We start from the raw sequence: 56,020 nt of genomic DNA on the forward strand, positions 1-56,020 counted from the left end.
GCTTGCTTCACCCGTGGCATGGTCACACCTGTGTAAGTTGTTGTGAAAGGGCCGACTTGACGTGGCAAGCGTGCCCGTACGGCTAGAAGTGCGAGCTAACGCATCCGGTTCCGTTTCGCGCGAGGTCTTTCTTGAGTTGCCGCTGGCGAGAGGACAGCGGGATGAATATTGAGACAGCAGCGCTGTCCAAACCTGTCGCGCTGGGAGCGCGCGGCGCTTGGGCGAGTTAGCGTTAGCGCGTAGGGCGGATTAGCCGAAGGCGTAATCCGCCGCTTTGTGGGACGTGAACGGCGGATTACGCGGAGCCTGTCATCGGGCCGCGCGAAGCGCGGACCCGGTGGCTAATCCGCCCTACTCGCTGTCAGGCGAAAGCAGAAGGTTATTCCGCCCGGCGGACGTATCGATTGCGCCGCCTCGCGCCCTTCCCGGACTTCCATCCCCGCCCAACCTTCTGCTAGGAACATCTTCTGCGAAGCGGCGTCGCAGCGGAATGAACGTCGCGCAACGGGAGGTATTTGCAGCATGTTCTCGCATGTGATGATCGGGACCAACGACCTCGACAAGTCCAAGGCGTTCTATGACGCGCTGCTCGGCACGCTTGGCGTCAGGCCCGGGTTTGTCGACCGCCATCGCGTGTTCTGGCGCACGAGGACGGGGACCTTCTCGGTGTCGAAGCCGATCGACGGCAAGGCGGCGACCTGTGCCAATGGCGGGACGATCGGCTTCAATGCAGAGTCGCCCGAGGCGGTCGATGCCTTCCATGCAAGCGGCATCGCGAGCGGCGGCAAGACCTGCGAGGATCCGCCTGGAATCCGCGAGATGGGCGAGGTGAAGCTTTATATCGCCTACTTGCGCGATCTCGACGGCAACAAGCTTTGCGCCGTGCATCGGATGGCTTGAGCGGACGGCGTTATTTCACAGGGCGGGTTAGCGTTGGCGTAACCCGCCGCCTCGCTCGCGTGGTTCGGCGGATTACGCGGAGCCTGTCATCGGGCCGCGCGAAGCGCGGACCCGGTGGCTCATCCGCCCTACGCTCTACCCATCCAGCCGCAGCGTCATTGCGAGGAGCGCAAGCGACGAAGCAATCCATCTCTCCGCAAGTGGTGAAATGGATTGCTTCGCTCCGCTCGCAATGACGGGGGGCGCGGGTTGAGCGCCAATCTGGCTACTCTGCCGCCTGCCGTATCGGCTCCTCCAACCCCGCAAGCACCTTCGGTGGGGACATCGGGAGCGCGTAGAAGCGCTTGCCGACGGCGCGGTAGATCGCGTTTGCGACTGCGGCCATCACCGGCACCAATGGCACTTCGCCGACGCCCTTGACGCCTTGCGGGTGTTTGGGGTTCGGGACTTCGACCAGGATGGTGTCGAGCATCGGCAGGTCGGAGCAGACGGGCATGCGGTAGTCGAGGAAGCCGGGGTTATCGACCTTGCCGTCGCTGCGGTAGATGTATTCCTCGTTCAGCGCCCAGCCGATGCCCTGGGCGACGCCGCCCTGGAGCTGGCCTTCGACATAGCCGGGGTGGACGGCGCGGCCGACGTCCTGGACCGCCGTGTATCTGATGACGCGCGCGATGCCGAGCTCGATGTCGACCTCGACGTCGCAGATGTGGGTGCCGAAGCCGCCGTCCGCGCCTTGGGTGTTGAGCTGCACGCCGGCGCCGATCGGGCCGCCCTGCATGGGGGCTTTCTCGGCGAGATCCTCCAGCGTCAGCGGCTCGAACTGGCCGGCGTTCGGGCTGGCAGGATGCGCGGCGCCGTTCTCCCATTTCACGGCCTCGGGATCGATCTCCCAGATTTTTGCCGCGCGTTCGCGCAAGGTGTTGATCACCTTCTCGGTCGCCTGTGTCACCACCATGCTGGAAGCAAACAGCACGCGGCTGCCGCCGGTGAGGTTGGAGAAGCCGACCGTCTGGGTGTCGCCGATGATGACGGAGACGCGGCGATAGTCGATGCCGAGCAGTTCGGCGCAGACATTGGCGATGCCGGCGCGGGAGCCGCCGATATCGGGGTGACCGGTGGTGACGACGACGTTGCCGTCCTCGGTGATGTTGACTTGCGCCGAGGATTCACCGCCGGCGTTGAACCAGAAGCCGGAGGCGACGCCCCTGCCCTGCAATTTGCCTGTTGGCGTGCTGTAATGCGGCGAGGTCTTCGCGGCTTCCAGCGTCTCGATATAGCCGATGCGGGGGAAGACGGGGCCGTGCGCGGCTTTGGTGCCCTGCTTCGCCGCGTTCTTCAGGCGGAAGTCGAGCGGGTCCATGTTCAGGCTTTCGGCGACCTCGTCGAGCACGCATTCTACCGCGTAGGCGCCGATCGGCGCGCCCGGCGCGCGATAGGCCGCGACCTTGGAGCGGTTGGAGCAGACGTCATAGCCGACCGACAGCACGTTCGCGATGTCGTAGGGCGCGAAGCTGCAGCCGGCGGCGCCGCGGATCGGCGAGCCCGGGAAGGCGCCGGCCTGCAGATAGAACGTGCCTTGCGCGGCGACGATGGTGCCGTCCCTCTTGGCGCCGATCTTCACCGTGCTCTTCGAGCCTGACGTCGGGCCGGTGGCGCGCATCACCTCCTCGCGCGTCATCACCATCTTGACCGGGCGGCCGGATTTCTTGGCGAGCAGCGTCGCCAGCGGCTCGAGATAGACGATGGTCTTGCCGCCGAAGCCGCCGCCGATCTCGGCGGGGATGGCGCGGATGTCGCTCTGCGGGATGCCTGACAGCATCGACGTCATCGCGCGCACCATGAACTGGCCCTGGCTCGAGCTCCAGATCGTGGTCTTGCCGTCGGCGGTGACCGAGATCAGGCAGGCGTGCGGCTCGATATAGCCCTGGTGCACCGGGCGGGTGGTGAAGGTGCGCTCGATGATGACGTCGGCCTGTTTGAAGCCCGCTTCGATGTCGCCCTTCTTGTGCTCGAGTTGGCCTACGATGTTCGAGGGCTTGCCTTCGAACTTGTTGAACTCGTGCAGGATCGGGGCGTCAGGCTTGATCGCGTCCTCGATCTCGATCGACCAGGGCAAGACCTCGTAATCGACCTCGATCAGTTCGCAGGCCTTTGCGGCGATCGCCTCCGTGGTGGCGGCGACCGCCGCGACCGGGTGGCCGGGGAACAGGGCCTTGTCGCGGGCCATCACGTTGCGGCACATCCAGCGCATGTCCTGGATGCCGAGCATCACGGATTTATCCAGCGGGAAATCGACGACGTCGCGCGAGGTGACGACGGCCTTCACGCCCGGTAGCCGCTCCGCCTTGGAGGTGTCGATCGAGCGGATGCGCGCATGCGGGTGCGGGCTGCGCAGGACCTTGCCCCAGATCATGCCGGGCATAGTGGTGTCGGCGGCAAAGGCGGCGCGTCCCGTGACCTTGTCGACGCCATCGGGACGGATGGTGCGCTGGCCGATCCACTTGTTGTTGACGACGATGTTCATTGCGCGGCCTCCCGGATTTCAGCGGCTGTCTCCAGCACGGCGCGGACGATCTTGTCGTAGCCGGTGCAGCGGCAGAGATTGCCGGCGAGCCAGAAGCGGACTTCCTCCTCGCTCGGGTCCGGGTTCTTGGCCAGCAGCGCCTCGGAGGCGACCAGCATGCCCGAGGTGCAGATGCCGCACTGCAGCGCGGCCTGCTCCAGAAACTTCTCCTGCAGCGGGTGCAGGCGGCCGCCGCGCGCCATGCCCTCGATGGTCCTGATCTCGTGCCCTTCCGCTTCGGCGGCGAGCATCAGGCAAGAGCAGACCAGCCGATCATCGAGCGTGATCGAGCAGGCGCCGCAATCGCCGGAGGCACAGCCCTCCTTGGAGCCGGTGAGCGCGAGCTGGTTGCGCAGCGCATCCAGCATGGTCTCATAGGGCTCGCAGAGGAATTCCAGCGGCTCGCCGTTGACGGTGGTGGAGACGTGCAGCTTTGCCATTTGTCATTTCCCTTGCGCGCGTTCTGCGGCGATCTTCGCCGTACGCTTCAACAGCACACCGGCGATCTGGGTACGGTAGCCAATGGTGCCGCGCTTGTCGTCGATCGGACGGCAGGCGGCGCGGCAGGCATTGGCGGCGGCGGTGAGCGCGGCGTCATGGAGGCGGGAGCCGATCAGCGCCTGCGCGGCCGGCCCGACCAGCAGCGCGGTCGGCGCCACGGCACCGAGGCCAACGCGGGCGTGGGTGCAGACGCCGTCCTTCAGCGTCAGGCTGACGCCGCAGCCGACCACCGCGATATCCATCTCGGTGCGCGGGATCATCCGCAGATAGGCATCGCTCGCGCCAGGTGGGCGCGGCGGCAGCGTGAAGGAGACCAGGATCTCGCCGGGTTTCAGGTTGGTGCGGCCGGGCGCGGCGGGGACGTCTTCGACCTTCAATTCGCGGCGGCCATCCGGGCCCTGCACGGTGACGACGGCGCCGGCCGCGATCATCGCGGGCACGCTGTCGCCGGCCGGCGAGGCGTTGCAGAGATTGCCGCCGGCGGAGGCGCGGCCCTGCACTTGCGTGGAGCCGATCAGGTTCACCGCTTCCAGCACGCCGGGCCAGATCTGCTTGAAGCGCGGGTGCTCGGCCAGCACGGCGCCCGGCACCGCGGCGCCGATGCGGAAGCCGCCATCGGAAAGCTCTTCGACGGCAGTGAGTTCCGCAACTTTCTTGATGTCGACGATCAGGCCCGGTTGCACCGCGCCCGAACGCATCTGCACCAAGAGATCCGTGCCGCCGGCCAGGATGCGCGCGGCGCTGCCCGCCGCTGCATAAGCGCCGACCGCTTCATCAAGCGTCTGCGGCGCGACGTATCGGATATCGGTCATGCTCGTGTCCGATGCCTCCCTCGTTCCTTGTTGCCTGCCCTCTATGGGGCCTCTTGAGAAGAGTACACGCCGGCATGCCATCGGAACAGCCTCCGAGCCCGGACGAAGTGGCGCCCTCCCATGCGCAAAGGGAATTTGCACGCCGCCGCCTTCACACAAAACGGTCATGATCCGCGCGGTCGCGGGCGTTCGCCGGCGGCGCGGATTGCGCCCATCGGTCGCGTGCGTGCCCATACTTGATGCAACCGCGGCTAACCGCTCATTAACCCTGTCAGCCGTAGGGTCTTGCCGCGCCGGAAGGCCGGTTGTCGGGTGGCGGTGATGTCGTTTGCACAAAAGAAACCTACGGTCTTCCCGGCACAGGAGGAACGGCGGCGCTTCCAGCGCGTCAAGGTGCACCTGCTCGGCCGCTACATGCTGCCCGACCGCCGCGAGTTTCCTTGCCAGATTATTAACATGTCCCCGGGCGGGCTCGCGCTGCTGGCGCCCGGCATCGGCAATGTCGGCGACCGCGTGATCGCCTATCTCGACCATATCGGCCGCGTCGAGGGCAGGATCACCCGCATCATCGACAACGGCTTTGCGATGACGATCGTCTCGACGCCGCGCAAGCGCGACAAGCTCGCCGCACAGCTCACCTGGCTCGCCAACCGCGACATCCTCAATCTGCCGGAAGACCGCCGCCACGACCGCATCGTGCCGCGCAACCCGATCGCGCTGCTCACGCTTGAGGACGGCAGCAAGATGACCTGCCGCATCATCGACCTCTCGCTGTCGGGCGCGGCGATCGCCGCCGAGAACCGGCCGCCGCTGAAGTCGCTGGTCATGCTCGGCCGGGTGCAATCGCGCGTGGTGCGAAACCTCGACGACGGCTTCGCGCTGGAGTTCGTGCACGAGCAGGCCGCCGAGACGCTCGAAGACGCGGTTACCGCGCGGTAAAGCCCGCGACGCTCAAATCCCCTGATTTTCAGCCCGAATGAGGCGGCATCCGCGATGGCGGACGCCGCCTTTGCCTTGTCTGGCGTCCTCCGCACGCGGTTAACGCGGGCGGATTTCGCGGCGAGAAAGACCTGCTGGCACGGCGTCAAGGTCGTTAATGCGTAAAATTTGAATCAATTGCAGTTGTCTCGAATTTTAGTCGATTTTGCCTCAAGTATAGATCGAATTTGCCGCCAGCTTTACTTGCATTCACGTCAAATCACCTTTGCTGACTTAGCCGCACCGCAAAACCTTTGTGCGAAACGTGGTCCCAACAAGAAAAACGGGGGCCACGATGGTTTTCAGGGGACAGGGGAAAGGATGGGCGGTTGCCGCCATCCTGTTCGGGTTGAGCGTCACTACAAGCGTCGCGGCGAAAGCAGGCGACGTGGTCTATGCCAGCCTCGGCGATGCGACGCGTTCGCCGATCGGCTGGGTCGAATTCTGCGCCGACAACCCGGGCGATTGCCGCGGCGGTGCGACGCAACCGCGCGACATCGTGCTGTCGCAGACGGCGTGGCGCGATCTGTTGCGGGTCAACAAATGGGTCAACGAGACCGTCAAGCCGATGACCGACATGGATCATTGGGGCGTGATCGAGAAATGGTCGTTGCCGACGGACGGCTACGGCGACTGCGAGGACTACGTGCTCCTGAAGCGCAAGATGCTGATCGACGCCGGATGGCCGCGCGAGGCGCTGTTGATCACTGTTGTGCGCGACAAGAAGGGCGAAGGCCACGCGGTGCTCACGGTGAAGACCGACAAGGGCGAGTTCATCCTCGACAACCAGAACGAGGACGTCGTCGCCTGGACCGCAACCGGCTACCGCTTCGTCAAGCGGCAGTCGCAGAGCGATCCTAACGTCTGGGTCTCGCTCGGCGACAACCGCCCGGCGGTCGCCACCGCCAGCTCTCGGCAATAAGGGAACATCGAACACGCGACCCGGTCACATCCCCACCCCTCCCCGTCCCAGACCGGTTCGCGCGCGGCCAGGCTTCCCCCAAAGCCTGGCCGCAACTTTTTGGGCCAGCACGTGTGCAACGGTCACGAAACAATCGGTGCGGGTGACGAAACCGTTTTCCGGCTCGGTCGAAATTCTGCGGAAACGGGCGTGGACTATCTTCGCGTTGGGTGCTGAGAACGACGATCCGAAGGTATTGCGGGGACCGCTTTTTGAGGTGCGCCATGCGTGAAGAATTTGCCTCTTACAGCTTTCTCGCCGTCACCATTGCCGGGATCGTCCTGTTGTGCTCAGGCCTCGTCGCGCTTGCGCTGACGTGATCGACGCCGGCGAGCCCTGGGTCGGGGGTCGATGGCGCCAGCCAGATGCGTCGCCCCTGCTGGGTGAACCATCGCCGTGCCAACCGGCGCGCTTGCGCACGATAGCGCCTAGCTGAGGCGCCATTGATTGCAGAAAATGACCGCTTATCGGCGAAGGCTGGTGGTCGCAATCCCTGACACCGCCCATCCAACAAGAACAATCCTCGGATTGGCAATATTTTATTGCCCTCTTTCTTCTAATTAAATAATTAAATGATATTTTTATAATAATGCATACTAAATCTCAGGGAACTTGGTTTCACCGCAATGTTCCTGGCGCCGCGCCTTTCCACCGGAATTCCAAGGCTCATTCGGAGGTCTCACGCCTGCAAACCACGGCCACGCTCGATTGACGGAAGCGCGGCGCAACGGCTTCCGCCGAGATACATGCGATTTAATTTGACTTTAAATTATATTTAAATGATGTTTTTCTTCTTGCGACATTAGGGGTGCCGCGACCAACCGAATTGCTGCGGCGTCAGTCCGATTGCACATGGTCTGATTGAATACGAAGACATGCGAAGGCGTCATACATGCGCCGGCCAATTGATACTGCACCAAGGGACGGACAGGATATCTGGGTCGAGAGTGCGACCGGAGCCTTTGATATCGCTCATTGGTCACGTGAGGCGGGCGAATGGGTTTGGAAAAATGGGCATCCCATCAGGATCGCGCCGACGCATTGGTACCCAATAACCGAGGATGTGTTTCAAGAAGACGAGTCGAGCGGTCGGCTCCAGGTCGGTCGTGCGGGCCAATGGTTAGCGGGTTCTTTGATCGCCGCAATCCTCGTTGCGGCTGCGCTGATCGGTGTGTTCGACCAATCCAGCGGACCCGAGGTTTCGAAGACGATCGAAGCCGGGCGCGCCGTCGGGCTCGATCTGAAGCCTGAGGTCGCCGGGTGGCAAACGCTCGTTCAGCGCGGAACGACAGCAGTCCTCATGCAGGACACCGACCTTTCACGACAGATGCTGTTGGCGGACACAGTGCAGCGTCGCCAAGCGCTCGACGAAGAGACTTCGCACAGGGACGCACCGGCGGCGGCCACGTCCGCAGAATTACAGCAGTCGCTTTACCAGGAACGCGAAAAATCCGCCGCACTGACGGCCGAACTCGCGAAAGTCCGCGGCGACTTGGAGACGATGCTGGCGCTATCGAGCAAGTTTCAGGACGACGCGATACAGCGCTGGGAGGCTGCGGAAATTGCAGCAGAGGAACTGCGGCAGTCCCTTCAACAGGAACAGGCCCACGCTGCGGCGCTCGCGAACGAACTTGCCGGAACGCGCCGCGAGACCGAGACCCGGGATATACAGTCGCGCAACCCTGACGATGCGACCGCGCAACAGAGACAGACGACCGAGCGCGAGATCGCGGAACTGCGGCAGTCGCTGCAGCAGGAGCAAGAAAAGACCGCCGCCCTCACCCAGGAGGTCGGCGCGGCGCGCCAGGCGATGACAGCGAGTGCCGAGCAGCAACGCCGCGCGCTCGACGAGGCGCAGATGCGTGCCGCGGCACTCGCGAGTGAACTTGCCGGAACGAGCAGCGAGATCGAGACCCAGGCCGCGCAGTCGCAGAAGGCAGTTGATGAAGCCGTCCAGCAGAAGCAGACGGCGGAGGCCACCATCGCGGAACTGCGGCAGTCGCTGCAGCAGGAGCGAAGCAGAACCGAAGCCATGGCACGGGATCTTGCATCGGCGCGGCGCCCCGTCGATGAACGCGTGACCGTGGGCCGCGCAATTGAAGGCCCGATGATGCCGGTGACACAGACCGTGGCAGCCGCCGTATCGGAGCCGCCAACAGCCGCAGACCAGGACAAGGCGGAGGCGGCCCGATTGATCGCGCGCGCCAGCGCGTTGCTCGGCCAGGGCAATATCGGCGCGGCGAGGATAGTGCTCGAGCGTGCCGCCGAGAACGACAATGCGCGGGCAAGTTTTATGCTCGCGGAGACGTATGATCCCGCCGTTTTATCCGCCTGGGGCACCTATGGAACGCGCGGCGAAGCGGCTAAGGCGCGAGAGCTCTACGCGAAGGCACACAGTGGCGGTATTCGCGAAGCCAAGGACCGGCTCGACGCGTTGCCCCGGTGAGAGGATGAGATTGTTGCGTTCCACATGATGACGCTGGCTGCTGCAGTTGGTGATCAAGAGGGGGACTGACATGAACACGCTGCCAAGGCCACGCTCGTTGCTCCTGCTCGCCGTGCTGGTGCTGCTGGTCGCCATGATGCTTCAACCGGCTGACCTGGACGCACAGACCACGCAACCCTCCAAGGGCAATGCACAAGTGGTTCGACGGCCCTTGCCGCTGCAGACCGAAAAAGACCGCATGAACGCTTGGACCGTCGGGCTCGCTGGCGGCTTGCTGGAGGGAGCGCCAATCCGCCTGGCTGCGGAAATGGCCCGCGTGGTCGATGACGGAGCGAACATGCATCTGCTACCGATCGTCACCCGGGGCGCCACCGAGAATCTGAACTCGCTGCTCTATCTGCGCGGCGTCGATACGGCAATCATCAATTCCGACGCGCTCGAAGAGTACAAGATTCAAGTGCCGCAGATCCGAAGCCGCATCACTTACCTGCTCAATCTCTTCCCGTCCGAGCTGCATATTTTCGTCCGACCGGAAATCACAAGCCTGCAGGATCTCGCCAGCAAGAAAGTGAACTTCAACACGAAGGGCACCGCAGCCGCCTATTCGGGACCGCTGATCTTCAGCCGTCTCGGCATCGAGGTCGAGAAGACGTTCATTCCCCATCAGGTCGCCCTGGAACAGATGCGCAAAGGTGAGATGGCGGCGGTGGTGTTCATCACGTCGAAACCGGTCGACGCCTTCGTGCGCGGCCGCTGGGAGGGGGGATTCAAGTTTCTCCCAGTCCAATACGACAGCAAGTTCGAGGACTACTACCTGCCCGCGACACTGGAGACAAATGAGTATCCCAATCTGATCAAGCAGGGCGAGCGGGTGTCGACCATCGCAGTGCCGACCGCGCTTGTCGCGTTCAATTGGCCGCCGCGGTCGAACCATTATCAACGCGTCGCGCGCTTCGTCGACTACCTGTTCTCGCGAATCGACCACCTGCAGGCACCAGGCTTTGACCCGAAATGGCAGTCGATCAATCTGGCAGCGACCGTCCCCGGACTAACCCGCTTCCCGGCCGCGCAGGAATGGCTGGATCACAAGGCGCGCAGCGCACAGGCGCCGCCATGAAGGCTGCTGCTTTTCCCCTCGCTGTCACGTTAAAAATGGCTTGCGGCATCGCCTACGCTCAAGGCACGAACGATCCGATGACAAATCTTCGGGCGTGCTCGGTGATGGAGGGACCGGCCCGGCTACAATGTCTGGACGATCTATCACGTAAGATAGCGCCGCCTGGTCGCCCGGCGCCGTACGACAACTGGCTGCTCAGCGAGACCACATCGCCGGTGGACTATTCGCCCATCGTCACCGCCACCACATCCGCTCGCGGTGACTCGGATGGCACCGCGATGCAACTCGCAATCCACTGCCGCAAAGGCCGCACCGAGCTCGTGCTCGCAGGACCGGCGGTATCAAGCCGTGCCGAGGAATACACCATCTTCTACCGCGTCAATGCGAATCCGCCGGTGCAGCTTGTGGCCGCCTCGCCGTCATTCGGGCCCGGTGCCGCTTTCCGGGGTGACGTCGTGCGTCTGCTGCAATCGTTACCCGAAGAGGGCGGCATCGCTGTCCGTCTTTCCACCCGCAGCGGCGCGGCTCAGGAGGCGCATTTCCTGCTCGGCGGATTGAAGACCGTGCGCGAAAAACTGGCGGCGGCGTGCAAATGGCCACATGCCGTCGCCAGACCAGGCGACTGATGGTCATGGGACAGGGAGAAGCAAGATGATCAGAATTGGAAATCTGGCGATAGCAGCCATTGCCGGCCTAGCGATGTCGCTCCTGATCGCGCCGACCGCGCAAGCGCAGCCAGACGATCAGATGAGGCCGCAAGCGAGTAAGCAGCACCGGGTGAGCACGCAGAAGCAGCCGAGCAGGCAGAAGGACGATCAGACGAGCAAGCACGACCAGGCGAGCAAGCAGAAACTGGTACTGGTGACAAAACCCACCGAGCTCCCCAGGAAGCCGCATCAGCTCCTGCTGCAGGTCAATTCCAACGATCCCGCGATGATGAATCTCGCACTTAACAATGCGACCAACGTCGCGCAATACTACCGCAATCTCGGTGAAGAAGTGTCGATTGAGGTTGTCACGTTTGGCCCTGGCCTTCACATGCTGCGCGATGACACCTCTCCGGTGAAGGCGCGCATCGAGGGGCTCGCAATGAGCAACCCGGAAATCTCCTTCAAAGCCTGCGGCAATACCCAGGAAAACATGCGTAAGGCGGAGAACAAGGATATCAACCTCGTTCCACAGGCGACGATCGTGAAATCCGGCGTCGTCCGCGTCTTGGAGCTGCAGGAACAGGGCTGGAGCTACGTCAAACTGTGAGGCACCGCTCCAGGCCATGGAGGCAAAGGCCGCTGAGCAGGATGTAGCCGTCCCGAGTGGTCTGGACGAGGGCCATGGTCCGCGCCGCTCCCCAGAGCATGATCCGGAAAAGTGGATACCGGTTTTCCGAAAACGAAACCGTTTTCCGGCTTGTCGAAATTCTGCGGAAATGGGCGCCCACTATCTTCGTGTCGGGTGCTGGAGAACGACTATCAAAAGGCATTGCGGGGACGCTTTTTTGAGGTGCGCCATGCGTGAAGAATTTGCCTCTTACAGCTTTCTCGCCGTCACCATTGCCGGGATCGTCCTGTTGTGCTCAAGCCTCGTCGTGCTTGCGCTGACGTGATCGGCGGCGGCGTCTCAACGCCGACCAAAGCCGACGTCTCGCCGGACGCGCATTTTCGCGATGCGAGCAGGTCTCGTACTTCGGCCGAGCCGAACGCCGAAAATGGCGGTCGGCAGACGATCAGCTCAAGATCGTTGCCCTCGGAGCCGACAAGGAAGAGACACCGCTTGCGCTACGAAGAGCGTCGCGGCGTTTCAGGCATAGGGCGGCACCTCGACCAGCGTCCCAATCAAACGCAACAGGGCTTGGTGCTCGGGTCCATTCACGTTGCTCCGCAAGAACTCGCCCAACTCAATGGGCGACAGCCGACCACCGGAAGGCGCATTCGGCTGATGGAGGATGAAAGCATTGCCGGTCGTCGGTTCGCGCGCAAGGAACCATGCATCGCCGTTTGGACTGCGGTACAGCTCTCTTCTCTCGGGCATAGGGTTGGTTGCTCCTTCGAACAGAGCCAACGGGAACAGCTCTTAGAACTGACACTCGGAAAGCGCTATTCGCCGGCGCATGAGCGATGCTTCAGCGGGCACAGCTTACTTGCTGCGCCTCGATCTGCTCGCAAAATCGCGGTTGGCCTCGCCGGCTGAGCGCTTTTTCTTGTCCGCGACGTTACCAGTCGCCGCCGCTTCCCGAGCCAATCGCTCCGCCTTCAATCGCTCTCGATTTGCATGAAAGGCTTCTTGATTACGTTCATACTCGGACATCGCAACCTTGGTATCCGCTTCCCTGAAGGCCTTTTGGGCCGCTTGCTGAGCTGCGGTGGGCTTCTTCGATTCGTGGGTATAAGTCATTTCCTCCTCCTTCGGCCCTGGCTCCCGACCGGAGGGGCAAGTTGCCGGGGACAAAGATCCGACTCCTGACGGCCATGACGGTTCCAATTTGGCCGAGCGTGCGCCGACGTCGTGGCATCTGCCGAGGAAACACTGGCGGAACTGGAAGTCGCCCTCAATCGCGATGGCCCGCGGAGCCATTCTTGATCTGCCAAATGTACTCGTCGGCAAGCTCCAGGAGCCGGTTGGAGGTTAGCGGGTCCGTAATCTCCCTTGCTAAACGCCGACATTGCTCAACCTTGGCCAAAAGATTGGTCTGCAATTGCCCCACCCGCAAATACCGGGCGAGTGAATTCGAAGGCAGGCCGCCCTGCATTTTCTGCGCCGCATCGATTTCCGAAACGGCCACAACTCGGCAATCGGGTAAGCTGATCGCGCAGCGCTGGAAACTGGTCCTAAAGCGGGATGACTTTTCTTCGAATCGTCATCCCGCTTTAGCTCTTTGTTTGAGCGTGATCTTTTCGGAAAACCGGTGCCCACTTTTCCGGATCATGCTCTAGAAGCGATCTCAGTGTCGAACGTCTTTCAAGCGAACGACGACGCCCGTCGGTTCGGGCTGATGCGTCGTCAACTTTGTAAAGTCCGCGTCGCTCCAATCCGCAAGACTTATTACCTCTCCTTCCTCAGCTTCCATCCCAGGAACTTCGAGCAACTCGAGCACATGCAGCCCCTTGGGGTCGAGAAAGAAGGTATGCTGTCCGAACAATTCGCAAAATTGTGCCACTGCTGGATGATCCTCAGCAAGCACCTGCGCTCGAAACTGAGACAGCGTTTTGGTTATCTGGGCTTGGTTTAACTTCATGGCCTATCCCTGATCTTTAGCGCCTGAGTGCGCGTCGTCTGCCCCTCCTCGTCCATAGCTCACGACCTCACCAGGCGTCTGCGTTACACGGAGCCGCGGCGAATACGGCGCCAGCGGACGATCCGCTTCGCACGCTTGTTAGGTCCCTCGTGTGCCGCTAGTAACGGCGGGCAGCACTTGCGGACGCTTGCTCAAGACTCTTTCCTTTTTGGGTGGCGCGGCGATGAGCCCGTCGCGGATGGCCTGTTTCCGAGCAAGCTTGCGGGCACGGCGCACGGCGTCAGATTTCTCCCTGGTCTTTTTTTCCGAGGGCTTTTCGTAAGAACGACGACGTTTCATTTCCCTGAACACGCCCTCGCGCTGCATCTTCTTCTTTAGAACTCGAAGCGCTTGGTCGACGTTGTTGTCGCGAACGATTACTTGCACGGTTGTTGCTCCATCAGAGTTGCAGCGCCAGGTTGGCTGAAGTCGCGGCAGCCGAAGCGTTACAACGACTCCTTCGAAGTAAATCCCGCCCGTCTAAAGCGCGATGAGATGAGGATGAATCATCATCGCGCTTTAGGTTATTGTTTGAACATGATCTTTTCGGAAAACCGCTTCACACTTTTCCGGATCATGCTCTAGCGATCTAAATTGAAGGGATAGATTGCCCTTCGCGCGCAAAAGCCCGCTCAATCCCGAGATCGAGCGGGTCGCACAGTCATCCCAGTACATCCGTGGAATGACGAAAGCTGCTTACGCCAGCGAGAGGTTCTCGGCGCTGACCTTGCCACGCTTCGGGTCGGTCTTGACTTCGAAGTTCACTCGCTGCCCCTCAGCGAGTCCATGAAGCCCGGCCCGCTCGACCGCGCTTATGTGGACGAACACATCGGTTCCGCCATCATTCGGCTGAATAAATCCAAAACCCTTTTGCCCGTTGAACCACTTCACCGTACCTGTCGCCATAACATTTCTCCAAAGCGCAAACGCGCGCCTCGCGTGGATTCGCACGATCCCCAAACTCAATCCGACGATGTCTCTGGAAAAGGGCCGCCTGGACCATTCAACAAGGCACAACGGCTAATCGAATAACAGCAACGTATACACTTTCTTCGAGAACACAAGGGTTCCTTCAAGGGTTCTTTTTTCGGCCGCGCGAGGTCGCGCTTGCGTTGACGTGATCGCTGCCCGGCGCCTACCTCACCAGCTATATTTGACGACGCCCTTGCCGGCGTAGCTGGTGACGTTGGCGGAAAACTCGCCTTCGAATGTTGCGGCGAGCGAGAAGCCGTTCAGCCACTTCTGCTCGGCGCTGGCGCTGACGAGCGCGGAATCGGGATCCGGCCGCGCGCCGTTCACGACAAAGCTTGTGCCCGGCAGCGACTGGAAGATCGCACTCACCGCGCGGTCGGGATTGTAGTCATGCGGCCACGCCAGCCGGCCGCGCAGCGTCAGCACGCCATCCGCCATGGCGAACGACTTGTCGGTGCGCAGGCCGAGCTCGGTGCGGGTGTCGGTCGTGGTCTCGCCGGCATAGTTCAGTGCGAACAGCCCGCCGCCGACGAGGCTCCGCTCGGCATAGGCCGGCAGATCAAGGCTGATCACCTGGACCGCGGCGTAGGGCGTGATGCCGATCAGAGGTGTCGCGAACCGGTAGCCGCCTTCGAAGGCCCCGGATGTGCTGCAGTGCGCCGCACTTTGTTGCGGCGCATACGTCAGCAAATGGCACCTTTCGGACTGCGAGCCATTGTCCGACCAGCGTCCGAAATGCACACCAAAGCAGGCGCCCGCCCGCACACTCTGAATTTATGGATTCACGCCCTGGGTCCTGTGGACACTTATCGCATCAATAAGACGATGGCTGCGATGGTGACGACGGCGCGGTAGTTTCGGGCAGTCCTTTCGAAACGGATTGCGACGCGACGGAATTGCTTGAGCTTTGAGAAACAGCACTCCACGAGATGCCGCTCGGCATAGAGATGCTTGTCGAGCGGATATTTGAGCGCGCGTGATGGGTTGTTGGGGATGACGGCGAGCGCGCCTTTGGCGGCGATGGCCCTGGCGCATGTGCTGACGCGCGCTCTGGGCTGCGTGCTATTCTCCCCAGGCCCCGTCACCGGTTGTGACGATCAGTATTGGGGCTTCTCGGGCGATGGAGATGACCTTGTCTCGCAAATGGACGAAGAGTCGAACGCGAGGTTGCAAGCTTCACCTGACCAAAACGAAGGCGCGGTTTGGTCGAGTTCGCCAGATCCGCGCCGATCTCGAACGACAGCTTGAAGCATGCAAACGGGAGACCGCCAACGTGCGGGAGCGCCTGATCGAGGCTACGAAGCAGCAAACTGCCACCTCCGAGATGCTGCGCATCATCTCGGATTCGCCGCTTCAGTCGGTGCTGGACGCGGTGGCCGAACATGCCGCACGCCTGTGCGACTCGAACAATGCGGAGATCTACCGCCTGGAGAACAACCTTCTTCGCTTGGTGGCTTCATACGGGGAACTTCCGGTGCATATTCAAGCCCGTGAGGGATTTCCCGCAAATCGCGACAGGGTGATAGGACGAGCCGTATGTGATCGGCGGTCGGTTCATGTCCACGATCTCGCCGCCGAGGATAGCGAGTACCCGTCGGGCAGCAGTGACGCAAAACGCCAGGGCCATCGCACCACGCTCGGAACACCGTTGCTGCGCGAGCGGACCCCCATTGGAGTCATTCTGTTCCGGCGATGGGAGGTCCGACCGTTCTCCGACAACCAGATCGCGCTTCTGGAGACCTTCGCCGAACAAGCGGTGATCGCGATCGAAAACGTGCGCCTGTTCGAAGCCGAGAAGCAACGCACGCTGGCGCTTGGCCACGCGAACCGCAATTTGCGGGAGAGCGAGGCGAAGTATCGGTCAGCCATTGACGGAATAGCCGGTCTCGTTGCGATCATGGCCCCCAACGGTGAACTCGAAACGGTCAATCGCCAAATCATCGAGTATTTCGGCCGCTCGCAGGAGGAGCTGACGACCTGGGAAACAAGCGATGCCGTACATCCTAAAGACCTTCCCCGCATCCTTGAGCTTTTCAAGAGATCAATCGCCGCCGGTGCTCCCTTCCATTACGAACTACGCCTGCGGCGGTTCGACGGCGAATATCGGTGGTTTGAAAACCGCGGTGTCCCAATTCGCGATGAGTCCGGACTCATCGTGCGCTGGTTCATCCTGCTGGTGGACATCGAGGATCGCACACGAGCGCTGGAACAAATGCAGCAGATGCAATCGGATTTCGCCCACATGAACCGCGTGAGCATGATGGGAGAATTGGCTGCCTCACTGTCTCACGAGATCACGCAACCGATCGCCGCGGCACACATCAACGCCTGTGCCGCCCTGAATTTTTTGGGCAAACAGCCGCCAGATCTGAGTGAAGCCAGGCAGGCGTTGGGCTGTATCGTGCGCGATTCCGATCGCGCTAGAGACATCGTCGGCCGCATCCGTGAGCAGATCAAGAAAACGCCTCCGCGAAAAGAGCGATTCGATCTCAATGCGGCAATCAATGAGGTGATCGTGTTGGCGCGAAGCGCAACCATCAGGAATGGTGTCTCGGTTCAGACTCGCCTTGCGGAAGGCTTGCTTCCTGTTCATGGGGATCGTGTTCAATTGCAACAAGTCTTCCTGAACCTGATCCTGAACGCGGTTGAAGCAATGGGCTCGGTTGAGGCGGGCGCGCGAGAGCTGTCGATCAGCACCGAGCAAGACCACACCGGGGTCGTCGTGGCCGTGCGCGATTCCGGACTGGGCATCGATCCTCACCATCTCGAGCGCGTTTTCGAGGCCTTCTACACCACGAAGTCCAATGGAACGGGGATGGGACTGTCAATCTGCCGGTCCATCATTGAGGCTCATGGCGGCCGGCTATGGGCAGAAGCGAATGAACCTCGTGGCGCCGTATTTCAGTTCACTGTGCCCGGCGTGGGAAAGGAACACAGGCTGCATGCTCAAGGGCGAGAAGCCTGCTGATCTGCCGATCCTGGACTCCACAGCTTGAGTTCATCAATCAATCTCAAAGCAGCCAAGGCGCTCGGCTTGACTGTCGGGCCCCGCTATTTGCCGGCGCCAACGAGGTGATCGAACAACGAACAATTTTGCCGCGATTGGTCACGGCAGCGCCTGGCCCTTTCGGGCTCCAGGCGATGCGTGGCCAGGGTCCGAAACGCGCACCACAGCGGACATCCGCCGGCACTCTGAATTTACGAGTTCACGCCCGAACTCAGTTGCTGCAGCAGATCATCCGCCTGCCGCAGATCGGCCGACGTCTCGGCGGAGGAGAATTTCGCTCGCGCTGATGCGAGCACGTCTCGTGCCTCGGTCAGGCTACGCCGGCTCTTGTTCCTGTTCATGAGGAGGCGCGCGAGGTCGATTGCGGTGCGCAATTCCCAGCCGACGGCTTCAAGCTTCTTCGCATAGGCAAGCGAGCGCCTGAACAGGCGGATGGCGGCAGCGTCGTCGCGATGCGGTTCGGCGTGCAGCAGCGAACCGTGGATCCGGTAGATCTCCGGGGCCAGCCAGCGTTCGCCGGTCTGCTTGATCAGGGACTCGGCCGAAGTCACCAATGCAAGCGCCCTGTCCTTCTGCCCGATCCGTCCGAACTCGGTGGCGAGCAGAGCCTTGTAGAGCGGCATCTGAATACATCGATTCTCCGCCGGCAGTCTGCCGATCAGGCCGGAGAGCTTATCGAGCACGACCGGCGCGGGGCCGCGCGCCGCCAGCGCCGAGGTCGCCCATAGTGGACCGATGACCTGATACATCGGATAGCCGTAGTCGGCGGCGACCTTCATCCCGTGCTCGACGCAGGCCAGATTGGCTGCAAGGTCTCCGTCATACCAGTGATCGCCGACGCCAAGGATGTGGGCGAGCGCGATCATGAAGGGATGGCCGATCTCGTTCGCCAGCCGCCTTGCAGATTCACAGCACTCCCTGGCCCGGTTGGGACGGCCGAGCAGCCATTCGATGTGTCCGGAATAGACGAGCGCAACGACCAGAGGATCGTGCTGATAGGTTTGAACCAGCTTGCCGTGCTCACGCGGATTGTAGCGCGCTTCAATCGCGACCGCCAATTCGCGCGCTTCATTCAGACGGCCGGTGAAGAAATTGACGATCAGCGCCGCGGTGGACGCCATCAGGATGGCCTCATCGTCGCGCCACTCCTCGGCTCGCCGGAGGAAATCCTGCGAATGCTCGAGCACTTTGGTGAGTTCGCAATTGACCAGCTCGGCCACCGCAACACCCCAAAGCACGGCGGTCTTCTCGCGGATCGTGCCATGGCTGCCGGAGAGCTTCAGCGCCCGATGATAGGGCTCGTAGACGTTCGGATCGGACCAGCCCGCAATCGCGGTGTAGGCCATCGCAAGGTTGGATTGCAGCGCGATCTCGGCCTCGTAGCGGCGCGACGAAGCTGATAGCTTCGACAGCAAAGAGAGGCCCTCGCGCAGATGCGCCACCGCCTCCTTGGTGGCCGATCGGCTGAGCGCGGACTTGCCCGCCTGCAGCCAGGCATCGATGGCTTCCGGAATGTTTTCTGCCTGCGCGTAGTGATAGCCGAGGACGGCGGGATCGCTGCTCTCCCCGATGTCGGCCTGCTGACGCAGCCAGGACGCTGCGCGCGCATGCAGCTTGCGCCGATCCTCCTTCAGTAGCGAGGAATAGGCCGCCTCCTGAATCATCGCGTGCTTGAAAGCGTACAGCGTGCCTTCCAGTTCGTTGACGCGGTACACGATCCCGGCCCGCTCCAGGGCTTCAAGCGCTGATATCAGCGACTCGTCCTGGTCCGGGAGCAGGCTGAAAATGCCGCGACAATCGAACTGCCGCCCGAATACGGAGGCGATCTGGGCCACGCGCTTGGCGGTCCCCAGCCGGTCAAGACGCTCCATCAGGGAATCGTGGACGCTTGCCGGCACCAGCGGCCCCGGCAATTTGCCATGGTCGGTGGCGCTCTCGATCGCCCCGGAATCCACCACCGCTCGCGTGAACTCCTCGATGAAGAGCGGCACGCCGTCGGTCCTCTCGACAATCTGGCTGGTGATCCGCGGAAGAAACTCGATGCCGGCAACGGCGGCAACCATCCGCTCGCACTCGTCCGCTGCAAGCTTTTGCAGAGTGATGCGCTTGATGGTCGGACCCGATAGCCAGCCAGCCTCGTAGTCGTCGCGATGCGTGACCAGATACAGGACGCGCTCGCGCGCGCAGCGGGCGATCACCCGCGAGAGAAGGTCGACGCTCGTCGGATCGATCCACTGGACATCCTCGACGATGAACAGGACGGGCTTCCTTCGTGACGCCGCAACGAGAACCTCGATTATCACCTGGAAGGCACGCGCACGCTCGGAAGGAGAACGGAGATCGGCAGGCTCGTATCCTTCGCACGCCGGTATCGACAGCAGTGACCCGTAGTAGGGAAGCGCCTGCCCGACATCGAAACCGGCTCTCCCCAGCAGATGACGCAATTTCGCCAGCGATAGCCGCGGGTCGTCGGTTTCGTGGATGCCCGTTGCGCGCTTCAGCCGCTCGATTTCCGGCGCAAGTGGCGAATTGACGTGAAACGGCGAGCACTGAACGGAGAGAACATCAACCGCGGACCGGTCGAGCGAGCTTCTGAACTCGCGGATCAGGCGCGACTTGCCGATGCCGGGCTCGCCGGAGATGACGCCGACGCGCCCTGCTCCGCCAAGGCTCTGCTCCCACAGCTCGGCCAGCAGCGCGCGTTCATCGTATCGGTTGATCATCGGCGGCAGCGGCAAGGTTCGCGCGCGGTCGAACCTGCTCTCGCCCGGCGAAACGCCGTTCACGCGCCAGGCCTCGGCCGGCTCCTCGACGCCCTTCAGCCGGCGCTTGCCCAGCGGCTCGCAATCGAACATGCCGCGGATCAACTCATAGGTCCCCGAGCCGATGACCACCGCGTTCTCGCCGGCGAGACCCTGAAGGCGAGCCGCGACATGCACCGAGCTGCCGAACACTTCCCGCCGCTCGGAGGGCTCGCCCGGCACGCTGCCGACGACCACCGGACCGGTGTTGACCCCGATCCTCACCCGCAGCCGGAGGAAGCTGCCGTCCGACATCTGGAATTCCCGCTCCTTGATGGCAGCGGTGATGGCGAGCGAAGCGCGCACCGCGCGCTCGGGATCGTTTTCGTGCGCCTGCGGGACGCCGAAATAGGCGAGCAGTCCGTCGCCGATCATTCTGGCGATGTGACCGCCATAGCGGCAAATCTGCTCGTTGCAGATATCGCGATAGGTCCGGATGACCGCGAAGAACTCCTCGGGATCGATCCGCTCGCTCAGCGGCGTCGAGCCGATGAGATCGACGAACACGACGGTAAGCTGTCGGCGCTCAGCCTGCAGCCCTGCCATCTCTGCGTTTGGCAGCGCCGCAACCAGCCGAGGTCCATCAAATTGGTCCGGTTTCGCCTGCCCGCTCAAGGTCCAACCATGTTGAGCTTCCGCCGTACCTGCAGGGACGCAAGGTACACGGCAAGCCGCATCCGGTTGATGCTACCGAGAGGTCGGTGCTGCTGCAAGCAGTTCCACGGGCTGAACATCATGCGTTCGCCATCGAAAACCCGATCCGGCGTTAGGAAATTCTGCCTTGGAATCCTGATCTCTCCGATCGACACGGTCCGATCCTGGGGACGGGTCCACTGCAGGAGAGCGTTCTCGACCTCTTCCGGTTTGGCCGAATGGCGCACCCGCACCGCGAAATCGAACACGATATCATCTCCAGGTGGAGTCGGGCTGAGATCGCGAAGCATCGCCTCCTGGAGGAAGTTGTCGGGTCGCGATCGGAAAAAGAAACTCCACCACGATGGGACATCATTCCGAGCCGGCACGGGACTGACGAGGTAGCGCACGACATGCTGCTCACCCAACAGATAGGGTGACATGCTGTGATAGCTTGCAGTCAGCGGATTGTTGATCCTGACGATGGCGGTGCGAAGAAACGTGGCGAACTGGCGGGGGTTACGAACGGCAAACACGATCCATTTCAGAGCCCGCCTGCCCTTCTCGCGCCAGGTCCCGCTCGGCGCTGCAACGGCTTCCATCAACTCGGAATAATCGACCACATCCTTGCAGAAGAACACCGGGAAGCTGCTCAGCAAGAAATCGTGCTCGCCGGCCGGCGTTCTGCCGGGCTCGAGGCCACGCAGAATGGTCTCGCCTGCGACGTCGTAAAGCTTGATCGACATGCCGCGACCGTCAGGCTTGCGGTCGCTCTGTGGCTGGCCCTGTCCGTTGGAGAGCCGGACGATGGTCCGATAGCGGGCCCCCGGCCGAAACAGCGGTGTCGAGAACTCTGCCGGAAGATCGTCGCGGACGATGAACTCCGCATCGACGCATCCATGGGCCTTGGCGTGCTGGTCGCGCATCGCACAGGCAGAACGGTCCGAGGCCTTCATCTCACAGTAGTTCTTGACGACCAGGTTTGCGGCAATACGCGCCATGTTGGCGATCAGTGTCGCCTCGCCTGGCACGGCGCGCTCGAATTTCGTGAGCGGCATCGGCCGGTCCTGCAGCTCCAGCGCGTTCGCGAGCTCCTCATATCTTGCCGGCATCGCCTCTGAACTCCGCGCCGGCGCGGAAGCGGATTGCGCGGAGCCGCGGGCCATTTGCCAGAATCGCTGGAAGTCCCGGAACACGCGGAACGACAGAACGATCAGATCTTCCCGCTGCGCCTGCGCGAAAGAAACCGCGCCGCTTCGACGGCCGCGCAGCCATTGTTGGATCGTGTCCCGATTCATGCGACGTCAACTCCGCCGGACGCCAATAGGCCGAGCGCGGCCAGACTCGGAACGAAGAAATAGTCGCCGCCCCTGGTCGTGACGAAACGCGGGATGTCGAAGCAGATGAACGGTCGTCGTCCCGTGGCTTCGTCACCCGGGATCATCATTTGCGCGCTTTGACGACCGCCGATGGTTGGGCGATTGCCGGCGATCGGGTCGGTGTCGTTGCCCTGCTCGAAATCGTCGCCGAAATTCATCCATTTCTGCTGCACGAACTCGAACTGGTCGAAGCCGGAATTGAGCGCAATGAAAATGATGCCGCGCTTTTCCTGGCTCTCCGGATTGTGCTCCGCGCCCTTTGGCAGGTATTTGCCATAGGCGATTCCGCGCCGGATCAAGCGGTGTCGGCTCATCGTCTTGCCGTCGAAGCCGAACGCATCGCGCGGGTTGGCGCGCCGTACATGTGCACCAAGCGGACAGCGTGCGCCTGCGGGATCGCCGGCGTAGCCGAATGTATTGCGAGTGTCCTTACGCGGGGCGTCGGGGTGTTCGATCAGCGAGGATCCATCCTGCCATCGCCCCATCATCTTGGCGGCAAGAAACTTTTGCGGGCTGACGCCATCCGGCAGAGGACCGGGAATGGTTCGGGCAAATGCGTCCGCCTGATCATCAAGGTAGCGACGGAAACGAACGACGTCCTGCTCCAGCTTGCGGTACACGAGATAGGTGCCGTCGTGCGCGAGAAGATGCGGCAGCGGCATGGGAGCCATCTCGCCGCCCTCACCCGGGTGGCCGAGAAGAAACTCGCCAAGCGGAATCTTGCGAAATCGCCCTTTGTCATCCGGATTGCCAACGTCCTGACGATCCCTGCCACCGTCGTCAGGCACTCCCTCGATCGCGGGATTGCTCAAGCCGTCGAGGAAACCGAAGTGCTCCTTGCGAGTCTGTTCGCCGTTGATGTGCAGCAGCCCCGCCGGCTGACTGTCCTTCAATTCCTGCACGCCATTCGGCAGCAGATCCCTGAGCTGTTGACAGTGCGCCGCGAGCGCCGGCTCTGTCCGGCCGTAGATCGAGATCAGCATATGAACGCGATGCGTCTTCCAGGGATCGTCCCAGTGCTCCGGCGAACTTTCATCGACGTCACCGAGTTCGTTCGCACGAGGTTTCATGCCCTCCTGAAACTCGCAAGGAAACGTGGCAAGACTTTCCGTAGGCAGGCCAAGGGCGCGGAGGCCTTCAAAGGTGAAGGCGATGTTGAGAGTGGCGTCCGGCTTTGCGCGCCACAGTGCCGGCGTGACGGCGTTGGTCTCGAGCAGCCGCTGGATGAACGCCCTGGCATCATCAGCGTTTTGTATCTCGAAGAACAAGAACTGCGCGTGCGGAAACGAGGCGTAACCGCGAAGAATATTGCCTTGAATATTGGTAAGGTTGAGCATCGCCAGACCCCTGCTCTGATCGTTGCGTACTCACAAATCTCCCGGGGACGGCCTCTCGTTTTGGAGACCCTCCCACATTTGCCTGAACTCTCGTTGGAGCACTTCGGGAGGCCGTGGATTGGTTTGAACAAGCTTGACGAACTCGCCGAGGCGGCGTCGGCACAGCAGCGCCATGAGAATCTCGCCTACGCTCGCCTCAGGCTGGTCCGCCAGAAACAGCGTGGTCTTGAGTTGACACCGCTCGAAATATCCGGAGAGCAGATCGCGCCGATGGATACCCGGGAAGCCAAGACAGCGTCCCCAAATGGTCGCGACTTCGTTCGGGATATTGCTGGCCAGGGCCTGGACCAAAGGATCGACGCTCCCGCCATCGAATTCGCACATGAACACCAGATAATCCGACTTGAGCGCATCGAACTTCGCCGGCGTGCCTTGATAGGCGAGGCGGTCGACAATGAACATTCGCGCCATGTGGATGATCGGCACATGGCTCAAAGGCGAGCCGCGCGGATAGGTTCGCGGGTCATCCAGCGTGCGCAGAAACCCACGCAGATCGTCGGATTGATTGGTTGCAATTGGAAACAGGCCTGTGAAGCCGTACTTCTCACCGTTTTGATTAGCCACGTCGCGAACTCCGTTCGACCGGCCTGCTACACTGGTCCAAATGTACCGAGCTTGTTCTGCACGCTGATCAGCAAGCGATCGAACTCGACCGCAAACCGTTCGGGAGACAGTCCGCTCGAATTTTGAAAAAGCTTCTCGACTTCGTTGCGCAATTCGAGTGCCGAGCGCACATCGCGCACGGACGCACCCGGATACGCGCTATAGGAATGGTCCGACTCGATCTGGTTGCGCTGGATATAGGCCTTGAGCGGCCCGACCGGACGGGCGAACGGATATCCAACGCTCCAGAACCAGACAAGGTCGAGCGGTTTGTAGAGCACGTCGGCAAAGGCTTCGATGTAAGGTCCCCAGGGACCGTTGAACGTGCTCAGAAAGAACAAATAATCGTAGTGCAAATTTTCCGCGGGCTGGCTGTCGCTCACCCGCGGGAAGCTGTCGCGCTTGACGACAACCCAGTGAACAAAGGGCAGAAACGCCAGCTCCTTCGCCGTGACTTGGGTCGATTTGAAGCGATCGAAGATAGACAGCAGCACTCCGACGACAAGGGTGCCGAAGCGCGTCATCGGCGTTATCACGTTGAAAGTAACGGCTTTGCCTAATCCATACTGATTACGTGCGCGATCGGCCATGCAACGTCTCGCCATGAATCATGGTGAACTCGGCGAGACACGCACGCTCGGCCCACCTGTATAATAATACCTTGGAGGATAGTACAACGTCAGGTAATAACGTTACTACTATTATCGAAAGTCGCTGCTCCGTCCAGTGCAATGAATGTTGTCGTGCACAACTGACTCTCGCACATCCGTCATGGATTGCTAATGCCGGCCAGCATCACAGCTCTGTCATACAGCGTGACGATCCATGTGATCGCGCAGTTCAGCGACAGCGTGCCAACGGCTTCGATCACGTGAGCAATCCCGCCAGCGATTGCGCGATGCCGCTCCGGTGAGCAACCTTTCCGGCGCTGGCGTGACCAACCATAGACGTGGTCGGCGCAATCATCAGGAAACAAGCTGTGGCAACCAATGAAATCGACGCCATTCGCGCGCTGCTTTCGTCAAAACCGCGGCCGATCGGATGGACCGAGCGGCGCGAACGCCTCGATGAAGTGGGTTCGGTCTGGCCGGTGGCCGATGACGTGAAGCTCGAAACAGTCGATTGCGACGGCGTGGCAGGCGAATGGTCGCTGGCGCCGGGCAGCGAGCCATCACGCGTGCTGCTCTATTTCCATGGCGGCGGCTACTGCTCCGGATCGATTCTGAGCCACCGCAGATTGGTCAGCGAAGCCGGGCGCGCCGCGCGCGTTCGAACGCTCGCAATCGGTTACCGCCGCGCGCCCGAGCACCCTTATCCCGCCGCGCAAGAGGATGCGATGAAGGCTTGGCACTTCCTGCACAGGCAGGGCATTCCGGCGCACTGCATCGCCGTCGGCGGCGACAGTGCCGGCGGCAATCTTACGCTCGAGCTAATCGGCCGGTTGCTGAGAGACGGCGAGGACTTGCCCGGCTGTGCCTGGCTGCTCTCGCCATGGACCGATCTCACGATGTCTGGCACAACCCTTGGCACCAAGGACGCAGTCGATCCGATCATCCACAAGACCTATCTGGAAGAGCTTGCGGACGCCTATGTGCCTGACACCATCGATCGCAGTTCACCGCTCATCTCGCCCTTGTTTGGCGATTTCACCGGCTATCCCCCGATGCTGATCCAGGTCGGATCGGCGGAGACGTTGCTCGCGGATGCCACGCGGCTCGCCGAGGCGGCCGGCGCTGCCGATGGCGAGGTGACGCTGGAGATCTGGCCCCACATGATCCACGCGTGGCCGCTATGGAATGCGAAGCTTGGTGCCGGTCGCCACGCACTTTCGAAGGCGGGGCAATTCATCCGTGCCCGTTTGGCATAGTGCGCCTGGTAGCCGCTTGAGCAAAAAACCTCGATTTCGCAGGTTTTTAGAGCCAATGCGTACCAACACGGGACAAATCACGGGGTTTTAGGCCCGCTGAGGTTGTGGTATTCGGAACCTTTAGAATTAGTCCGGTTTGGTGTCGAATGATGGACCTCACCCCCGGGAATTCCACCAGCGCCCTGCGCATTGGTGTGCAGCCGATTGCGGTCACCGCCGTCGGGCTGTTTCTCGTCCTGTTCGGGATCGGCGCGATCGCGCTGTACCGGGTCTATACCGGCGCGTCGCCGGAGTCCGATCGGGTCGTCGCCAGCCGGCAATTGCAGGCCCGCACCGCGCAGGTGTCCGAACAGCTGGTCGAGAAAACCAAGGGGTTGGAGGCGACCCAGCAGGAATCCATCGACCAGCTCCAGATGGTGCAGGACCACTTGCAGACCATGCGCCGCATGCTCGCCGCCCAGCAGGCCGACACCAAGAAGCTGTCCGAGCAGGTCACGGCACTGACCGAGGCGGTCGAGGGCTTAAGGCAATCCTTCGCCAGCGCCCAGGCCAATGAGCCGGCGGCCGAACCCGTCCGCAAACGATCGCGGTCGCACGCGGTTCGCAGCGGGCGCAAGCGCCGCGGCTGAGTCGGTCGAAATCACCGCAAAACCCCTCACCGGCAGGGCATATCCACCGTCGCTGCCGAATCTCGATACGGTTTTTTTCGCCGACTTTGTGAACTAGTTCACATTCGGGAACCTAATTCCGGGGCAAGGTACACGCCACCGGATGGCGTGAGCCGATTTCAATATCCGGGGCTGGCAAGGTCGTTGGCGGTATACTGCGTCAACGGCCTTGTTCTTTTAAAGGGCCCTGCTTCCGCCGCGGGCGCCCTTTCTTGCCGACTGCTTTGGCCGCCTCTCACGCTGGTGACTTGCCATCGGCAGGCTTTGCTTGCTGAATGCCGGCGCTTTTGAACCCGGTCCCGCCCACCCCTCGATCGGGTCGATGGTTTGCAAACCATTTTGAATGAGGCCCCGCATGCGCGCTGAATCCCTGCCCACCTCGGATGTCATCGGACTGACAAAAACCGCCCCCTTCTCGCGCCGCGGCTTCATGACAGCTTCGGCCGCCGTCGCGGCGGGCTACACGCTCGCCGCAGGTCCGGTCCGGGCCGACGTGATCAAGACCGATACTACCGGCCTCACTGCGGGTGAGGCCAAGATCAGGGTCGCCGGCGGCGAGATGCCTGCGTATTTCGCGCGGCCGGCCGGTGTCAGCAATCCGCCGATCATCCTGGTGGCGATGGAGATTTTCGGCCTGCACGAATACATCAAGGACGTGACGCGCCGGCTCGCCAAGCTCGGCGCGTTTGCAGTGGCGCCTGACTACTATTTCCGCAAGGGCGATCTCACCAAGATCACCGACATTCAGCAGATCCTGCCGATCGTGAACGCGAAGCCGGATGCCGAGCTCCTGTCCGATCTCGACGCCACCGTGGCGTGGGCGAAGTCACAGGGTGGCGACACCTCGCGTCTCGGCATCGTCGGCTTCTGCCGCGGCGGACGCACGGTCTGGGAATATGCCGCCCACAACGCCGCGCTGAAGGCGGGCGCCTCCTTCTATGGTCCGCCGGTCGATCCGCAGAATCCGGCCTGGCCGAAGAGCCCGATGCAGCTTGCGCCCGAGATGAACGCGCCGGTGATCGGCTTCTATGGCGAAGCCGACACCGGCATCCCGGTCTCGCAGGTGGAAGCCTTCAAGGCGGCGCTCGCCGAAAACAAGAAGACCGCGGAGTTCAAGATCTACCCGGGCGCCCCACACGGCTTCCATGCCGATTATCGTACTAGCTATCGCAAGGAAGCCGCCGAAGACGCGTGGGCGCAGATGCAGGCCTGGTTCAAGAAATACGGCGTGCTGAGCTGAGGCGCAGGCTGTCGTCTGCGAAGCGATGCGCGAGCAGGCGCAGCGCGTTGGCGGTGACGAGCACGGTGGCGCCGGTGTCGGCGAGGATGGCCATCCACAAGGTGGTCACGCCGAACAGCGTGGTGGCAAGGAACACCACCTTGAGGCCGAGCGCGATCGTGATGTTCTGCCAGATGTTGCCGAGCGTCGCTTGCGAGAGCGCGATCAGTTCGGCAACGCCGACAACACGGTTCTTGAGCAACGCCGCGTCCGCGGTCTCCAGCGCCACGTCCGTTCCGCCGCCCATGGCGATGCCGATGGACGCCGCAGCGAGTGCCGGCGCATCGTTGATGCCGTCGCCGACCATCGCAACCGGACCGGCTTGCTTGAGCCGCCCGATCTGCGCGAGCTTGGCGTCGGGCAGAAGCCCGGCACGCGCCTCAAGCCCGAGGTAACCGGCGATCGCGTCGGCGGTGCGGGCATTGTCGCCGGTCAGCATGATTGCGCGGAGACCACGGTCCGTCAGCCGTTTGACGCCTTCGAGCGCGTCCTCCCGCGGCTCGTCGCGCAATGCGATCAATCCCTCGACCGCCTTGCCGGACAGCAGGACCACCACCGTCTTGCCCTCGCCTTCGAGGGCGCCGATCTTTTCGACGACGCCGGGATCGACGCTCGCCTGCTCGCTCGCGAAGCGGGGCGAACCGACCGAGGCGAAGCCGCTTCTCAGACGTGCCGTCACCGCTTTGCCAGGCGTCGCGACGCCGCCGCCGAAGGTCGCGGGAAGCTCGAGCCCGCGCCTCTCGGCTTCCTCGATGATGGCGCGCCCGAGCGGATGGCTGGTGCTGCGTTCGACCGCCGCCGCCTTGGCCAGGACCGTGTCCTCGTTCTCACCGATCGAGACGACATCCGTCACCTGCGGACGACCGCGCGTGAGCGTGCCCGTCTTGTCGAAGGCGATCGTCCTGACCTTACCCAGCGTCTCGAGCGCCGCTCCGCCCTTGATCAACAATCCCTGCCGGGCGCCGGAGGCGAGGCCGGACGCGATCGCGGCCGGGGTGGAGATCACCAATGCGCAGGGACAGGCGATCAGCAGCGTGGCGAGGCCCCGATAGATCCAGGTCATCCAGTCACCGCCGAAGACGAGCGGCGGGATCAGGACGACAAGCAGCGCGACGAGCATGGCGGCGGGCGTGTACCACCGGCTGAAACGGTCGATCATGCGTGCCGTCGGCGCCTTCGACTCCTGCGCTTCTTCCACCATGTGGATGATGCGGGCGATGGTGTTGTCGGCGGCGACATGCGAGATCTCGACACGCAGCTCGCCGTTGGCATTGATGCTGCCAGCATACACCTTCGCGCCGATTTCCTTGAGAACGGGAACGGACTCGCCGGTCACCGGTGACTCGTCGACCTCCGAGGCGCCGTCAATCACGGTGCCGTCCGAGGGCACGCGGTCGCCGGGGCGAACCACCACGACATCGCCGACCGCGAGATCATCGACAGAAACCTCCTCGATATCGAGAGATGCCCCGCGCTGACGTCTGGCATTGCGCGGCACAAGGTCGATCAATGCCTCGATCCCGGCCCGTGCGCGACGGGCGGCGACCGTCTCGAGCAGTTCGCCCACCGCGAACAGGAAGACGACAACAGCCGCCTCCTCGGCTTCGCCGATGGCAACCGCGCCGAGTGCCGCTGTTGTCATGAGGGTCTCGATGGTAAAGGGCGAGCCGGACAAGGCGCCGGCAAGCGCGCGCCGCGCAAAAGGCAGGACACTGACAACCGCCGCCGCCGAATAGAGCCAACGCTCCAGCCCCGGGAACAGGCTGGCAAGCACGAACGCCACTGCAAACAGGACGCCTGTGCCGAGGACAAGCCTGCCCTTGGCTCCCTGCCACAGAGGGTGCCGTTCCTGCTTCCGCGGCGCCTTCCCTCCCAACGCTGACGGCATGCCGGCCGGCTTGTAGCCCAACGCCCTCACCTTCTCCTCGATGAGGCGCGGCCCAGTGCGGTCCTGGTCAAGCCGGAAGGCGAGCGTTCCGGTCGTAAAGCTGATCTCTATGTCGGTGACTCCAGGCAGCCGACGCATCGCGTTCTCGATCTTGAGCGCGCAAGCCGCGCAATCCATGCCCTCGATATGCAGCCTGTAGGAATTGGCGGTCGCCACAACGTCACCTCGACGAGTTCGATGTAGCCACCTATATGGACCCTGTAGCAACTACAGGGTCAAGGCATGAGCGGCGGCAGTTTGACGATAGGCGAGCTCGCACGACTGACCGGGACCAAGGTCGAGACCGTCAGGTACTATGAGCGGATTGGGCTCCTTGAGGCGCCAATGCGGACGGTCGGCAACTACCGCGCCTACGCGCCCGAACACCTGAACCGTCTGAGTTTCATCCGCCGCTCGCGGGACCTTGGCTTCTCGCTCGATCAGGTTCGGGCGCTTCTCGACCTGTCCGACGATCGAGATCGCTCCTGCGGGGCCGTCGATGCAATCGCGAGGGAACATCTGTCGGAGGTCGACCGCAAGATCAGGGATTTGCAGGCGCTCCGGCGCGAGCTCAGCAGCATGATCGATCAATGCCAATGCGGCACCGTCGCCGACTGCCGGATCATTGAGGCGCTTTCGCCCTGAGTATTAGAGCGTTTTTGAGCGAAGTGGACACGGGTTCGCGCGAAGAAAACGCGTCAAAACAAGAATCAAGAGCTTCGGTTCTGATTCAATCAGAACCCAAGCTCTAACCGAGACGATCGCGATTGCGATGCGGCTTGGCCAATTGCCGTTCGACTTCCCAGAACATCAGCACAAAGGCGGCGCCCAGGCTGATGACGATGCCCAGGAAGACGAAGGTGAAGGCGGCGGTGGAGAGTGTGCTCAGCATTTCGAAATCGCTGCAATCGACGTACCAGCCCCTATGCAGAAACGATGCAACCTCGACGCTGAAAACACCGAGGCTCCATCCATCTTCCCGATAATTTTCGCTGCAGCGCGCCAGGTTCGCAGCAGTATCGGTTGAGATCAGTCGCAGACATCAACCGACCTGATGCGCCAGCCATATGACGTCAAGACGCGCTGCTGGGCAACGTAGCAGCCGCCGTAGCCGGAATTGTCGTAATAGCCGTAGTAGGGATCGCCATAGTCGTAATCGCCATAGGGCCAGTCGCCGTAGAGCCCGTAGCCGAGGCCAACACCGACCGCCGCGGCGGCGAACGGAAATCCACGACGAAAACGCCCGAAGCCGGGACGGTAGAAGCCGCCACGAAATGCGGCCGAACGGAAGCCGCCGGCGCCGATCGCGGCCGAGCGGAAGCCGCCTCCGCTGAACGCCGCTCCGCGGAAGCCACCGCCACTAAAACCGCCGCCGCGGAAACCACCGAAGCCGCCTCCACGAAAGCCTCCGCCGCCAAAGCTGCCCCCACGAAAACCGCCGCCGCCAAAGCCGCCTCCATGAAAACCGCCGCCACCAAACCCGCCGCGGGCGGACGCCGTATCTATCGTCAAAATTCCAAGCGAGGCTACCGCCAGCAAGGCAACCATCGTTTTACGCAACATCACTGCTCCTCCATCACGGCCTGCCAATACCGGCGCGGCCTGCGCCAGCCACCGCAAGCTCTGCCCGCAGTCTAGAGCGAGTTCCGGCCATTCGCCTTGACGATGCGCTCACTTCTACGCGACCGGGAAGTCGGGCAGAATCGGGCAAGAAGCTTCGCTCTGCCGGCCGACCGCAGAACCGGTCTTGGCGCAGGGCGAAGCAGGCCGCTCCCTTCCGGAACCAAAAGCTCCGGGAGCCATTTGGCCTTACGCGGTGCAAGGTGCGAGGATGCGCAAACTGATCGCTTTCGACGAGGATACGTTCGACAAACTCAAGCAACTCGGGCGCGACAGGATGGCGACGTTTCAGGAACTGGCCGATGAAGCGTTCGCAGACCTGCTCAAGAAGCATGGCATTCCGATCGATCTGCGCGACGCGTTACGCAAGAGCGCCGCGCAGTCGAAGACAGATACCGCCAAGTCGCCAAGTAATTCGCCAAGGCCCAAGGCAAGGAAAGGACGTCACGCATGACGACAGACCCGGATCCGTTTGAGCAGGGGCAGCAAGCGGCGCGCGAAAACATTCCAGCCGAAGCCAATCCCTATCCCGACGGGAGCGAACAACATGCGCTGTGGGCCGCGGGCCACGAGCAGGTGGCCTCCGCAACGGAGGCAGATGAATCCGAAGATACGTGACGGCCGCTCGAGCCCCTCAACCGATCTTGCGGAGGCCCTTTTTGAAGCGCGGCCCGTTGAGCTGATAGAACTTCGCCGCGCTTCCCATCTTCGCGACCTGCGCAGGATCCAGTGTCCGGATCACGCGCGCCGGCGAGCCGATGATCAGCGAGTGTGGCGGAAATTCCTTGCCCTCGGTGATGACAGAGCCCGCGCCGACGATGCTCTCGCGGCCGATGCGTGCGCCGTTCATCACGGTCGAGCCCATGCCGACCAAGGCGCCGTCTTCCAGCGTGCAGCCGTGCAGGATCACATTGTGGCCGACGGTGACGTTCTTGCCGATCACGAGCGGAAAGCCGAGGTCGGTGTGGCAGGTGGAATTGTCCTGGACATTGGAGCCTTCGCCGACCTCGATCCACTCATTGTCGCCGCGCAGCACCGCGCCGAACCACACGCTGGCCCCGCTCAACAGGCGCACCTTGCCGATCACGGTTGCAGTTTCCGCGATGAAATAGTTGCCGTCGGCCGGCAGATCGGGCCCCTGCCCGTCCAGTTCATAGATCGCCATGGATGTCTCCTCTTTCGAGGCGACATTGGCACAGCGGTCGAAGGCTTTTCAAGCGAGTGGCCAGAGCGTTTTCGAGCGAAGTGGACACCGGTTCGCGTGAAGAAAACGCGTCAAAACAAGAATCTTATGCTCAAGGGAACAGCGGTGAAAGCAGCGCGGTCAGACGAGGACGCCGGCAGCGCGCAGCGTCATCAGGAAGAAGGTACCGGACATCAGGCTCCAGAAGCCGGCGATGATGGTCGCCATCATCACGAATTCGAAGCGGCGACTTTCGATCCGGGCGCCGCGCAGCGTGTTGCGCATGATGATGAAGGGCGCGGCGAACACCAGGAACGGGACCGCCGCGAACGTCCTCGGCGCCGCGCCTTCCTGCAACAGGCCGAAGCCGGCCGGCCGCTGCGCCATCGCCTGATAGCCGCTGGCGAGCGCACCGGCGAGCGCGAAGCCGAGGCAAAGGGCGAAGAACGAGTTCAGCGCATCGGGCGACATGGCAAACTTCCGCTACTCAACAGACCGCGCGCTTCCTTTGGCAAAATTGCCGCTCCGCCGCTACATCATCCTTAAGAAAGGGTTAACATGCGCCCGACGCCGCCGCGTTTGCGCATGGCTCATCGCTTGCCGGATTCTCTGAAATCATACGGAAATTGGCCGCCACGTGGCATATTCGCGGGATGATTCGGCATTACGCGAACCAATCCATTCTCGCTCGATGACATTGCTCTCGACGGCCCAGCATCTTGCGCGCGACACGCGCAGGAATCCGCGCGCGCACATCCTGCCGATCCTGATCGCAGCCGCCCTCGCCGGCAGCGCGATCGCGCTGGTCACCTACCTGTTGTGGCCGACCTGGACCACCGTACCCTTGAGCGATCCGTCGAGGCTGCCGGTCAGCGTCGGCGGCACGCTATTCAACGTGCCGCCGGCGGCGGTGCGCATGAAGATCCAGCGCCATTCGGGCGCGCAGGAGCGCGTTGACCTCAGCTTTGCCTATCCCTCGCTCGAACCGCCGGCGCCGAAGCATGTCACCGCCGAGACGGTGGAGGACAAGGTGCAGCCGATCGACAGGATCTTCCTCTCGATCGCGGCGCATCATGATCAGCTTGCCCCCGACACCCGCGTGCGCACGATCTATCCGCGCTATCTCGATCAGGCGGCAAGCACCGACGACGGCCTGACGGTGCGCGCGTTCCGCGACGGCTCGCCCTATGGCGGTGAGGATTTGTTCACGGCGACGTCGCCCACCCTCAGCGCCCGCTGCACGCGCGACGCGCCGACGCCCGGCATGTGCCTGAGCGAACGCCGCATCGACGGCGCCGACTTCACCTATCGCTTTCCGCGAAGCTGGCTCTCACAATGGCGCGACGTTGCCGGCGCCATGGACCGCCTGACGACGCAATTGCGCGGCCCGAAGGGGTAATTCCAACGTCATTGCGAGCGAAGCGAAGCAATCCATAGTGCCACTCGCTGAGGCGTGGATTGCTTCGCTTCGCTCGCAATGACGGTCTTAACCGACGAGCCTACTCAGCCAGCTATTTCGTAGGGTGGGCAAAGCGCAGCGTGCCCACCTTGTCTTGCACCGCCGTGGATGGTGGGCACGCTTCGCTTTGCCTACCCTACAGATCAGCGCAAGCTACTCGGCCAGATCCTCTTCGAGGATCGCCATCTGGAATTGGAACGAGCGATCGTCGTCCTCATCGTCGACGAAGAGGACACCGACGAACTCCTCGCCGATATAGACCTCGGCAGAGTCGTCTTTCTTGGGCCGCGGCACGACGCGGATCTTGGGATTACCGAAGACGCGTTTGAGATATGCGTCAAGTTTCCTGACTTCCTGAACGTCCACGGGCGGTCTCCAATCGGATCGATGATTTTGGGACGGAGTTTTAGGACGGGACGGCGGCAATCGCCAGAGCCTTTTCGGCCCTGGCACAATCTAATATTTGCAATCGAAACGATCGCGAAACACCAGTGAAATCAAAGCCCGATCGCGTTGAGCATCTGGTCCATGGTGCGCGACGGCTCGGCGCAGCCGGCTTCGCCCACGATCTTCGCCGGCACGCCCGCGACCGTGACGTTGTGCGGTACCGGCTTGACGACGACCGAGCCCGCGGCGATGCGCGCGCAATGACCGACCTCGATATTGCCGAGGATCTTGGCGCCGGCGCCGATCATCACGCCATGGCGAATCTTCGGATGGCGATCCTCGTTCTCCTTGCCGGTGCCGCCGAGGGTGACGCCATGCAGGATCGAGACGTCATCATCAATGACAGCGGTCTCGCCGCAGACAAAACCGGTAGCGTGGTCGAGGAAGACGCCGCGGCCGATCTTGGCGGCCGGATTGATGTCGGTCTGGAAGACTTCCGACGAGCGGCTCTGCAGGTAAGCGGCGAAATCCTTGCGGCCCTTCAAATGGAGCCAATGCGCGAGCCGATGCGTCTGCAGCGCATGGAAGCCTTTGAAGTAGAGCAAGGGATCGATGAAGCGCGAGGTCGCGGGATCGCGGTCGTAGACGGCGACTAGATCGGCGCGGAAGGCGTTGCCGATGTCGGGCTCATCGCGCAACGCCTCGTCATAGGTCTGGCGGATCAGATCACCCGACAGCGCCGAATGGTCGAGCCGCTCGGCCAGCCGATGCACGATCGAGTCTTCCAGGCGCTCGTGATGCAGCACCGCGGAATAGATGAAGGTGGCAAGCTCCGGCTCGCGGCGAAGGATCTCCTCGGCCTCGCTCCTGATCCGATCCCAGATCGGATCGAGCGCGGCGACCTTGCCGCCTTGCGGATTGACCTGATGCACTGCCATGGCTGGCCTCGCGTGATCTTTGCAGAGCATGATCTGTTCGGAAAACCGGTCCCCACTTTTCCGGATCATGCCCCAGTTTCGGTGTGCGCTATAGCACGGTTGAACGGCGCTTGTCCCGGTGAGGTTCGGCGAGGGACAAGCCTCGCTTAACAGCTATGCGGAGACGTCACATCCAATTGGTCGGCATTTGCCGGAAATCAAGCAGGCTTAAGTCCGATTTCCGTAGAAGAACATTCTCCTGGCGTAGAAGATCATTCTCTTTGCGACAGGAAGTCGATCACGCCGGTCTTGTAGACCTTGTCGCCCACCGCCCGCATGTGATCGCGGTTCGGGATCGCAAGCACTTGCGACTGCGGGATGACGCGGCGGAGCGCTTCCGCAGAGCCCGCGATCTCGTCATTGCTGCCGACCGCGATCAGGACGGGCACGTCGATGTCGGCGGCCTCCTGCCGTGTCATCAGCCGCCTCGAGCCGCGCAGGCAGGCGGCGAGCGCACGACGGTCGGAGCGGGTCTGATCGGCAAAGGCACGGAAGGTGCGGCCGACCGGATCGGTGACATCCTCGAGCGACGGCACCTCCAGCGCGACAGCGACATTCTCCCCGGGGCCGCCGCCTTCGATCAGGCCGATGCCGATACCGCCGAGAATCGCCGAGCGCAGCCGCTGCGGCTCGTTGTGTGCCAGCACCGCCGTCATCCGCGAGCCCAGCGAATAGCCCATGATGTCCGCGCGCGGGATGCCAAGATGATCCATCAGAGCGATCACGTCACTTGCCATGACGGCGATGTCGTACTCTGCGGGATCGTAGAGTTTGGCGGACTCGCCGTGGCCGCGATTGTCCAGCGCGATCACGCGGCGGCCGTCCTTGCGCAGTTCCGAGACCCAGCCGGGATAGACCCAGTTCACGTTCTTGCTCGAGGCAAAGCCGTGCACGAGGAAAATCGGATCGCCCTCGCCTTCGTCGAGATAGGCGATCTCAACAGCGCCGTGATGAAAACTCGGCATCGCGCCTTCCGTTGTTTGAGGGATTTTCCTGGATTGGCGACCGGCGAACGATCGCAGAGATTAGCCGCAGGCGGTAGGGCCCGCCACCGCAACCTCGGATGGCGCTCCCGCCATCGCGAGTTGTTTCCGCAGGCGCCGCGCCTTGCTCCGCCGCAGCCATGCCAGCGTCAGGCGCTCGGTGGTCGCCTTGATTGAGGACAGGAAGCCGAACAGCGTCAGCAGCGCGCCGAACAACCACATCGTGAGGTTGAACGTGCCGGCAGCGAGCAGCAGCGCGCCGCGGCCGAACAATTTAAGGATCGCGCGGGTCTGGCTGCCCTTCGCTTCCGCCAGCCGCGCGGCACGCGCGACGTCCTTCGGCCCCTCCGCTATCTTGAGCGTCTCCAGCGCGCCGCGGGTGCCGGCCTTCTCGCCAATGCGCCCGACATCCTTGGCAAGGCGGACCAGCGCCCCGGCCTTTTCCACGCGGAACGCGGCCTTGATCGCGGTCATCGTCTGGCCCGGACGGAGCGCGGAAGCCGAGGCGACAGCCTCCTGCAGCATCGGCGCATCCACGACTTGGCGCGCCGAGCGGCCGGCCCAGGCCGTTAGCCCCTCGCTGATCCGGCCGACCTTGCGCGCATCCTTGACCAGCGACAGCCCGGCGCGCACCGGCGCGACACCGCCGACGGAGACATAGGTCGCAGCCGTCACCGCAAGACCGGCGGCGGCGAGGCCAAGAATGAGGTGATCGGTCTCCTCGCCCATCGCCAAGTGCTTGCCTTCGCGCACGACATCCCTGACATCTCCGAACACGAAGAGATCACCCGCGACCGTGCCGGACAGACTGGCAAGATCGTCCGCGGTGCCGGTGACGAGGCCGGAGGCAAAGCGCTTGGCGACATGCGAGGTCGAGCTCGCTTCCGCAACGGCATCGTTCACGCGCGTGGTCAGGCCATCGCTGATTGCGACATTCTTCTCACGCGCGAGTTCGAGAAAGCTGTTGGCGAGATCGGCGTCATCAGCGGCCAGCGCCTGTTCGATATTCCGCTCGATCAGGAGCTGGTCGTTCCGTAAAGCAGAACTGATCTGCAGGTCGGCCAATTGCGCCGGCTCGTCCTGTGCGGCGAACATGGCATACGCGTCGCTGGCATACGGCCACAGCGCGGCGCCGGCGGCGATGCTCACCAGCATCCCAGCCATCCCTATACTGACCCGCGCTCGCTTCATTCGATAAAACCCAGGGTTTTGCTCAACTTCGAAATAGTGTGCCGTTTTTAAGACACAACAGCCCCGACGAAAGAAGGGCTTTTCTCCGACGACAAGATTGTGTCGAATTTGCATGAGCAAATGGATGGTCGGGGCTCTAGGAATCAACTCCACCCGCCAGTATGGTGCCGGGCATTTCGCAGTGCCGCATCGCGTTGATTGCGTCCGTCCGTTATTGCCATCCCAAGGTGAAGATATGTCCGACCACGTCGTCCCGCACTTCCATAACGATGCCGGAGTCTCGGTGATCGAGATCGGCTCGCAGGAATTCATGTGCGTGGGCGCGAACCCGCCGTTCGACCATCCGCATGTGTTCCTCGATCTCGGCAATGACAACGAGATCATCTGCCCCTACTGCTCGACGCTCTATCGTTTCGCGCCCGACCTCGCCGCCGGCGAAGCGCGTCCGCCCGAATGCGTGCTGAAGGATAAAGTCGCCTGACTATTCGTGGCTGATTGATCCGTGGCGATCACGCGCACCGTCGTCGTTGCGGGTGCCGGGATCGGAGGACTGACGGCTTCGCTGGCGCTCGCGGCGAAAGGCTTTCGTGTCGTCATCCTGGAAAAGGCGCCGCGGCTGGAGGAAGTCGGCGCGGGGCTGCAGCTTTCGCCCAATGCGAGCAGCATCCTGGTCGGTCTCGGCCTCGAACCGCGGCTGGCTCCGCGCGCGGTGACGCCGGACGCGATCAGCGTCGTCAGCGCGCGCGCCGGCGGCGAGATCGCCCGCCTGCCGCTCGGCGAGGCCGCGAGCACGCGCGCCGGCTCACCCTATTGGGTGATACATCGCGCCGATTTGCAGGGAGCGCTGCAGGCAGAGGTTGAGGACCATCCCGACATCGAACTCCGCCTGGGCTGGCAGTTCGAGGATGTCGCCGACCATGCCTGGGGACTGACGGTGGCCGCGCGCTGCGGCGACGCGCGGCAGCATGAGCTGGCGGCGGCGCTGATCGGCGCCGACGGCATCTGGTCGTCCGTGCGCAGCCGCCTGTTCCCGGAACTGCATCCACGGTTTTCCGGCCTGATCGCCTGGCGCGGCACGCTCGATGCGAAGGCGCTGCCGCGCGAATACACCTCGCCGCGAGTGCAACTCTGGATGGGACCGAACGCGCATCTGGTCGCCTATCCGATCGCCGCGGCACGACGGATCAATGTGGTCGCGATCGTGCCGGGAACCTGGAACCGGCCGGGCTGGAGCGAGGCCGGCAATGCCAACGAGATCAAGAACGCGTTCTCCGCGGATTGGCCCGCCACCGCGCAGATGCTGATCGGCGCGGTCGAGGAATGGCGGCGCTGGGCGCTGTTCACGATGCCGGACGTCAGTGAATGGAGCGCGGGCGCGGTCGCCCTGCTCGGCGACGCCGTGCATGGCATGCTGCCCTTTGCTGCGCAAGGCGCCGGCATGGCGATTGAGGATGCCGCCGTGCTTGCCAATTGCCTCTCTGGCTGCACCGGCGAGGATATCTCCGGCATTCCCGCTGCGCTGAAGCGCTACACCAGGCTGCGCCGCGGGCGCGTCGATCGGGTGCGGCGCACCGCGCAGCGGCAGGGGCGCATCTATCACCTCACCGGACCGATGGCGCTCACGCGCGATCTCGTCATCCGGGCGATGGGCCCGCAGCGAATGCTGGCGCGGCAGGACTGGATCTATGATTGGCGGGCGTGAAGGCGGCTCACCGCGCTGACGAACGCGCTCCTCTGGCGGGCGCAGGCGGCGCCGGTGGCACGATCGGCGCCGGCGCCGCCACGATCGTCTCATGGCATTTGTTGCGCCGCCAGTTTTCCTCGGCGAGCTTCTGCTGGGCACGCACCGCGACGTAATCGTTGCGGTAGGCCACCTCCGACACAACGGCGCCGCCGACGCCGGTCTCCGCCTTCGACATCAGCCCCTGCAACTCCGCCGCGCGCGCCGCCAGCGTCGTGCGCTCGGTCTCGAGTTGCTTGCAGTCGTAAAGATCGTATTTGGCGGGATCGACGAAGGCCGGGCTGAGCGTCTCGCCCATCTGGGCGCAACCGCAAAGCAGGCCGACAAGCGCAAGCAGCGCGGCGGTCACGGCCGCGCGCGGCGGCAGGTGGCGGAAGGTGCGGATGGACATGGCGCCTTGGTAAACGGTTAAGTGTTGAGATTGGCTAAAGCAGCGGGAAATGTCGGGATTGAGGCTGGCGCGGGACGGCGGAGACCGCGCGGCGCGATCCGCAAGACTTCGCGCGCTGTCGCGTTCCGCGTTAAACTGTTGAAATAACATGTATTCGGCGACAATTATCCTGTTTCCACTTCGCCACCAAACGCGCTAGATATCCCTCTCCCGACGAACGCGGACGTGGCGGAATTGGTAGACGCAAGGGACTTAAAATCCCTCGATGGCAACGTCGTGTGGGTTCGAGTCCCACCGCCCGCACCAATCGAATCAGGCGCCTTTTGAATCCTTTGGCTACCCACGACGATACGACCAGCGCCGGCAAGTCAGCCAGCACAAGGCGGTCTGGACCCAGACCATAACCGATCAGGAATGAGGATATCATGATGCGCATTCTGGCTTTGGCTATCCTGACGGTCGTGATGCTCAGCAGGGCAACGCCTACCCAAGCTCAGACCTACGATCCGAACTATCCGGTCTGCCTGCAGGTCTACCAGGGCATGGTGGATTACTACTTCGAATGTCGCTACACCTCGATACCCCAGTGCCAGGCATCGGCCTCAGGCCGGGCGGCTCAGTGTGTGGTCAATCCTTACTATGCCAAGCCCGTTCCGCGCAAAAAGCGTCGCGCGAGCAAGTCGCGCTAGGCCGTGCACTTATAAACTTGGTGGCGTGACGCATCGACACAAGAAGTGTAGATCTGAGCTGCAGAAGGACGCCGCCGAGAAGTATCGGGAGGAGGTGTATGCCAAATGGAAAGCCAGGAGATCACCCGTACACGGACATTGTCACACATGGCCGAGACGTCTACTCGTCCCGTGCCGCGGGCCTAGTCCGCGAAATCGCCAAGCTCTCTGACGATAAGGCACGACGCAAGCTCGCTGACCTTCTCTTCTCTGAGTACAACGAGTTCAGTCGCCCTGACGTCAACAAGCTTGAGACTGTGCTCACCGAGATGCGTAACAAGGCTCTCCAAGACGCACGCGAACGCGGTCTGTAGAGAATGATTAGTCACTCGCCTAGCCCAAGGTTCTTGAGCGAGAGACCATGATGAATCGGATCGCGTCACTGCGCGCCACTCTCACAAGATAGTCCGAAACGACTCGACGCAAAGCGCAAGCTCAGCACGCTTTGATTGCTTGCGGGAGCACGAGAACGTTCGAGTTGCTACACGGCGACAACACGCTCGCGCACGCTCCCTCATCACGTTCCCGTCAGATGTGGCTGGGTTCACATCGACGCTTGCCATCGAAAACTAGTCTTTGCGCGCCGACCGCAATCTTGCGGCTGTCAAATCTCAACGCGTATGGACTGGAGATGTGACGATGGCAAGTTCGGAGCAGGATCGGCTCGCGAAGACAGCCTGGATCGGCCGCGTAGCGATCATCATTGGTGCTCTGTTCTTATCCAGGCTGTTTCTCGTCGCGTTGTACGCCGCCTCGATGTCGCCAGGTACGGCACTCGGCGATTTCGCGACGATGACTGTGTTCCCGTAAATTTGGAGATTAGAGACCATCGCCGCGCGCAGCGGCCCGGAACATTCTCTCGCCGAAAATGTTGTGATGCAGCATTGGAGTGCAACGACATGGCGAAAGACTATCCAGGGAAACAGCAGGCGGCGGAACAGCATCCGGAACCGCGCGAGCGGAAGCAGGAGACGCGCACGCCGGCTTCGCTGCCGGAACCCGCTCTGCCGCTCTTGAATGAAGGGCTGGAGCGCGTGCGCGAGAGTCACTGTTGAGTGACACGGGCTACGCTTGCCCAAATAAAATGGCCGGGGTTGAGCCCGGCCATTCTGCTTTCCGTTCGATGAAGCGCCCTACTCGCTCTTGTCGATGTTCCAGAAGATCGGCGTCGCCGGGCCGTCGAGCACGCCGGTGAGCGATTTGCGCCAGCCAGCCGGGACAAGATACTGGCCGAGCGGAACGTACATCACCTGGTCATAGGCCTCCTTCTGGATCTCGGCGGCGATCGTCTTCTGCTCGTCCAGCGAGGCGGAACGGGCAAACTTGTCGCGCAGCTCTTCGATCTTGGCATCCTCGGCCCAGCCGAACCAACCGCCGTTCTTGCCGCGGCCGGTAATGGAAGCGTTGACGATAGGATTGGCAACGTCGGCCGCGACCCAGTTGGTGAAGAACATGTTCCAGCCGCCCTCCTTCGGCGGCTTCTGGCTGGCGCGGCGGGTCACCACCGTCTGCCAATCGGTGGCCTGCAGATCGACCTTGAAGCCGGCATCGCGCAGCAATTGCGCAGCGACGATCGGTTGAGCCTTCAGCGTGGTCACGTCGCCGGGCGCCATAACCACGACGGGCGTACCGTCATAGCCGGACTCGGCGAGCGCCTTCTTGGCTTCGGCCATGCCGTTGCCCTTCACCAGGGTCTCAGCACCGACTTCGGTCTCAAGTGGGGTTCCGCAACCAAAGAAGGCGCCGCAGACCTTCTGGTACTTTGCATTGCCGACCAACGCATCAAGCACGTCTTTCTGGTTCATCGCCAGGAACGCGGCGCGACGGACTTTCACATTATCGAATGGCGGATAAAGGAAGTTCATGCGTCCCAGCGTCTGAAAGCCAAACTTGTTCAAGACCTCGATCTTGAGATCCTTGTTGGGCTCCAGCACGGGAAGCATGTCGAAGGGCAGGTTCTCCATAAAGTCGATGTCGCCGGACTGCAGCGCGTTCACCGCGGTCTGCGCGTCAGGCATGGTGATCCATTCGACGCGATCGACCTTCACCACCTTGCCGCCGGAGGTCCAGCTCGGCGCCTCCTTGCGCGGCACATAGTCCTTGAACTTCTCATAGACCGCCTTCACGCCCGGCTGGAATTCGGCCTGCACGAACTTGAATGGGCCGGAACCGATCTGCTCGGGGATCGCCTTGTCCGGCGGTGTCTCGGCGAGACGCTTCGGCATCATGAACGGCACGCGTGACGACGGCTTGCCGATCGCATCCAGCACCAGGCCGTAGGGCTCCTTCAGTTTCAGCGTGATCGTCTTGGCGTCGGTCGCGGTGAGGCTGGCGGTGAAGTCCATCAGCTTCTGGCCCATGCCGTCGACCTTGCCCCAGCGCTGCAGCGAGGCGACGCAATCTTCCGCCGTCACCGGCGTGCCGTCATGCCACTTCAATCCGTCGCGCAGCGTGAAAGTGTAAGTGAGCTTGTCGTCGGAGACCTTCCAGTCCGCCATCTGCGGCTGGATCTTGAAATTGGAGTCGGTCGCGAGCAGCGTGTCATAGACCATGTAGCCGTGATCGCGGGTGATGTAGGCCGTGGTCATGATCGGATCGATCACGCGCAAATCCGAATGCATCACCGCGGTGATGGTCTTGCCGGCCGCGAGCGCCTGCGCGCTCAGCGCCACCGAGAGCGCAACGATAGATAACGCTGACGTCAGCGCTCTGCGCTTCCAACTGGACGTTTGGAACATTCATGTCTCTCCTGACGTGAAACTGATCAATGCCGGCTTATTCGTTGTGCAATCGGTCCGTTATTTGTGCGGACTAACATGCTGCAAGACCTGCAGATTCAAGACTTGCACCAAGCGTGTATTGCGTCAATCCGGTTTTGGTCGAGATCGGATGTACACAAACGAATGATGCAGCTCGCCGCGTTTGACGCTACAACTTCGAAAGGCCGATTTCGATAATCGCGATCTGACCGCATTACGCACCTGCAGCAACGAAGAGAGAGACCTCATGAATCCGGCCAATCTTCCCTTTGATTCCGAAGTGATGCTGCAGGGCCTGCGTAGCTGGGTGGAGTGCGAGAGTCCGACCTGGGACGCGGCGGCCGTCGAGCGCATGCTCGACCTTGCGGCGCGCGAGATGGCGATCATGGGTGCGACGATCGAGCGCATCGCCGGCCGCCAAGGCTTTGCAGGCTGCGTGCGCGCGCGCTTTCCCCATCCGAAGTTCGGCGAACCCGGCATCCTGATCGCGGGTCATCTCGACACGGTGCACCCGGTCGGCACCATCGAGAAGCTGAAGTGGCGGCGCGAAGGCAATAAATGCTTCGGGCCCGGCATCTTCGACATGAAGGGCGGCAATTATCTAACTTTGGAAGCAATCCGGCAGTTGACCCGCGCGTCGTTCACGACGCCCTTGCCGATCACCGTGCTGTTCACGCCGGACGAGGAAGTCGGCACGCCCTCGACGCGCGACATCATCGAGGCCGAAGCCGCGCGCAATAAATATGTGTTGGTGCCGGAGCCCGGCACCGCCGACAATGGCGTCGTCACCGGCCGCTATGCGATCGCGCGCTTCAACCTGGAGGCAACGGGACGGCCGAGCCACGCCGGCGCGACGCTTTCCTCCGGCCGTTCAGCGATCCGCGAGATGGCGCGGCAGATCCTCGCCATCGACGGCATGACCACGGAAGACTGCACCTTCTCGGTCGGCATCGTCCATGGCGGCCGATGGGTCAATTGTGTCGCCACCACCTGCACCGGCGAGGCACTCAGCATGGCCAAGCGCCAGGCCGATCTCGACCGCGGCGTCGAGCGGATGTTGGCGCTGTCGGGCACATCGAATGATGTCACCTTCACGGTGACGCGCGGCGTCACCCGCCCGGTCTGGGAGCCGGATGCCGGCACCATGGCGCTCTATGAAAAGGCGCGCGCGCTTGCGGAAGGGATGGGCTTGAGGCTACCCCACGGTAGCAAGGGCGGCGGTTCCGACGGCAATTTCACCGGCGCGATGGGCGTGCCGACGCTCGACGGCCTCGGCGTGCGCGGTGCCGATGCACACACGCTCAATGAACATATCGAGGTCGACAGCCTTGCCGAGCGCGGCCGGCTGATGGCAGGGTTATTGGCGACCTTGCAGTGACCTGTAGCCCGGGTGAAGCGAAAGTGTAACCCGGGGAAAGCGAGGACCCGGATTGCGCTGCGCTCCATCCGGGCTACGCTACCTCCAAGCTGTGACGGGTCATTCCTGGGGCATCCCGGAATGACGGGGGTTTGAAGACGCATCGGCGCCCGATGGCACGGGAATTGCTGAAATGCTACGCTGGTGACGGAACTCAGGTTAACGGCCGACGTCACTTCCAATGACCCTAATCTGACGGATCGACATTGCTGGGATATCTGCTTCGCCGAATCCTTGCCGCTATTCCCGTGATGGGCGTGGTGGCGCTGTTCGTGTTCCTCTTGCTGCGGCTGACGCCGGGCGATCCTGCGGCGATCCTCGCCGGCGACAACGCAACGCCCGAGCAGCTCGAGCGCATCCGCACCTCGCTCGGATTGAACGAGCCGATCTATGTCCAGTTCGTGACCTGGATCGGAAAACTCCTGCACGGCGATCTCGGCGTATCCCTGATCTCGAACGTGCCGGTGCTGAAGATGATCAGCCAGCGCATCGAGCCCTCGATCTCGATCGCGCTCTCCACCATCGTGCTTTCGATCGTGGTGGCGGTGCCGCTCGGCGTGATCGCGGCCTGGCGGCACGGCACCTGGATCGATCGCTTCGTGATGGGACTGTCCGTGCTCGGCTTCTCCGTGCCGGTGTTCGTGATCGGCTACGTGCTGATCCAGATCTTCGCGATCGACCTGCGCTGGGTGCCGGTGCAGGGCTTCAAGAGCATTACCGCAGGTTTCGGTCCGTTCTTCCAGCGCATCATCCTGCCGACCTGTGCTTTGTCCTTCATCTATGTCGCGCTGATCGCACGCATGACGCGCGCCTCAATGCTTGATGTGATGGGTGAGGATTACATCCGCACCGCACGCGCCAAGGGCATCGGCGAGATGGGCGTGCTGCTGCGGCATGGGCTGCGCAACGCGGCAGTGCCTGTCATCACCGTGATCGGCAGCGGCTTTGCGCTCCTAATCTCCGGCGTCGTCGTCACCGAGAGTGTGTTCAATCTGCCCGGCATCGGCCGCCTCACCGTCGATGCGGTGCTGGCGCGCGACTATCCGGTGATCCAGGCCATGATCCTGTTGACGTCAGGCATCTATGTCGCCGTCAACCTGCTGATCGACCTCGCCTATACCCTGCTTGATCCAAGGATCCGCTACTGATGGCGATCGATACCCTCCCCGAGCCGTCGCTCCCGATCACGACGCCGCTGCGGCCACGCTTCGGATTTTTGACCTCGACGCCGATCATGACGGTGGCGACGATCTGCCTGTCGCTGATCATCCTGATCGCGATCTTCGCGCCGTGGCTTGCGCCGCATGACCCGGTGCAGCTCGCGCCGGCGCTGCGGCTGAAGCCGCCCAGCGCCGAATTCCCGCTCGGAACCGACGCCTTTGGCCGCGATCTGTTGTCACGGATCATCTATGGCGGCCGGATCTCGCTTCTGATCGGCCTCGGCGCCGCCGTGTTCTCGATCAGCATCGGGCTCGTGATCGGTCTCGTCGCCGGCTTCTTCAAATGGGTCGACGCGGTGATGATGCGGATCATGGACGGCCTGATGGCGATCCCGAGCATCCTGCTCGCCATCGCCGTGGTCTCGCTGTCGGGCGCAAGCATCTGGACCGTGCTGGTGGCGATCACCATTCCCGAGGTGCCGCGGGTGGCGCGATTGGTGCGCTCGGTGGTGCTCACCGCGCGCGAGGAGCCCTATGTGGAAGCCGCGATCTCGCTCGGCTCCAGCCTGCCGAAGATCATGTGGCGCCATCTGATGCCGAATACGATCGCGCCCCTGATCGTGCAGGGCACCTATGTCTGCGCCTCCGCCGTGCTCACCGAAGCGATCCTGTCGTTCCTCGGCGCCGGTATCTCGCCGGAGACGCCGACCTGGGGCAACATCATGGCCGAGGGACGCGCGTACTTTCAGATCAAGCCATCCCTGATCTTCTGGCCCGGCCTGCTGCTGTCGATCGCGATCCTCTCCGTGAACCTGATCGGCGACGCCGCGCGCGATGCGCTCGATCCGCGCATGAAGCAGCGGGGGAGCGGGAAGTGACGGCTTCAAAGCATTTGAAGCCGTCATTCCGGGGCGCGCGAAGTGCGAGCCCGGAATCCATCAGGCCACGAGCGCAAGCGGAGAAATGGATTCCGGGCTCACCCGCTTCGCGGGCGCCCCGGAATGACGAGAGAGTGAGTGCATGACCAACACCGTCCTCGACATCGACAATCTCGTCGTCGCCCTCGGTAAGAAGCCGGGCGCGAGCCGCATCATCGATGGCATCTCGCTGCAGGTCCGCGAGCGCGAGACGCTGTGCCTGGTTGGCGAAAGCGGCTCCGGCAAATCGGTGACGTCGCTCACGGTGATGGGCCTGTTGCAGAAGGGCTCGCTGATCCCGACCGACGGCAGCGTCAAGCTGGTGGGCGAGGAATTGCTCAGCGCGAGCGACCGGCGCTTGCGGCAATTGCGCGCCACAAGGATGGCGATGATCTTCCAGGAGCCGATGACGGCGCTCAATCCGGTGGTGCCGGTCGGCCGCCAGATCGACGAAGTGCTGCGCGTGCACACCGATCTCGACGCCCGCACGCGGCGGCAGAAGATCCTGGCGATGATGGAGCAGGTGCGGCTGCCGGATGTGGAGCGCATCTTCGCTTCCTATCCGCACCGGCTCTCCGGCGGACAGCGCCAGCGCATCATGATCGCGATGGCGCTGGTGCTGGAGCCAAAGCTTCTGATCGCGGACGAGCCGACCACTGCGCTCGACGTCACCACGCAGAAGCAGATCCTCACGCTGATCCGCGACCTGCAGCGCGACCATGGCACCGCGGTGCTGTTCATCACCCACGACATGGGCGTGGTCGCGGAGATCGCCGACCGCGTCGCGGTAATGCGTCACGGCCGGCTGGTCGAGAGCGGGCCGCTGGACGGCATCCTGCGCAATCCGTCGATGGAATATACCCGCAACCTGCTGGCCTCGGTGCCGAGCCTGGTGCCGCGGTCACCGCGCGAGGAGACCAGGGAGCCGGTGGTGCTGGAGGCCAACGAGCTCTGCAAGGTCTATCGCGAGCGCTCCTTCCTTGGCAAAGTCCGCGAGGTCGCGGCCGCCAAGGATGTCACGCTGACGCTGCGCAAGGGCCGCACGCTCGGCATCGTCGGCGAGAGCGGCTCAGGCAAATCGACAGTGGCGCGCTGCATCGTGCGCCTGATCGACCCGACCTCTGGCGGCGTGCGGCTGGTCGGCCGCGAAATCTCCGAACTGTCGCGTCGGCTGTTGCAGCCGCACCGCAAGAAAATCCAGATCATCTTCCAGGACCCCTATCGCTCGCTCAACCCGCGCGTCACCGTCGGCGAGTCGATCGCGGAAGGCCCGATCAATTACGGCATGTCGCACAAGCAGGCGCTGAGCAAAGCGCGCGAACTGCTCGAGCTGGTGCACCTGCCGGCGGACGCGATCTCGCGCTATCCGCACCAGTTCTCCGGCGGCCAGCGCCAGCGCATTGCGATTGCGCGCGCGCTCGCGCTCGACCCTGAGGTGCTGGTGGCGGATGAGGCGGTGTCCGCGCTCGACGTCTCCGTGCAGGCGCAGGTGCTGGATCTCCTGGATGAAATCCAGAAGCGGCTCGGCATTGCGCTGCTGTTCATTACCCACGATTTGCGCGTTGCGGCGCAAATCTGCGACGATGTCGTTGTGATGCAGCATGGCCGCGTCGTCGAACAGGGGCCGGCGGCGGAAGTGCTTACTCACCCGAAAGAGGCCTATACCAAGGCGCTACTTGATGCCGCACCCGGCCGCGGCTGGGATTTTGCCAATTTTCGGCCCGTGGCCGAGGCCGCGGAGTAGTCCCGCCCGTCATTGCGAGCGAAGCGAAGCAATCCATGCCACCACTTGCGGGGACATGGATTGCTTCGTCGCTGCGCTCCTCGCAATGACGGCCTGGGCGCATGAGCCAATTCCCAACGCCCATGCGGCATGCAAATCCGGAATGCTTCGCCGCTTGCGCTGGCCGCAGCGACACGCTTAACGTCGCCCTTCACGAACCCAGAGACCTTGATCAATGACCCGCATCGCCGTCGGCGGCTTCCTGCACGAGACCAATACCTTTGCGCCGACCAAGGCGACCTATGATGATTTCGTGCATGGCGGCGGCTGGCCATCGATGGCGCATGGCGCCGACGTGCTGAAGGTGATGCGCAAGATCAATGTCGGGCTTGCCGGCTTCGTCGAGGCGGCCGAAGCCAATGGCTGGGAATTGATTCCGACGATCTCGTGCGGCGCAAGCCCGTCGGCGCATGTGACCGAAGATGCGTTCGAGCGCATCGTCAAGGAGATGGTCGACGGCATCGCCAATGCAGGTCCGCTCGACGCCGTCTATCTCGACCTGCACGGCGCGATGGTGACCGAGCACCTGGACGACGGTGAAGGCGAGATCCTGGCGCGCGTGCGCAAGGTGATCGGCAACGACCTGCCGCTGATCGCGAGCCTCGATCTGCACGCCAACGTCACGCCTGAAATGGTCGAGCATGCCGATGCGCTGATCGCCTACCGCACCTACCCTCACGTCGACATGGCCGACACCGGCCGCGCGTCCGCAAGACATCTCGCACTGCTGCTCAAGACGAAGCAGCGTTTCGCCAAGGCATTCCGGCAATTGCCGTTCCTGATCCCGATCAGTTGGCAATGCACCAACGACCAGCCGACCAGGGGCATTTACGAGGAGCTCGCCGCGATGGAGAGCGATGCGGTGCCGACCCTGTCCTTTGCGCCGGGTTTTCCTGCGGCCGATTTCGAACATTGCGGGCCGAGCGTGTTCGCTTATGGCACGACACAGGCCGACGCCGATGCCGCCGCCGACAAGCTTGTCGCATTGATCGCCGGTCATGAGGACGATTTCGACGGCCGCATCTATTCGCCCGACGACGGCGTGCGCCATGCGATGGCGTTGGCGAAGGCCGCGACCAGGCCGATCATCATCGCCGACACCCAGGACAATCCCGGCGCCGGCGGCGACTCCGACACCACGGGCATGCTGCGGGCGCTGGTGCGCAACAATGCCACCCGCGCCGCAACCGGCGTGATCTACGATCCCCAGTCGGCAAAGGCCGCGCATGCCGCGGGCGTCGGCGCCACGGTAACGCTCGCGCTCGGCGGCAAGTCGGGCATTCCGGACGACGCGCCCTACAAGGAAACCTTTGTCGTCGAGCAGCTCTCGGATGGAAAGTTCGTGGCGCCCGGCCCCTATTACGGCGGCCGCGACATGGATATGGGACCATCGGCGTGCCTGCGCATCGGCGATGTCAGGGTGGTCGTCAGCTCGCACAAGGCGCAGCTCGCGGACCAGTCGATGTACCGCTATGTCGGCATCGAGCCGACCGAACAGGCGATCCTCGTCAACAAGAGCTCAGTGCATTTCCGCGCCGATTTCGAGCCGATCGCCGAGAAGCTCTTGATCTGCGCTGCCCCCGGCGCGATGCCGGCCGACACCGCGTCGCTGCCGTGGACCAAATTGCGGGCAGGGATCCGCATCAAGCCGAACGGCCCCGCCTTCGCGCCTGTCAACACATCACGTTCAACCGGATAAGGACCAAATGCCCACCATCGAACGCATCGAAGGCTTTGCCGACGAACTCACGGCGATCCGTCGGGATTTCCATGCCCATCCCGAGATCGGCTTCGAGGAGGTCCGCACCTCCGGCATCGTCGCCGAGAAGCTCGCGAGCTGGGGCATCGAGGTGCATCGGGGCCTCGGCGGCACCGGTGTGGTCGGCGTGCTCAAGGGCAAGGGCAACGGCGACAAGCGCATCGGCCTGCGTGCCGACATGGACGCGCTGCCGATGGAGGAAAACACCAACCTGAAATGGCGCTCGACCATTCCCGGCCGCTTCCATGGCTGCGGCCATGACGGCCACACCACCATGCTGCTCGGCAGTGCGCGCTATCTCGCCGAAACCCGCAACTTCGACGGCACCGTGCATTTCATCTTCCAGCCGGCCGAGGAAGGCCTTGGCGGCGCCCGCGCCATGATCAAGGACGGGCTGTTCGAAAAGTTCCCCTGCGACGAGATCTATGGCCTGCACAACGCGCCCGATCTGGACCACGGCGAGATCGCGGTCCTGCCGGGGCCGGCAATGGCCGGCGCGGATTTCTTCGACATCACCATCCAGGGCTACGGCGCGCATGGCGCGATGCCGGAGCGCTCCAAGGATGCCGTCGTGATCGCGATGACACTCGGCCAGGCGCTGCAGACCATCGTCAGCCGCAACGTCGATCCACTGCAGGCGGCGGTACTGTCGATCACGCAAATCCACTCGGGCTCGGCCTACAACGTCATTCCCGGCGACGCGAAGCTGTGCGGCACCGTGCGCGCCTTCTCCGACGAGGTGCGCGCACTGATCCGCGAACGCATGCGCGCGATCTGCGCCGGCATTGCCGCGACATTCGAGGCCGAGATCACCGTCGACATCCGCGACGGTTTCAGCGTGCTCGTCAACCAGGAAGAACAGTCGCGGGTGGTCGAGCAGGTCGCGCGCACCGTGGTCGATCCGTCGAAGGTCATCACCCGCTCGCAGCCGAAGATGGGCAGCGAGGACTTTGCCGACATGATGATGGCGGTGCCCGGCGCCTATTTCTGGGTCGGCCATGACGGCTCGGTGCCGGTGCACAATCCCGGCTATGTCCTCGACGACAAGATTCTGCCTGTTGGCGCCAGCATGTTCGCACGCATCATCGAGACTCGTTTGCCGGTAGGTGCCCATGCATAAACCAGCCCCCGAAGAAGCCGTCACCTCGCTGCACGATCTTTCCGCGACCGACCTGATCGCCGGCTACCGCGCCAAGCAGTTCTCACCGCTTGAGGTGCTGGACGAGGTGATCGCGCATGTCGCGCAGTGGGAACCGCACATCAAGGCGCTCTACCTGTACGACCCGGAGGGCGCGCGCGCAGTGGCCAAGGCCTCGACCGACCGCTGGCAGGCCGGCGAGCCGATGGGCACGCTCGACGGCGTGCCCGTTACGATCAAGGACAATGTCGCCACCAAAGGCCAGCCGGTGCCGCTGGGCGCGGCCAGCGTCAAGCACGTGCCGGCCGAGAAAGACGCTCCGCCCGCCGCGCGCTTGCGCGAGGCGGGCGCGGTGATCTTCGCCAAGACCACGATGCCGGATTACGGCATGCTGTCCTCGGGACTCTCCTCGTTCCATCCCCTCACCCGCAATCCATGGGACCTCAGCAAGAATCCCGGCGGCTCGAGCGCGGGCGCAGGTGCGGCCGCTGCGGCCGGCTACGGCCCACTGCATCTCGGCACCGACATCGGCGGCTCGGTGCGGCTGCCGGCGTGCTGGTGCGGCCTGGTTGCGCTGAAGCCGAGCCTTGGGCGCATCCCGATCGATCCGCCCTATGTCGGCCGTGTCGCTGGGCCCATGACCCGCATCGTCGATGACGCCGTGCTGATGATGAGCGTGCTGTCGCGACCGGACCGCCGCGACGGCATGAGCCTGCCGGCGCATGAGATCAACTGGAAGACGCTGGAGAAGTCGCCGCGCAAGATGCGCCTCGGCCTGATGCTCGATCTCGACGTCGGCCAGGCGCTCGAGAAGGAAGTGCGCGACGTCGTGGTGAAGGCGGCGAAAACCTTCGAATCCGCCGGCGCCGTCGTCACCGAGGTCGACGGCTTCTTCACGCGGCAAATGCTCGAGGGTCTCGACAATTTCTGGCGCGCGCGGATGTGGGACGATCTGTCGAAACTATCAGCGGAAGAGCGCGCAAAGGTGCTGCCCTATATCTACAAATGGGGCGAGGCCGGCGCGAAACTGTCGGGCGTGGACGTGATCCGCGGCTTCAACCAGACCATGGCGATCCGCGCTGCCGCAGCCAAACTGTTCTGCGATTTCGACTACATCATCTCGCCGGTCTCGCCGGTGGTGAACTTCGCGGCCGAGCTTGCCGCACCGCTCAACGATCCCGACAGACCGTTCGAGCACATTTGCTATACCGTGCCGTGGAATATGTCGGAGAACCCGGCGCTGTCGATCAACGGCGGCTACGACAAGAATGGCTTTCCGATCGGCGTGCAGATCATCGGCCGCCGCTTCGACGACATCGGCGTGCTCGGCATGGGCAAGGCCTTCGAGGCCCTGCGCGGCCCGCAACGGCCCTGGCCGCAGCCGCCGGCGAAATAATCCGCACACTCCATCATGGCCGGGCTTGTCCCGGCCATCCACGTCTATACGCTTGCGATGAAGCAAGAACGTGGATGCCCGGGTCAAGCCCGGGCATGACGATGGCTTTTGCCGCGACCCAACAATATAGAGAGGAAGGAAACAACCATGGCGTATGAGACGATCAAATACGAGGTCGCCGAGCAAATCCTCACGATCACGCTGAACCGCCCGGACAAGCTCAACGCCTTCAATGCGACGATGCAGCAGGAACTGATCGACGCCTTCGATGCCGCCGACAAGGACGACGGCATCCGCGCCATCATCGTCACCGGCGAGGGCCGCGCCTTCTGCGCCGGCGCCGACCTTTCCTCGGGCGCCAACACCTTCGATCGCGACGCGCGGCGCGGGCCGGTGAAGCGGCTGGCGAGCGGCGCGGTCGACTATAGCGATCCCAATGTGCGCGACGGCGGCGGCCAGGTGACGCTGCGCATCTTCAAGAACCTCAAGCCGGTGATCGCCGCGGTGAACGGGCCTGCGGTCGGGATCGGCGTCACGATGCAGCTCGCGATGGATATCCGCATCGCGAGCGAGGCCGCGCGCTTCGGCTTCGTGTTCTCCCAGCGCGGCATCGTGCCCGAGGCGGCCTCGAGCTGGTTCCTGCCGCGCATCGTCGGCATCTCACAAGCGCTGGAGTGGTGCTACACCGGCCGCGTCTTTCCGGCGCAGGAGGCGCTTGCGGGCCGTCTCGTCAGCAAGGTGGTGCCGCCGGAAGAGCTGTTGCCGACCGCCCGCGCGCTGGCAAAGGAGATCGCCGCCAAGACCGCACCGGTCTCGGTGGCACTGATCCGCCAGATGATGTGGCGCATGCTTGGCGCCGACGATCCGATGGAAGCGCACAAGGTCGACAGCCGCGGCATCTACGCCCGCGGCCGTTCGGACGACGTCAAGGAAGGCGTGGTCTCGTTCCTGGAGAAACGCCCCGCGCAGTTCAAGAACAAGGTCTCGTCCGACATGCCCGACTATTTCCCCTGGTGGCAAGAGCGCGAATATAAGTGAGCACGCCTGCGACGATGCCGGCACAGGACGGCGTCGTCCTCCTGCACGGCATCAGCCGGACAGCCCGTTCGTTCCGCAAGATGGAAAGCGCGATCGCGCGTTCCGGATATGCGACGCTCAATCTCGATTACGCCAGCCGCCGCAAGGCGCTCGAGGCATTGGCCGCAGACATTCATCCCGATATCAAAACTTTCGCTAGCCGTCTCAGTGGCCAGATGCACGTCGTCTGCCACTCCATGGGCGGGCTGCTGACGCGCGTCTATCTCGCCAAACATCGGCCGCCAAATCTCGGTCGCGTGGTGATGCTGGGCACACCCAATGGCGGCAGCGAGATTGCGGACCGCTTGAAGAACGTTGTGCTCTACCGCGCATTCTTCGGCCCCGCCGGACAGCAGCTCGGCACGCTGCGCGATGCCGCGACCATGGCGCTGTTGCCGCCGATCGAGTATCCGGTCGGCATCATTGCCGGGAAGCGCTCGATCTACCCGGTCGCCTCGGCCTTCCTGCCGCGTCCGCATGACGGACGTGTGTCGGTCGCGAACACGAAGCTCGACGGCATGACCGATCATATTGTCGTACGCACGTCGCATCCGTGGCTGGTGCGCAGTGACGAGGCGATCGCGCAGACGATCACGTTCCTGCGGGAAGGAAAGTTCACAGCGAATTCCTAAAGTGGGCAGCGATAACGTGCCACCTCGCTTTTTGATCCATGCCGATCGCGCATGGAGGCGAGCAGCACTTCCACTGCACTGCAAATCCGCAACGCGATATCGTCTGTGCGAACCCCGTCACTGAATCGGTGCCGATGCGACTTTGCCTGCGGATGCTTATCCTGGCACCCCTCGTCCTGGCCGGCTGTGCCGAACGGGAAGCCGAATGGGCGCGACGCGGCAGGGAAAGCCTGATCGGACTTAGTCAATCAAATATCCGGATGTGCGCGGGGCTGCCGACTGGAACCGCCAAGGACGGCACCGGCCAAATCTGGATGTATGAGCACGCCGCCAGCGCGCCCGGCGGAATCGCGCCGCCGGCCCTCACGATCCCGCCCGGGCTGAACATCGGCGGACAACCTCTGACCGGATATTGCCGCGTGCAACTCCGCTTCGTCGGCGGCAAGGTCGCGGAGGTGCAATATGCGGGGAATACCGACATCGGCGAGGCGCGAGACGCCGTCTGCGGCCAGATCGTGCGGGCGTGTCTCGGCTACGCGCAGGCGGGCAAGTGAGGCCAGTACCCGTCATCACCCGCGAAGGCGGGTGATCCAGTATTCCAGAGGCGGTTGAGATTCACCGAGAGATCGCGGCGTACTGGATGCCCCGCCTTCGCGGGGCATGACAGAGAAGAATCACCCCATCATCAACGCCACGCGGCCGATCGCCTTGCGTTCCAGCAACAGGCGCATCGCTTTCGCTACATCCTCCAATGGCAGACGGTGCGAGATGTTCGGGCGCACCTTGCCGGCTTCCGCCCATTCGGTCAGCGCCTTGATGCGCACCTCGCCCAGCGCCGGATTGCGGCGCACGGCTTCGCCGGCACGGATGCCGAGCACGCTGGCGCCCTTGATCATCAACAGATTGGTGCGGGCAAGTCCGATGCCGCCGGTGAAGCCGATGACGAGCAGCCGCGCGCCCCAGTTGATGCAGCGCATCGAGTTCTCGAACACCTCGCCGCCGACCGGATCGAACACGACGTCGGCGCCGTTGCCATCCGTGATGCGTTTCACTGCATCGCGGAACGGCTCGCGCTCGTAGAGCACAAGATGGTCCGCTCCCCTCGCCTTCGCGATCGCAAGCTTCTCTTCGCTGGATGCGGCCGCGATCACGACGGCGCCGAGCAGCTTGCCGATCTCGACCGCGGCGAGGCCGACGCCGCCGCCGGCGCCATGCACCAGCAGCACCTCGCCGTGCCTGA

The 56,020-nt window shown here is 63.0% G+C and carries 57 protein-coding genes, 1 tRNA gene and 2 pseudogenes (2 of these 60 only partly in view); 31 read left to right on the forward strand and 29 right to left on the reverse strand.

From position 1 onward, the window contains the following. Positions 1 to 20, reverse strand: partial view of a hypothetical protein gene (locus tag OZ411_RS05985; RefSeq protein WP_282527186.1) — the 5' end (the start) only. The gene continues 385 nt to the left of window position 1, outside the view; only the first 20 of its 405 coding nucleotides appear in the window; the start codon lies at positions 18 to 20; its stop codon lies beyond the left edge, outside the window. Positions 21 to 522: 502 nt separating this feature from the next. On the opposite strand from OZ411_RS05985, the gene OZ411_RS05990 reads away from it, so the two are divergent. Further along, the gene (locus tag OZ411_RS05990; RefSeq protein WP_282527187.1) at positions 523 to 900 is read left to right on the forward strand and encodes a VOC family protein; all 378 of its coding nucleotides are present in this window, start codon (positions 523 to 525) and stop codon (positions 898 to 900) included. 265 nt (positions 901 to 1,165) lie between these two features. Here OZ411_RS05990 and OZ411_RS05995 read toward each other — a convergent pair whose 3' ends face one another. The 3 genes from OZ411_RS05995 to OZ411_RS06005 are packed head-to-tail and all read right to left on the reverse strand — an operon-like array spanning position 1,166 to position 4,767. Further along, on the reverse strand, positions 1,166 to 3,424 hold the full coding sequence (locus OZ411_RS05995) for a xanthine dehydrogenase family protein molybdopterin-binding subunit (RefSeq protein ID WP_282527188.1): 2,259 nt from the start codon (positions 3,422 to 3,424) through the stop codon (positions 1,166 to 1,168). Continuing rightward, the gene (locus tag OZ411_RS06000) at positions 3,421 to 3,903 is read right to left on the reverse strand and encodes a (2Fe-2S)-binding protein (RefSeq protein WP_282527189.1); all 483 of its coding nucleotides are present in this window, start codon (positions 3,901 to 3,903) and stop codon (positions 3,421 to 3,423) included. Before OZ411_RS06000 ends, OZ411_RS05995 begins: the two co-directional genes overlap by 4 nt. A gap of 3 nt (positions 3,904 to 3,906) precedes the next feature. Then, entirely contained in the window at positions 3,907 to 4,767 is an 861-nt protein-coding gene (locus tag OZ411_RS06005) for a xanthine dehydrogenase family protein subunit M (protein WP_282527266.1), read from the reverse strand. 330 nt (positions 4,768 to 5,097) lie between these two features. On the opposite strand from OZ411_RS06005, the gene OZ411_RS06010 reads away from it, so the two are divergent. The 6 genes from OZ411_RS06010 (at position 5,098) to OZ411_RS06035 (ending at position 11,535) form a co-directional block, all read left to right on the forward strand. Next, positions 5,098 to 5,715, forward strand: coding sequence for a PilZ domain-containing protein (locus OZ411_RS06010; RefSeq protein WP_130580033.1), 618 nt, complete (start codon positions 5,098 to 5,100; stop codon positions 5,713 to 5,715). A 334-nt stretch (positions 5,716 to 6,049) separates the two neighbouring features. Beyond that, complete coding sequence (locus OZ411_RS06015; protein WP_282527190.1) at positions 6,050 to 6,676, forward strand: transglutaminase-like cysteine peptidase; 627 nt, start codon at positions 6,050 to 6,052, stop codon at positions 6,674 to 6,676. A 931-nt stretch (positions 6,677 to 7,607) separates the two neighbouring features. Next, complete coding sequence (locus OZ411_RS06020) at positions 7,608 to 9,161, forward strand: hypothetical protein (protein WP_282527191.1); 1,554 nt, start codon at positions 7,608 to 7,610, stop codon at positions 9,159 to 9,161. A gap of 70 nt (positions 9,162 to 9,231) precedes the next feature. After that, the gene (locus OZ411_RS06025; protein ID WP_282527192.1) at positions 9,232 to 10,278 is read left to right on the forward strand and encodes a TAXI family TRAP transporter solute-binding subunit; all 1,047 of its coding nucleotides are present in this window, start codon (positions 9,232 to 9,234) and stop codon (positions 10,276 to 10,278) included. Beyond that, entirely contained in the window at positions 10,275 to 10,904 is a 630-nt protein-coding gene (locus tag OZ411_RS06030; RefSeq protein WP_282527193.1) for a hypothetical protein, read from the forward strand. The genes OZ411_RS06025 and OZ411_RS06030 overlap by 4 nt, the downstream gene beginning before the upstream one ends. Before the next feature lie 25 nt (positions 10,905 to 10,929). After that, the gene (locus tag OZ411_RS06035) at positions 10,930 to 11,535 is read left to right on the forward strand and encodes a hypothetical protein (RefSeq protein ID WP_245476352.1); all 606 of its coding nucleotides are present in this window, start codon (positions 10,930 to 10,932) and stop codon (positions 11,533 to 11,535) included. Between the two features lie 540 nt (positions 11,536 to 12,075). Here OZ411_RS06035 and OZ411_RS06040 read toward each other — a convergent pair. The 8 genes and pseudogenes from OZ411_RS06040 to OZ411_RS06075 all read right to left on the reverse strand — a co-directional run. Then, positions 12,076 to 12,336: a hypothetical protein gene (locus tag OZ411_RS06040; protein WP_245476353.1), complete on the reverse strand. Its 261-nt coding sequence runs from the start codon at positions 12,334 to 12,336 to the stop codon at positions 12,076 to 12,078. Between the two features lie 75 nt (positions 12,337 to 12,411). Beyond that, positions 12,412 to 12,669, reverse strand: coding sequence for a hypothetical protein (locus OZ411_RS06045; protein ID WP_130580038.1), 258 nt, complete (start codon positions 12,667 to 12,669; stop codon positions 12,412 to 12,414). A 154-nt stretch (positions 12,670 to 12,823) separates the two neighbouring features. Beyond that, entirely contained in the window at positions 12,824 to 13,057 is a 234-nt protein-coding gene (locus OZ411_RS06050) for a hypothetical protein (protein WP_282527194.1), read from the reverse strand. A 159-nt stretch (positions 13,058 to 13,216) separates the two neighbouring features. Then, a complete protein-coding gene (locus tag OZ411_RS06055) occupies positions 13,217 to 13,510 on the reverse strand; it encodes a hypothetical protein (protein WP_130580040.1) in 294 nt (97 codons plus the stop codon). 138 nt (positions 13,511 to 13,648) lie between these two features. Beyond that, a complete protein-coding gene (gene rpsU / locus OZ411_RS06060; protein ID WP_130580041.1) occupies positions 13,649 to 13,936 on the reverse strand; it encodes a 30S ribosomal protein S21 in 288 nt (95 codons plus the stop codon). Positions 13,937 to 14,245: 309 nt separating this feature from the next. Further along, on the reverse strand, positions 14,246 to 14,455 hold the full coding sequence (locus OZ411_RS06065) for a cold-shock protein (RefSeq protein ID WP_130580042.1): 210 nt from the start codon (positions 14,453 to 14,455) through the stop codon (positions 14,246 to 14,248). A 234-nt stretch (positions 14,456 to 14,689) separates the two neighbouring features. Then, positions 14,690 to 15,157: pseudogene (locus OZ411_RS06070) on the reverse strand (autotransporter outer membrane beta-barrel domain-containing protein); the annotation flags it as partial. Positions 15,158 to 15,327: 170 nt separating this feature from the next. Further along, a pseudogene (locus tag OZ411_RS06075) lies at positions 15,328 to 15,546 on the reverse strand (IS5/IS1182 family transposase); the annotation flags it as partial. Between the two features lie 107 nt (positions 15,547 to 15,653). Here OZ411_RS06075 and OZ411_RS06080 point away from each other — a divergent pair. Beyond that, entirely contained in the window at positions 15,654 to 17,489 is a 1,836-nt protein-coding gene (locus tag OZ411_RS06080; RefSeq protein WP_282527195.1) for an ATP-binding protein, read from the forward strand. A 230-nt stretch (positions 17,490 to 17,719) separates the two neighbouring features. On the opposite strand, the gene OZ411_RS06085 is transcribed toward OZ411_RS06080, so the two are convergent. The 5 genes from OZ411_RS06085 to OZ411_RS06105 form a co-directional block, all read right to left on the reverse strand. After that, entirely contained in the window at positions 17,720 to 20,875 is a 3,156-nt protein-coding gene (locus OZ411_RS06085; RefSeq protein ID WP_282527196.1) for an adenylate/guanylate cyclase domain-containing protein, read from the reverse strand. 65 nt (positions 20,876 to 20,940) lie between these two features. After that, entirely contained in the window at positions 20,941 to 22,260 is a 1,320-nt protein-coding gene (locus tag OZ411_RS06090) for a catalase (RefSeq protein WP_282527197.1), read from the reverse strand. Then, on the reverse strand, positions 22,257 to 23,678 hold the full coding sequence (locus OZ411_RS06095; protein WP_282527198.1) for a hypothetical protein: 1,422 nt from the start codon (positions 23,676 to 23,678) through the stop codon (positions 22,257 to 22,259). Before OZ411_RS06095 ends, OZ411_RS06090 begins: the two co-directional genes overlap by 4 nt. A 30-nt stretch (positions 23,679 to 23,708) precedes the next feature. Beyond that, positions 23,709 to 24,302: a hypothetical protein gene (locus OZ411_RS06100; RefSeq protein WP_130580048.1), complete on the reverse strand. Its 594-nt coding sequence runs from the start codon at positions 24,300 to 24,302 to the stop codon at positions 23,709 to 23,711. A 26-nt stretch (positions 24,303 to 24,328) separates the two neighbouring features. Next, complete coding sequence (locus OZ411_RS06105; protein WP_130580049.1) at positions 24,329 to 24,931, reverse strand: hypothetical protein; 603 nt, start codon at positions 24,929 to 24,931, stop codon at positions 24,329 to 24,331. Positions 24,932 to 25,320: 389 nt separating this feature from the next. On the opposite strand from OZ411_RS06105, the gene OZ411_RS06110 reads away from it, so the two are divergent. The 3 genes from OZ411_RS06110 to OZ411_RS06120 all read left to right on the forward strand — a co-directional run bounded on the left by OZ411_RS06110 (position 25,321) and on the right by OZ411_RS06120 (position 28,116). Further along, positions 25,321 to 26,208, forward strand: coding sequence for an alpha/beta hydrolase (locus OZ411_RS06110; protein ID WP_282527199.1), 888 nt, complete (start codon positions 25,321 to 25,323; stop codon positions 26,206 to 26,208). Between the two features lie 146 nt (positions 26,209 to 26,354). After that, entirely contained in the window at positions 26,355 to 26,837 is a 483-nt protein-coding gene (locus OZ411_RS06115) for a hypothetical protein (protein ID WP_282527200.1), read from the forward strand. A 469-nt stretch (positions 26,838 to 27,306) separates the two neighbouring features. Beyond that, complete coding sequence (locus OZ411_RS06120; protein ID WP_282527267.1) at positions 27,307 to 28,116, forward strand: dienelactone hydrolase family protein; 810 nt, start codon at positions 27,307 to 27,309, stop codon at positions 28,114 to 28,116. Here OZ411_RS06120 and OZ411_RS06125 read toward each other — a convergent pair. Then, positions 28,091 to 30,259, reverse strand: coding sequence for a heavy metal translocating P-type ATPase (locus OZ411_RS06125; protein ID WP_282527201.1), 2,169 nt, complete (start codon positions 30,257 to 30,259; stop codon positions 28,091 to 28,093). The genes OZ411_RS06120 and OZ411_RS06125 overlap by 26 nt on opposite strands. 66 nt (positions 30,260 to 30,325) lie before the next feature. Here OZ411_RS06125 and OZ411_RS06130 point away from each other — a divergent pair, with 66 nt between their 5' ends. Continuing rightward, positions 30,326 to 30,727: a helix-turn-helix domain-containing protein gene (locus OZ411_RS06130; RefSeq protein ID WP_282527202.1), complete on the forward strand. Its 402-nt coding sequence runs from the start codon at positions 30,326 to 30,328 to the stop codon at positions 30,725 to 30,727. 103 nt (positions 30,728 to 30,830) lie between these two features. Here OZ411_RS06130 and OZ411_RS06135 read toward each other — a convergent pair whose 3' ends face one another. After that, positions 30,831 to 30,974 (reverse strand): hypothetical protein, encoded by a 144-nt coding sequence (locus tag OZ411_RS06135; protein WP_282527203.1) that lies wholly within the window; start codon positions 30,972 to 30,974, stop codon positions 30,831 to 30,833. A gap of 137 nt (positions 30,975 to 31,111) precedes the next feature. Next, positions 31,112 to 31,645: a hypothetical protein gene (locus tag OZ411_RS06140; protein WP_282527204.1), complete on the reverse strand. Its 534-nt coding sequence runs from the start codon at positions 31,643 to 31,645 to the stop codon at positions 31,112 to 31,114. A gap of 268 nt (positions 31,646 to 31,913) precedes the next feature. On the opposite strand from OZ411_RS06140, the gene OZ411_RS06145 reads away from it, so the two are divergent. Together OZ411_RS06145 and OZ411_RS06150 are read left to right on the forward strand one after the other, a co-directional pair. Continuing rightward, complete coding sequence (locus tag OZ411_RS06145; RefSeq protein ID WP_130583540.1) at positions 31,914 to 32,156, forward strand: hypothetical protein; 243 nt, start codon at positions 31,914 to 31,916, stop codon at positions 32,154 to 32,156. Then, positions 32,153 to 32,320, forward strand: coding sequence for a hypothetical protein (locus tag OZ411_RS06150; protein ID WP_165421501.1), 168 nt, complete (start codon positions 32,153 to 32,155; stop codon positions 32,318 to 32,320). Before OZ411_RS06145 ends, OZ411_RS06150 begins: the two co-directional genes overlap by 4 nt. A 16-nt stretch (positions 32,321 to 32,336) precedes the next feature. Here OZ411_RS06150 and OZ411_RS06155 read toward each other — a convergent pair whose 3' ends face one another. Together OZ411_RS06155 and OZ411_RS06160 are read right to left on the reverse strand one after the other, a co-directional pair. Then, entirely contained in the window at positions 32,337 to 32,867 is a 531-nt protein-coding gene (locus tag OZ411_RS06155; RefSeq protein ID WP_130583541.1) for a gamma carbonic anhydrase family protein, read from the reverse strand. Between the two features lie 159 nt (positions 32,868 to 33,026). Then, positions 33,027 to 33,356, reverse strand: coding sequence for a hypothetical protein (locus OZ411_RS06160; RefSeq protein ID WP_130583542.1), 330 nt, complete (start codon positions 33,354 to 33,356; stop codon positions 33,027 to 33,029). A gap of 220 nt (positions 33,357 to 33,576) precedes the next feature. On the opposite strand from OZ411_RS06160, the gene OZ411_RS06165 reads away from it, so the two are divergent. Then, positions 33,577 to 34,284 carry a hypothetical protein gene (locus tag OZ411_RS06165; RefSeq protein ID WP_165421502.1) on the forward strand — a complete coding sequence of 236 codons (708 nt, stop codon included), beginning with the start codon at positions 33,577 to 33,579 and terminating at the stop codon, positions 34,282 to 34,284. Between the two features lie 213 nt (positions 34,285 to 34,497). On the opposite strand, the gene OZ411_RS06170 is transcribed toward OZ411_RS06165, so the two are convergent. The 4 genes from OZ411_RS06170 to OZ411_RS06185 form a co-directional block, all read right to left on the reverse strand. Beyond that, positions 34,498 to 34,710, reverse strand: coding sequence for a DUF3126 family protein (locus OZ411_RS06170; RefSeq protein WP_027583509.1), 213 nt, complete (start codon positions 34,708 to 34,710; stop codon positions 34,498 to 34,500). Between the two features lie 131 nt (positions 34,711 to 34,841). Then, on the reverse strand, positions 34,842 to 35,669 hold the full coding sequence (cysE, locus tag OZ411_RS06175) for a serine O-acetyltransferase (protein WP_130583544.1): 828 nt from the start codon (positions 35,667 to 35,669) through the stop codon (positions 34,842 to 34,844). 251 nt (positions 35,670 to 35,920) lie between these two features. Then, a complete protein-coding gene (locus OZ411_RS06180; RefSeq protein WP_282527205.1) occupies positions 35,921 to 36,673 on the reverse strand; it encodes an alpha/beta fold hydrolase in 753 nt (250 codons plus the stop codon). Between the two features lie 60 nt (positions 36,674 to 36,733). Then, positions 36,734 to 37,882: a hypothetical protein gene (locus OZ411_RS06185; protein WP_282527206.1), complete on the reverse strand. Its 1,149-nt coding sequence runs from the start codon at positions 37,880 to 37,882 to the stop codon at positions 36,734 to 36,736. 235 nt (positions 37,883 to 38,117) lie between these two features. Between OZ411_RS06185 and OZ411_RS06190 the strand changes: the two genes are divergently transcribed. Together OZ411_RS06190 and OZ411_RS06195 are read left to right on the forward strand one after the other, a co-directional pair. Next, positions 38,118 to 38,363 (forward strand): zinc-finger domain-containing protein, encoded by a 246-nt coding sequence (locus OZ411_RS06190; RefSeq protein ID WP_021077734.1) that lies wholly within the window; start codon positions 38,118 to 38,120, stop codon positions 38,361 to 38,363. A gap of 21 nt (positions 38,364 to 38,384) precedes the next feature. Beyond that, complete coding sequence (locus OZ411_RS06195; protein ID WP_282527207.1) at positions 38,385 to 39,584, forward strand: FAD-dependent monooxygenase; 1,200 nt, start codon at positions 38,385 to 38,387, stop codon at positions 39,582 to 39,584. Positions 39,585 to 39,591: 7 nt separating this feature from the next. On the opposite strand, the gene OZ411_RS06200 is transcribed toward OZ411_RS06195, so the two are convergent. Beyond that, entirely contained in the window at positions 39,592 to 40,014 is a 423-nt protein-coding gene (locus OZ411_RS06200; RefSeq protein WP_282527208.1) for a hypothetical protein, read from the reverse strand. A 219-nt stretch (positions 40,015 to 40,233) separates the two neighbouring features. Here OZ411_RS06200 and OZ411_RS06205 point away from each other — a divergent pair. From OZ411_RS06205 to OZ411_RS06220, 4 genes are all read left to right on the forward strand, one after another. Continuing rightward, positions 40,234 to 40,320: transfer RNA gene (locus OZ411_RS06205), tRNA-Leu, on the forward strand. A gap of 122 nt (positions 40,321 to 40,442) precedes the next feature. Continuing rightward, entirely contained in the window at positions 40,443 to 40,703 is a 261-nt protein-coding gene (locus tag OZ411_RS06210; protein ID WP_130580781.1) for a DUF3551 domain-containing protein, read from the forward strand. Between the two features lie 678 nt (positions 40,704 to 41,381). Continuing rightward, a complete protein-coding gene (locus OZ411_RS06215) occupies positions 41,382 to 41,552 on the forward strand; it encodes a hypothetical protein (RefSeq protein ID WP_165421271.1) in 171 nt (56 codons plus the stop codon). An 89-nt stretch (positions 41,553 to 41,641) separates the two neighbouring features. Then, positions 41,642 to 41,797 (forward strand): hypothetical protein, encoded by a 156-nt coding sequence (locus OZ411_RS06220; RefSeq protein WP_282527209.1) that lies wholly within the window; start codon positions 41,642 to 41,644, stop codon positions 41,795 to 41,797. 78 nt (positions 41,798 to 41,875) lie between these two features. Here the strand turns inward: OZ411_RS06220 and OZ411_RS06225 are convergent, their stop codons facing one another. Beyond that, complete coding sequence (locus OZ411_RS06225) at positions 41,876 to 43,480, reverse strand: ABC transporter substrate-binding protein (protein WP_282527210.1); 1,605 nt, start codon at positions 43,478 to 43,480, stop codon at positions 41,876 to 41,878. Between the two features lie 268 nt (positions 43,481 to 43,748). Between OZ411_RS06225 and OZ411_RS06230 the strand changes: the two genes are divergently transcribed. The 10 genes from OZ411_RS06230 to OZ411_RS06275 all read left to right on the forward strand — a co-directional run bounded on the left by OZ411_RS06230 (position 43,749) and on the right by OZ411_RS06275 (position 55,334). Next, positions 43,749 to 44,879, forward strand: a complete 1,131-nt coding sequence (locus tag OZ411_RS06230) for a M20/M25/M40 family metallo-hydrolase (protein WP_282527211.1) — start codon at positions 43,749 to 43,751, stop codon at positions 44,877 to 44,879. Between the two features lie 245 nt (positions 44,880 to 45,124). Beyond that, a complete protein-coding gene (locus OZ411_RS06235; RefSeq protein WP_282527212.1) occupies positions 45,125 to 46,066 on the forward strand; it encodes an ABC transporter permease in 942 nt (313 codons plus the stop codon). Next, positions 46,066 to 46,956: an ABC transporter permease gene (locus OZ411_RS06240; RefSeq protein WP_282527213.1), complete on the forward strand. Its 891-nt coding sequence runs from the start codon at positions 46,066 to 46,068 to the stop codon at positions 46,954 to 46,956. The genes OZ411_RS06235 and OZ411_RS06240 overlap by 1 nt, the downstream gene beginning before the upstream one ends. Positions 46,957 to 47,098: 142 nt before the next feature. Further along, positions 47,099 to 48,739 (forward strand): ABC transporter ATP-binding protein, encoded by a 1,641-nt coding sequence (locus tag OZ411_RS06245; RefSeq protein WP_282527214.1) that lies wholly within the window; start codon positions 47,099 to 47,101, stop codon positions 48,737 to 48,739. Between the two features lie 214 nt (positions 48,740 to 48,953). After that, positions 48,954 to 50,477, forward strand: a complete 1,524-nt coding sequence (locus OZ411_RS06250; RefSeq protein ID WP_282527215.1) for a M81 family metallopeptidase — start codon at positions 48,954 to 48,956, stop codon at positions 50,475 to 50,477. Positions 50,478 to 50,484: 7 nt separating this feature from the next. Then, on the forward strand, positions 50,485 to 51,657 hold the full coding sequence (locus OZ411_RS06255) for a M20 aminoacylase family protein (protein WP_282527216.1): 1,173 nt from the start codon (positions 50,485 to 50,487) through the stop codon (positions 51,655 to 51,657). After that, positions 51,650 to 53,071, forward strand: coding sequence for an amidase (locus tag OZ411_RS06260; RefSeq protein ID WP_282527217.1), 1,422 nt, complete (start codon positions 51,650 to 51,652; stop codon positions 53,069 to 53,071). The genes OZ411_RS06255 and OZ411_RS06260 overlap by 8 nt, the downstream gene beginning before the upstream one ends. Positions 53,072 to 53,218: 147 nt before the next feature. Continuing rightward, entirely contained in the window at positions 53,219 to 54,109 is an 891-nt protein-coding gene (locus OZ411_RS06265) for a crotonase/enoyl-CoA hydratase family protein (protein WP_130580769.1), read from the forward strand. Further along, entirely contained in the window at positions 54,106 to 54,780 is a 675-nt protein-coding gene (locus OZ411_RS06270) for an alpha/beta fold hydrolase (protein WP_349016979.1), read from the forward strand. The genes OZ411_RS06265 and OZ411_RS06270 overlap by 4 nt, the downstream gene beginning before the upstream one ends. A 38-nt stretch (positions 54,781 to 54,818) precedes the next feature. Further along, positions 54,819 to 55,334, forward strand: a complete 516-nt coding sequence (locus OZ411_RS06275; protein WP_282527218.1) for a hypothetical protein — start codon at positions 54,819 to 54,821, stop codon at positions 55,332 to 55,334. A 120-nt stretch (positions 55,335 to 55,454) separates the two neighbouring features. On the opposite strand, the gene OZ411_RS06280 is transcribed toward OZ411_RS06275, so the two are convergent. Next, a protein-coding gene (locus OZ411_RS06280; protein WP_282527219.1) for an NADPH:quinone oxidoreductase family protein crosses the window boundary here: on the reverse strand, positions 55,455 to 56,020 show its 3' portion. It continues 409 nt past the right edge of the window; only the last 566 of its 975 coding nucleotides appear in the window; its start codon lies off the right edge, out of view; it ends in the stop codon at positions 55,455 to 55,457.

Source organism: Bradyrhizobium sp. Arg237L (genome assembly GCF_029990105.1).
In the GTDB taxonomy this organism is placed as follows: domain Bacteria; phylum Pseudomonadota; class Alphaproteobacteria; order Rhizobiales; family Xanthobacteraceae; genus Bradyrhizobium.

Excerpts from the sequence above, each read along its gene's own strand:
- OZ411_RS06065 (WP_130580042.1), bottom strand. The coding sequence starts at position 14,455 with ATGGCGACAGGTACGGTGAAGTGGTTCAACGGGCAAAAGGGTTTTGGA.
- OZ411_RS06260 (WP_282527217.1), top strand. The coding sequence starts at position 51,650 with ATGCATAAACCAGCCCCCGAAGAAGCCGTCACCTCGCTGCACGATCTT.
- OZ411_RS06215 (WP_165421271.1), top strand. The coding sequence starts at position 41,382 with ATGGCAAGTTCGGAGCAGGATCGGCTCGCGAAGACAGCCTGGATCGGC.
- OZ411_RS06265 (WP_130580769.1), top strand. The coding sequence starts at position 53,219 with ATGGCGTATGAGACGATCAAATACGAGGTCGCCGAGCAAATCCTCACG.
- OZ411_RS06245 (WP_282527214.1), top strand. The coding sequence starts at position 47,099 with ATGACCAACACCGTCCTCGACATCGACAATCTCGTCGTCGCCCTCGGT.
- OZ411_RS06250 (WP_282527215.1), top strand. The coding sequence starts at position 48,954 with ATGACCCGCATCGCCGTCGGCGGCTTCCTGCACGAGACCAATACCTTT.
- OZ411_RS06185 (WP_282527206.1), bottom strand. The coding sequence starts at position 37,882 with ATGAAGCGAGCGCGGGTCAGTATAGGGATGGCTGGGATGCTGGTGAGC.
- OZ411_RS06225 (WP_282527210.1), bottom strand. The coding sequence starts at position 43,480 with ATGTTCCAAACGTCCAGTTGGAAGCGCAGAGCGCTGACGTCAGCGTTA.
- OZ411_RS05995 (WP_282527188.1), bottom strand. The coding sequence starts at position 3,424 with ATGAACATCGTCGTCAACAACAAGTGGATCGGCCAGCGCACCATCCGT.
- OZ411_RS06165 (WP_165421502.1), top strand. The coding sequence starts at position 33,577 with ATGACATTGCTCTCGACGGCCCAGCATCTTGCGCGCGACACGCGCAGG.
- OZ411_RS06045 (WP_130580038.1), bottom strand. The coding sequence starts at position 12,669 with ATGACTTATACCCACGAATCGAAGAAGCCCACCGCAGCTCAGCAAGCG.
- OZ411_RS06030 (WP_282527193.1), top strand. The coding sequence starts at position 10,275 with ATGAAGGCTGCTGCTTTTCCCCTCGCTGTCACGTTAAAAATGGCTTGC.
- OZ411_RS06220 (WP_282527209.1), top strand. The coding sequence starts at position 41,642 with ATGGCGAAAGACTATCCAGGGAAACAGCAGGCGGCGGAACAGCATCCG.
- OZ411_RS06155 (WP_130583541.1), bottom strand. The coding sequence starts at position 32,867 with ATGGCGATCTATGAACTGGACGGGCAGGGGCCCGATCTGCCGGCCGAC.
- OZ411_RS06090 (WP_282527197.1), bottom strand. The coding sequence starts at position 22,260 with ATGAATCGGGACACGATCCAACAATGGCTGCGCGGCCGTCGAAGCGGC.
- OZ411_RS06105 (WP_130580049.1), bottom strand. The coding sequence starts at position 24,931 with ATGGCCGATCGCGCACGTAATCAGTATGGATTAGGCAAAGCCGTTACT.
- OZ411_RS06130 (WP_282527202.1), top strand. The coding sequence starts at position 30,326 with ATGAGCGGCGGCAGTTTGACGATAGGCGAGCTCGCACGACTGACCGGG.
- OZ411_RS06145 (WP_130583540.1), top strand. The coding sequence starts at position 31,914 with ATGCGCAAACTGATCGCTTTCGACGAGGATACGTTCGACAAACTCAAG.
- OZ411_RS06095 (WP_282527198.1), bottom strand. The coding sequence starts at position 23,678 with ATGCTCAACCTTACCAATATTCAAGGCAATATTCTTCGCGGTTACGCC.
- OZ411_RS06140 (WP_282527204.1), bottom strand. The coding sequence starts at position 31,645 with ATGTTGCGTAAAACGATGGTTGCCTTGCTGGCGGTAGCCTCGCTTGGA.
- OZ411_RS06025 (WP_282527192.1), top strand. The coding sequence starts at position 9,232 with ATGAACACGCTGCCAAGGCCACGCTCGTTGCTCCTGCTCGCCGTGCTG.
- OZ411_RS06255 (WP_282527216.1), top strand. The coding sequence starts at position 50,485 with ATGCCCACCATCGAACGCATCGAAGGCTTTGCCGACGAACTCACGGCG.
- OZ411_RS06200 (WP_282527208.1), bottom strand. The coding sequence starts at position 40,014 with ATGTCCATCCGCACCTTCCGCCACCTGCCGCCGCGCGCGGCCGTGACC.
- cysE (WP_130583544.1), bottom strand. The coding sequence starts at position 35,669 with ATGGCAGTGCATCAGGTCAATCCGCAAGGCGGCAAGGTCGCCGCGCTC.
- OZ411_RS06150 (WP_165421501.1), top strand. The coding sequence starts at position 32,153 with ATGACGACAGACCCGGATCCGTTTGAGCAGGGGCAGCAAGCGGCGCGC.
- OZ411_RS06190 (WP_021077734.1), top strand. The coding sequence starts at position 38,118 with ATGTCCGACCACGTCGTCCCGCACTTCCATAACGATGCCGGAGTCTCG.
- OZ411_RS06020 (WP_282527191.1), top strand. The coding sequence starts at position 7,608 with ATGCGCCGGCCAATTGATACTGCACCAAGGGACGGACAGGATATCTGG.
- OZ411_RS06000 (WP_282527189.1), bottom strand. The coding sequence starts at position 3,903 with ATGGCAAAGCTGCACGTCTCCACCACCGTCAACGGCGAGCCGCTGGAA.
- OZ411_RS06010 (WP_130580033.1), top strand. The coding sequence starts at position 5,098 with ATGTCGTTTGCACAAAAGAAACCTACGGTCTTCCCGGCACAGGAGGAA.
- OZ411_RS06160 (WP_130583542.1), bottom strand. The coding sequence starts at position 33,356 with ATGTCGCCCGATGCGCTGAACTCGTTCTTCGCCCTTTGCCTCGGCTTC.
- OZ411_RS06240 (WP_282527213.1), top strand. The coding sequence starts at position 46,066 with ATGGCGATCGATACCCTCCCCGAGCCGTCGCTCCCGATCACGACGCCG.
- OZ411_RS06120 (WP_282527267.1), top strand. The coding sequence starts at position 27,307 with ATGACAGCTTCGGCCGCCGTCGCGGCGGGCTACACGCTCGCCGCAGGT.
- OZ411_RS06135 (WP_282527203.1), bottom strand. The coding sequence starts at position 30,974 with ATGCTGAGCACACTCTCCACCGCCGCCTTCACCTTCGTCTTCCTGGGC.
- OZ411_RS06230 (WP_282527211.1), top strand. The coding sequence starts at position 43,749 with ATGAATCCGGCCAATCTTCCCTTTGATTCCGAAGTGATGCTGCAGGGC.
- OZ411_RS06055 (WP_130580040.1), bottom strand. The coding sequence starts at position 13,510 with ATGAAGTTAAACCAAGCCCAGATAACCAAAACGCTGTCTCAGTTTCGA.
- OZ411_RS06115 (WP_282527200.1), top strand. The coding sequence starts at position 26,355 with ATGATGGACCTCACCCCCGGGAATTCCACCAGCGCCCTGCGCATTGGT.
- OZ411_RS06085 (WP_282527196.1), bottom strand. The coding sequence starts at position 20,875 with ATGGCAGGGCTGCAGGCTGAGCGCCGACAGCTTACCGTCGTGTTCGTC.
- OZ411_RS06275 (WP_282527218.1), top strand. The coding sequence starts at position 54,819 with ATGCCGATCGCGCATGGAGGCGAGCAGCACTTCCACTGCACTGCAAAT.
- OZ411_RS06210 (WP_130580781.1), top strand. The coding sequence starts at position 40,443 with ATGCGCATTCTGGCTTTGGCTATCCTGACGGTCGTGATGCTCAGCAGG.
- OZ411_RS06035 (WP_245476352.1), top strand. The coding sequence starts at position 10,930 with ATGATCAGAATTGGAAATCTGGCGATAGCAGCCATTGCCGGCCTAGCG.
- OZ411_RS06015 (WP_282527190.1), top strand. The coding sequence starts at position 6,050 with ATGGTTTTCAGGGGACAGGGGAAAGGATGGGCGGTTGCCGCCATCCTG.
- OZ411_RS06180 (WP_282527205.1), bottom strand. The coding sequence starts at position 36,673 with ATGCCGAGTTTTCATCACGGCGCTGTTGAGATCGCCTATCTCGACGAA.
- OZ411_RS05990 (WP_282527187.1), top strand. The coding sequence starts at position 523 with ATGTTCTCGCATGTGATGATCGGGACCAACGACCTCGACAAGTCCAAG.